This window comes from Pseudomonas sp. NFACC37-1, assembly GCF_900101575.1.
Classification (GTDB): domain Bacteria; phylum Pseudomonadota; class Gammaproteobacteria; order Pseudomonadales; family Pseudomonadaceae; genus Aquipseudomonas; species Aquipseudomonas fluorescens_AA.
On sequence record NZ_FMUZ01000024.1, the window covers coordinates 1 to 53921 of the forward strand.

A 53921-nucleotide genomic window follows, 5' to 3' on the forward strand; every position below is an offset into this window, starting at 1 on the left:
GAAGTTGAGATCGTCGGTCTGCGCGACACTCAGAAAACTACCTGCACCGGCGTTGAAATGTTCCGCAAGCTGCTCGACGAAGGTCGTGCTGGCGAGAACTGCGGCGTACTGCTGCGCGGCACCAAGCGTGACGACGTTGAGCGTGGCCAGGTTCTGGTCAAGCCAGGCACCGTCAAGCCGCACACCAAGTTCACCGCAGAAGTTTACGTTCTGAGCAAGGAAGAAGGCGGTCGTCACACTCCGTTCTTCAAAGGCTACCGTCCACAGTTCTACTTCCGTACAACTGACGTGACTGGTAACTGCGAGCTGCCAGAAGGCGTTGAAATGGTAATGCCAGGTGACAACATTCAGATGACTGTTACCCTGATCAAGACCATCGCGATGGAAGACGGTCTGCGTTTCGCTATCCGTGAAGGCGGTCGTACCGTCGGCGCTGGCGTCGTAGCCAAAGTCATCGAGTAAGTCTCTTTTAGAGTCAGCTTGATGAGTTGAAAAGCCCCCGCTTAGCGGGGGCTTTTTTATTGGGTTGACACCTACCAGGGGCGTCTATAGAATTGCGCCTCCTTTTAACGGGCGTATTGCGCCCGGTGGGAATAGCAGCCGGAGTCTGAAATCCAATGCAAAATCAGCAAATCCGTATCAGGTTGAAGGCTTTTGACCATCGCCTGATCGACCAATCCACCCAGGAAATCGTGGAAACCGCGAAACGTACTGGTGCTCAAGTGCGTGGTCCAATTCCACTGCCTACCCGTAAAGAGCGGTTCACCGTTCTGGTCTCCCCGCACGTCAACAAAGACGCGCGTGACCAGTACGAGATCCGTACTCATAAGCGCGTTCTGGACATCGTCCAGCCAACGGATAAAACCGTTGATGCTCTTATGAAGCTCGATCTTGCGGCCGGTGTGGAAGTGCAGATCAGCCTCGGCTAAGACTCGGTCTTAGTCGTGTAACGCTCTGAAATGGGCGGCCATAGCGGGTGAAAGCCCCGTACACTCATGAGGTTTACAACATGACTATTGGTGTAGTCGGTCGTAAATGCGGTATGACCCGTATTTTCACCGAAGAAGGTGTCTCCATTCCGGTCACGGTCATTGAGATCGAGCCGAATCGCGTCACCCAGTTCAAAACTGAAGAGACCGATGGCTATCGTGCAGTGCAAGTCACTGTCGGCGAGCGTCGTGCTTCGCGTGTAACAGCAGCTCAGGCTGGCCACTTCGCCAAGGCGAACGTTGCCGCTGGTCGTACCGTAATGGAATTCCGCCTTGAAGAAGGCGAGTACCAGGCCGGCGATCTGATCAACGCTGAAATCTTCGCCGCTGGTCAACTGGTTGATGTAACCGGTCAGTCCAAGGGTAAAGGCTTCCAGGGTACGATCAAGCGTTGGAACTTCCGCGGGCAAGATAACACCCACGGTAACTCCGTATCCCACCGCGTTCCAGGCTCTATCGGCCAGTGCCAGACTCCTGGTCGTGTATTCAAGGGCAAAAAAATGTCCGGTCATATGGGCGCTGAGCGCGTGACCGTGCAGTCCCTCGAAGTAGTGCGCGTGGACGCTGAACGCAATCTGTTGTTGGTCAAGGGCGCTGTTCCTGGCGCTACTGGCGGCAACTTGGTTGTACGTCCAGCAGCCAAGGCTCGCGGTTAAGGGGAAGCTGACATGCAATTAAATGTAAATGACGCTCAAGCGATCGAAGTTTCCGAACTGACATTTGGCGGCGAATTCAACGAGACGCTGGTTCACCAAGCAGTCGTGGCCTACATGGCCGGCGGCCGTCAAGGTAGCAAGCAGCAAAAGACCCGTTCCGACGTTTCCGGTGGCGGCAAGCGCCCATGGCGTCAGAAAGGTACTGGCCGTGCTCGTGCCGGTACTATCCGTAGCCCAATCTGGCGTGGCGGCGGTACCACTTTCGCAGCTCGTCCTCAGGATCACTCCCAGAAGCTGAACAAGAAGATGTATCGCGCAGCAATGCGTTCCATCCTTGCTGAGCTGGTGCGTACTGATCGTCTGGTCGTGGTTCAGGACTTCGCTGTTGAAGCACCGAAAACCAAAGATCTGCTGAACAAGCTGAACGGCATGGGCCTGACTGACGTCCTGATCGTGTCTGACGCTGTTGATCAGAACCTGTACCTGGCTGCTCGCAACCTGCCACACGTCGACGTTCGTGACGTGCAGGGTTCCGATCCGGTCAGTCTGATCGCATACGACAAGGTGTTGATCACCGTGTCGGCCGTGAAGAAATTCGAGGAGCTGCTGGGATGAACCAGGAACGCGTATTTAAAGTTCTGCTTGGCCCGCACGTTTCCGAGAAGGCTACGGTTCTGGCAGACAAGAAAGGCCAGTTCGTTTTCAAGGTTGCTACCGACGCAACCAAGCTGGAAATCAAGAAGGCCGTCGAAAGCCTGTTCAGCGTGAAAGTAGAGCGCGTGACTACCCTGAATGTTCTGGGTAAAAGCAAGCGCACTGCTCGCGGTCTGGGCAAGCGTAATGACTGGAAGAAGGCAGTTATCTCCCTTCAGCCAGGCCAAGATCTCGATTTCAGCAGCAGTGCTGAGTAAGGAAGGGGTGCATCATGGCAATCGTTAAATGCAAACCGACTTCCCCTGGCCGCCGTTTTGTGGTCAAGGTGGTCAACCAGGAGCTGCATAAAGGCGCTCCTCACGCACCGCTGCTCGAGAAAAAATCGAAGTCTGGTGGTCGTAACAACAATGGCCGTATTACCACTCGTCACATCGGTGGTGGTCATAAGCAGCATTATCGTCTGGTCGACTTCCGTCGCAACGACAAGGATGGCATCGCTGCCACCGTCGAGCGTATCGAATACGATCCAAACCGTACTGCTCACATCGCTCTGCTGCTGTACGCAGATGGCGAGCGTCGCTACATCATCGCCCCTAAAGGCGTGAGTGCTGGCGACCAGCTGATCGCAGGTGCCCTGGCACCGATCAAGCCGGGCAACGCTCTGCAACTGCGTAACATTCCAGTTGGTAGCACCGTACACGGCATCGAATTGAAGCCAGGTAAAGGCGCACAGATCGCTCGTTCCGCTGGTGCTTCGGCTCAGCTGATCGCTCGTGAAGGTGTCTACGTGACCCTGCGTCTGCGTTCTGGTGAGATGCGTAAAGTACTGGCTGAATGCCGTGCGACCCTGGGCGAAGTCTCGAACTCCGAGCACAGCCTGCGTTCGTTGGGTAAAGCTGGTGCCAAGCGCTGGCGTGGCGTTCGCCCAACCGTTCGTGGTGTTGCCATGAACCCGGTTGACCACCCACATGGTGGTGGTGAAGGTCGTACCTCTGGTGGTCGTCATCCGGTATCGCCATGGGGCTTCCCGACTAAGGGCGCGAAGACTCGTGGTAATAAGCGTACCGACAAAATGATCGTCCGTCGTCGCAAGTAAATAGAGGGATACGACAGTGCCACGTTCTCTGAAAAAAGGTCCTTTTATTGATCTTCACCTACTGAAGAAGATCGAAGTGGCGGCGGAAAAGAACGATCGCAAACCAGTTAAGACCTGGTCGCGTCGTTCGATGATCCTGCCACAAATGGTCGGTCTGACCATCGCAGTACACAACGGTCGCCAACACGTCCCAGTTCTCGTGAACGAAGACATGGTCGGCCACAAACTGGGCGAGTTCGCCGGTACCCGCACATACCGTGGGCACGTGGCTGACAAGAAAGCCAAGCGTTAAGGGGTAAGGAAATGGAAGTAGCCGCTAAGTTGTCGGGCGCTCGAATCTCCGCCCAGAAAGCCCGCTTGGTCGCCGACCAGATCCGCGGGAAGAAGGTGGGCGAAGCGCTCAACCTGTTGGCTTTCAGCAGTAAGAAAGCCGCCGAGATCATGAAGAAAGTGCTGGAGTCGGCCGTAGCCAACGCCGAGCATAACGAAGGCGCAGACGTTGATGACCTGAAGGTCAGCACCGTTTTCGTCAACGAAGGGCGTTCGCTGAAGCGCATCATGCCACGTGCCAAAGGCCGTGCTGATCGCATCGTCAAGCGGTCTTGCCATATCACTGTCAAGGTTGCTGACAAGTAACGGAGTCGAAGAGATGGGTCAGAAAGTACATCCCATTGGCATTCGCCTGGGAATCGTCAAGGAGCACACCTCCGTCTGGTACGCAGACGGTCGGACTTATGCGGACTACTTGTTCGCTGATCTGAAGGTGCGTGAGTATCTCCAAGACAAACTAAAAAGCGCGTCCGTAAGCCGTATCGATATCCATCGTCCGGCGCAGACTGCACGTATCACCATCCACACCGCTCGTCCAGGTATCGTTATCGGGAAGAAAGGTGAAGATGTTGAGAAACTGCGTCAGGACCTGACCAAGCAAATGGGTGTGCCTGTGCACATCAATATCGAAGAGATCCGCAAGCCGGAGCTCGACGGTATGCTGGTTGCGCAGAGCGTAGCTCAGCAGCTGGAGCGTCGCGTAATGTTCCGTCGCGCTATGAAGCGCGCTGTACAGAACGCCATGCGCATTGGTGCCAAAGGCATCAAAATCCAAGTGAGCGGTCGTCTCGGCGGTGCTGAAATCGCACGTACTGAATGGTATCGCGAAGGTCGTGTGCCACTGCACACCCTGCGTGCCGACATCGACTATGCCAACTACGAAGCTCACACCACCTACGGTGTGATCGGTGTAAAGGTTTGGATCTTCAAAGGCGAAGTAATTGGTGGTCGCCAAGAAGAGCTGAAGCCACAAGCACCAGCGCCTCGTAAAAAAGCTGCTAAGTAAGGGGTACGCCAAATGTTGCAACCAAAGCGTACGAAGTTCCGCAAGCAAATGACCGGTCACAACCGTGGCCTGGCATTGCGCGGTAGCAAAGTCAGCTTCGGCGAGTTCGCGCTGAAGTCTGTTGCTCGTGGTCGTCTCACCGCTCGTCAGATCGAGTCAGCGCGTCGTGCTCTGACCCGTCACGTAAAACGTGGTGGCAAGATCTGGATCCGTGTATTCCCGGACAAGCCTATTTCCAAGAAGCCACTCGAAGTTCGGATGGGTAAAGGTAAGGGTAACGTCGAATACTGGGTTGCCCAGATTCAGCCAGGCAAAGTCCTGTATGAAATCGAGGGTGTAACTGAAGAGCTGGCGCGTGAGGCTTTTGCCCTGGCTGCTGCAAAGCTGCCGCTCGCCACCGCCTTTGTTAAACGGACGGTGATGTGATGAAAGCGAATGAACTTCGTGAAAAATCAGCACAGCAGCTGAACGAGCAACTGCTCGGCCTGCTGCGCGACCAGTTCAATCTGCGTATGCAGAAAGCAACTGGCCAGTTGGGGCAGTCTCATCTGCTCTCGCAAGTTAAGCGTGATATCGCTCGCGTGAAAACTGTGCTCAACCAGCAGGCAGGTAAGTAATCATGGCTGAAGCCGAAAAAACTGTCCGTACGCTGACTGGCCGTGTTGTCAGCGACAAGATGGACAAAACCATCACCGTTCTGATCGAGCGTCGCGTTAAGCACCCGATCTACGGTAAATACGTTAAGCGTTCGACTAAGCTGCACGCGCACGACGAAACCAATCAGTGCCACATCGGCGACAAAGTCACTATTCGTGAAACTCGTCCGATGGCCAAGACCAAGTCTTGGGCGCTGGTTGATGTTCTCGAACGCGCTGTGGAAGTCTAAGGGCTAGGGGTCGGAGAAATTATATGATTCAGACTCAATCCATGCTCGATGTGGCCGATAACAGCGGCGCTCGCCGTGTTATGTGCATCAAGGTGCTGGGTGGCTCCCATCGTCGTTACGCTGGTATCGGTGACATCATCAAAGTTACCGTCAAGGAAGCAATTCCTCGCGGTAAGGTGAAAAAAGGCCAAGTGATGACTGCTGTCGTAGTCCGCACTCGCCATGGCGTTCGTCGTGCTGACGGCTCCATCATCCGCTTTGATGGCAACGCTGCTGTTCTGTTGAACAACAAGCAAGAGCCGATCGGCACCCGTATCTTTGGGCCAGTGACCCGTGAACTTCGTACTGAGAAGTTCATGAAGATCGTCTCGCTCGCCCCAGAAGTGCTGTAAGGAGATCCGACATGCAAAAGATTCGTCGTGACGACGAGATCATCGTGATCGCCGGCAAAGACAAAGGTAAGCGCGGTAAGGTGCTGAAGGTTCTTGCTGACAACCGTCTGGTTGTTGGTGGTCTGAACCTGGTCAAGCGTCATACCAAGCCTAACCCGATGTCGGGCGTACAGGGCGGTATCGTCGAGAAAGAAGCGCCACTGCACGCTTCCAACGTCGCCATCTTCAACGGCGAAACCAACAAGGCTGACCGCGTTGGTTTCAAAGTAGAAGACGGTAAGAAAATTCGTGTCTTCAAGTCGACCCAAAAAGCGGTTGATGCTTGAACACTGCTAGGTAGAAGACCATGGCACGACTAAAAGAGATTTACCGGAAGGAAATCGCACCGAAACTTAAGGAAGAACTTAAGCTTTCGAACGTGATGGAAGTTCCGCGCGTTACCAAAATCACCCTGAACATGGGTCTGGGCGAAGCGATCGGCGACAAAAAAGTCATCGAGCACGCTGTTGCTGACCTGGAAAAGATCACCGGTCAGAAAGTCGTCGTGACTTACGCTCGGAAATCCATCGCTGGCTTTAAAGTCCGTGAAGGTTGGCCGATCGGCGTCAAAGTGACCCTGCGCCGTGAGCGTATGTACGAGTTCCTGGATCGTCTGCTGTCGATCTCCCTGCCTCGGGTTCGCGACTTCCGCGGCCTGAATGCCAAGTCCTTCGATGGTCGTGGCAACTACAGCATGGGCGTTAAAGAGCAGATCATTTTCCCGGAAATCGATTACGACAAGATCGACGCTCTCCGCGGTCTGGACATTACCCTGACCACCACTGCTCGGACGGATGACGAAGGTCGCGCACTGCTGCGCGCTTTCAAATTCCCGTTCCGCAACTGATTGGAGTAGGAAAATGGCCAAGAAGAGCATGAAAAACCGTGAGCTGAAGCGTCAGCTCACCGTTGCCAAGTACGCCACCAAGCGTGCAGCGCTGAAAGCTATCATCGTTGATCTGAACGCAAGTCCAGAAGCACGTTGGGAAGCTACCGTAGCCCTGCAGAAGCAGCCACGTGACGCAAGCGCCTCGCGCATGCGTAACCGCTGCCGCCTGACTGGTCGTCCGCACGGCGTGTACCGCAAGTTCGGCCTCGGCCGTAACATGTTGCGTCAAGCTGCAATGCGTGGTGACGTTCCAGGTCTGGTTAAAGCCAGCTGGTAAGCACTGTCAAAGTCGCGGCGTTCGGGTTCGTAAGATCCTGACCGTCGGTGACCTTGAACTTGAATCAAGCCCCTATTGGGGCTTGATTCATTTGTGGGGTATGTCTAGAATACCCGGCTCGCCTGAGCCCGTGTTTTTATTGCGCGGATGTGCTCGGCGACACGTACTAGCCGAAAGGCTAATTTTTTGTGTATTAGGAGCGTCTAGCCCATGAGTATGCAGGACCCGTTAGCGGACATGCTAACTCGTATCCGTAATGCCCAGATGGCTGAAAAGTCCGTCGTAAGCATGCCATCTTCTACGTTGAAGGTAGCTGTTGCCAAAGTCCTGAAGGACGAAGGTTACATTGCGGGTTATCAGATCAGCAGCGAAATCAAGCCTCTGCTGTCCATCGAGCTGAAGTACTTCGAAGGCCGTCCGGTCATCGAGGAAGTGAAGCGCGTTAGCCGTCCTGGCCTGCGTCAGTACAAGTCCGTCGAGGATCTGCCAAAAGTTCGTGGCGGCCTGGGCGTGTCTATCGTCTCCACCAACAAGGGTGTGATGACGGATCGTGCTGCGCGCGCTGCCGGTGTCGGCGGCGAAGTTCTTTGCACTGTGTTCTAAGGGGGGATAAGCATGTCACGCGTCGCTAAGAACCCCGTTAAGCTGCCAGCCGGTGTCGAAGTCAAATTCGCAGGCCAACAGCTTTCGGTGAAGGGTGCCAAGGGCACTCTGCAACTGAACATCCATTCGTCCGTTGAGATCGTTGAAGAAGCTGGTGAGCTGCGTTTCGCTGCTCGCAATGGCGATCAACAGACTCGCGCAATGGCTGGTACCACTCGTGCGTTGGTAAACAACATGGTCCAAGGCGTAAGCCAAGGCTTCGAGCGCAAGCTCCAGCTGGTCGGTGTTGGTTACAAAGCGCAAGCAAAAGGCACAGTGCTGAACCTGGCTCTTGGCTTCTCGCACCCAGTGGATTATGAACTGCCGGAAGGCATCACCGCTGAGACTCCTAGCCAGACCGATATCCTGATCAAGGGCATCGACAAGCAGCTGGTAGGTCAAGTGGCCGCCGAGATCCGCGACTTCCGTCCACCAGAGCCGTACAAAGGCAAAGGTGTGCGCTACGCGGACGAAGTCGTCCGTCGTAAAGAAGCCAAGAAGAAGTAGGGCATAGCAAATGACCGACAAAAAAGTTACTCGACTGCGTCGCGCTCGCAAAGCACGCCTGAAAATGCACGAACTCGAAGTCGTGCGTCTCTGCGTGTTCCGCTCGTCGCAGCACATCTACGCCCAGGTCATTTCGGCCGACGGCAACAAAGTCCTGGCAAGTGCCTCGACTTTGGATAAAGAACTGCGTGATGGCGCCACTGGCAACATCGACGCGGCCACTAAGGTTGGCCAGCTGGTCGCTACGCGTGCTAAAGCCGCTGGCGTCTCGCAGGTGGCTTTCGACCGCTCTGGCTTCAAGTACCACGGCCGCGTCAAGGCGCTGGCTGATGCTGCTCGTGAAGCTGGGCTGGAGTTCTAAGTTATGTCAAATAACGACCAAAAGCGCGACGAAGGCTACATCGAGAAGCTGGTTCAAGTTAACCGCGTAGCCAAAACCGTTAAAGGCGGCCGTATCTTCACTTTCACTGCGTTGACCGTAGTGGGTGATGGTAAAGGCCGTGTTGGCTTCGGCCGTGGCAAGTCGCGTGAAGTGCCTGCTGCGATCCAGAAGGCAATGGAAGCTGCTCGCCGCAACATGATCCAGGTTGATCTGAACGGCACCACCCTGCAGTACGCAATGAAGTCCGCCCACGGCGCTTCGAAGGTGTACATGCAGCCTGCTTCTGAAGGTACCGGTATCATCGCTGGCGGCGCTATGCGTGCTGTCCTCGAAGTTGCTGGCGTTCAGAACGTTCTGGCCAAGTGCTACGGCTCGACTAACCCGGTAAACGTGGTTCACGCCACTTTCAAGGGTTTGAAAGCAATGCAGTCTCCTGAATCCATTGCCGCCAAGCGTGGCAAAAGCGTCAAGGAGATCTTCTGATCATGGCTACCGTAAAAGTAACGCTGATCAAAAGCATGACCGGCCGCATCCCTAACCACAAACTGTGCGTTAAGGGTCTGGGTCTGCGTCGCATCGGTCACACTGTAGAAGTCCAGGATACTCCCGAGAATCGCGGGATGATCAACAAGGCTTACTACATGCTGCGTGTCGAGGGTTAATCGATGAAACTCAATGATCTGAGTCCAGCGCCGGGTTCCCGTCGCGAAAAGCATCGTCCGGGCCGTGGTATCGGTAGTGGTTTGGGCAAGACCGGTGGCCGTGGCCACAAAGGTCAGACCTCCCGCTCCGGTGGCACTATTGCTCCAGGCTTTGAAGGCGGTCAACAGCCGCTGCATCGTCGCCTGCCGAAGTTCGGTTTCGTTTCCCTGAAAGCCATGGACCGCGCAGAAGTGCGTCTGTCCGAGCTGGCCAAAGTGGACGGCGACATCGTCACCGTGCAGTCCCTGAAGGATGCCAACGTGATCAACCAGAACGTACAGCGTGTGAAAATCATGCTGTCGGGCGAAGTTGCTCGTGCTGTCACCATCGGAAAGGGAATCGGCGCCACCAAAGGTGCGCGTGCGGCTATCGAAGCAGCTGGCGGCAAGTTCGAGGAATAAATGGCTAAGCAAGGTGCTCTCTCTGCGCTCGGCAAAGGCGGTATGTCTGAACTCTGGGCTCGTCTGCGTTTTCTGTTCCTGGCGATTATCGTCTACCGAATAGGCGCACACATCCCGGTTCCAGGTATCAACCCGGACCGACTCGCGGACCTGTTTCGACAGAATGAGGGGACCATTCTTAGCTTGTTCAACATGTTTTCCGGCGGCGCGCTGGAGCGGATGAGCATCTTTGCACTGGGGATCATGCCGTACATTTCGGCATCGATCATCATGCAACTGATGAGCGCCGTCAGCCCGCAGTTGGAGCAGTTGAAGAAGGAAGGTGAAGCTGGCCGTCGCAAGATCAGCCAGTACACCCGCTACGGCACTGTCGTCCTCGCTCTCGTTCAGGCCATTGGCATGTCCATTGGCCTGGCGGGGCAGGGCGTTTCGTTCACTGCTGACTTCAGCTTTCATTTCGTTGCGGTAACCACGTTTGTGGCGGGCGCGATGTTCATGATGTGGCTGGGTGAGCAGATTACTGAGCGTGGTGTTGGCAACGGTATCTCGATGTTGATCTTCGCAGGTATCGTCGCCGGTCTTCCGAGAGCGATCGGGCAGTCTTTCGAGTCTGCGCGTCAGGGTGATATCAACATTTTCGCCCTGGTTGCCATCGGTCTGCTGGCAGTAGCGATTATCGGTTTCGTGGTGTTCATCGAGCGTGGTCAGCGGCGTATTGCCGTTCACTACGCCAAGCGTCAGCAGGGCCGCAAGGTGTTTGCTGCGCAGACCAGCCACTTGCCGTTGAAGGTGAACATGGCCGGCGTCATTCCGGCTATTTTCGCGAGCAGCATCCTGCTGTTCCCGGCTTCGTTGGGTGCCTGGTTCGGCCAGTCTGAAGGTATGGGCTGGTTGCAGGACATCTCGCAGTCGATCGCTCCTGGTCAGCCGTTGAATATTCTGCTGTTTAGTGCAGGGATTATTTTCTTCTGCTTCTTCTATACGGCGTTGATGTTCAATCCGAAAGACGTAGCGGAAAACCTGAAGAAGTCCGGTGCCTTTATTCCGGGCATCCGTCCAGGTGAGCAGTCTGCGCGCTACATTGATGGCGTTCTGACTCGCTTGACCATGTTCGGTGCTCTTTACATGACGGCCGTCTGTCTGTTGCCCCAGTTCCTGGTGGTTGCGGCAAACGTACCGTTCTACCTTGGCGGGACCTCGTTGCTGATCGTGGTCGTGGTTGTGATGGACTTCATGTCCCAAGTACAATCGCACCTCGTTTCGCACCAGTACGAATCCCTGATGAAGAAAGCCAACCTGAAGGGCTACGGCAGCGGCATGTTGCGCTGAGTAGCGTCCATAAGGTTCGAGGAGTTGGTGATGAAAGTTCGTGCATCGGTGAAAAAGCTGTGCCGCAACTGCAAGATTATTCGCCGCGAAGGTGTTGTTCGGGTAATTTGCAGCGCGGAACCGCGTCACAAACAGCGCCAAGGCTGAGTGTGATTGTGCTTTAAGCCCGGCAGCTAGTGCGCTGCCGGGTTGATTATTTGTTATTACAGCGATATTATCTCGCGCCCTATTTCTTGGCTTCCGGGGCGTAGGTAGCTGTCAATTGGAGTCCCACTGAATGGCCCGTATTGCAGGCGTCAACATTCCAGATAACAAGCATACTGTTATCTCGCTGACCTACATCTATGGTGTTGGTCGCACTACTGCACAGAAAATTTGTGCAGTGACTGGGGTCAACCCAGCGGCAAAGATCAAAGATCTGAGCGACGAGCAGATTGAACAGCTGCGTGGCGAAGTGGCGAAGTTCACCACTGAAGGTGACCTGCGTCGCGAAATCAACATGAAAATCAAGCGCTTGATGGACCTCGGTTGCTATCGCGGTCTGCGTCATCGTCGTGGTCTGCCAGTACGCGGTCAGCGTACCAAGACCAACGCGCGTACCCGTAAAGGTCCGCGTAAGCCGATCCGCAAGTAATCGCCCCAGCGAATCGACAGGAATTTAATCATGGCAAAACCTGCTGCTCGTCCTCGTAAAAAAGTTAAAAAGACAGTGGTTGATGGCATCGCCCACATCCATGCTTCTTTTAACAACACCATCGTGACCATTACCGACCGTCAAGGTAACGCTCTTTCCTGGGCTACCTCCGGTGGTTCGGGTTTCCGCGGTTCCCGCAAGTCCACCCCGTTCGCTGCTCAAGTAGCTGCTGAGCGTGCTGGTCAAGCTGCGCTGGAATACGGCCTGAAAAACCTCGACGTCAACGTCAAGGGTCCAGGTCCAGGTCGTGAATCCGCAGTCCGCGCTTTGAACGGCTGTGGCTACAAGATCGCCAGCATCACCGACGTGACGCCAATCCCGCACAACGGGTGCCGTCCGCCGAAGAAGCGCCGCGTGTAATCCAGGAGATTGTAAAGAATGGCTCGTTACATTGGTCCAAAATGCAAACTCGCTCGTCGCGAAGGCACCGATCTTTTTCTGAAGAGCGGCGTGCGCGCGATCGAATCGAAGTGCAACATTGAAGCAGCACCTGGTATCCACGGCCAACGCCGCGGTCGCCAGTCCGATTACGGCACCCAACTGCGTGAAAAGCAGAAGGTCCGTCGTATCTACGGCGTTCTCGAGCGTCAATTCAGCGGCTACTACAAAGAAGCAGCTGGCAAGAAAGGCGCAACCGGCGAAAACCTGTTGCAACTGCTCGAATGCCGTCTGGACAACGTTGTATACCGTATGGGCTTCGGTTCTACTCGTGCCGAATCCCGTCAGCTGGTATCGCACAAGTCGATCAGCGTTAACGGTCAGACCGTAAACGTTCCGTCCTACCAGGTTCGTGCTGGTGACGTGGTTGCTGTTCGCGAGAAAGCAAAGAACCAACTTCGCATTGTCCAAGCTCTCGATCTGTGTGCCCAACGTGGCCGCGTAGAATGGGTAGAAGTAGACACTGAGAAGAAGTCGGGCGTTTTCAAGAACGTTCCTGCTCGCAGTGATCTGTCCGCCGACATCAACGAAAGCCTGATTGTCGAGCTCTACTCCAAGTAAGGGCTAGAAAATAGGTGCATCCATGCAGATTTCGGTAAATGAGTTCCTGACACCCCGCCATATTGATGTGCAGGTTGTCAGTCCAACCCGCGCCAAGATCACACTCGAGCCTCTCGAGCGTGGTTTCGGCCACACCCTGGGCAACGCGCTGCGCCGCATCCTGTTGTCCTCAATGCCCGGCTGTGCAGTAGTCGAGGCCGAGATTGACGGTGTGCTCCACGAGTACAGCGCCATCGAAGGTGTACAGGAAGACGTAATTGAAATCCTGTTGAACCTGAAAGGTCTGGCTATCAAGCTGCACGGTCGTGACGAAGTTACGCTGACCTTGTCGAAGAAGGGTTCGGGGGTGGTTACCGCTGCCGATATTCAGCTGGATCATGATGTCGAGATCGTTAACCCCGATCACGTAATCGCTAACCTGGCGTCTAACGGCGCCCTGAACATGAAGCTCACCGTAGCTCGTGGTCGTGGTTATGAACCGGCAGACTCGCGTCAGAGCGATGAAGACGAAAGCCGCAGCATCGGTCGCTTGCAGCTTGACTCTTCGTTCAGCCCCGTTCGCCGTATCGCATACGTGGTGGAAAACGCCCGTGTCGAACAGCGTACCAACCTGGACAAGCTGGTTATTGATCTGGAAACCAACGGTACCCTGGATCCTGAAGAGGCTATCCGCCGTGCTGCAACCATTCTGCAACAGCAGTTGGCTGCGTTCGTCGACCTCAAGGGTGACAGTGAGCCAGTGGTTGTCGAGCAGGAAGACGAGATCGATCCGATCCTGCTTCGCCCGGTTGACGATCTGGAACTGACTGTACGTTCGGCTAACTGCCTTAAGGCGGAAAACATCTACTACATCGGCGACCTGATTCAGCGTACCGAAGTAGAGCTGTTGAAGACTCCGAACCTTGGCAAGAAATCCTTGACTGAAATCAAGGACGTTCTGGCCTCCCGCGGTCTGTCCCTCGGCATGCGCCTCGACAACTGGCCGCCTGCAAGTCTTAAGAAGGACGACAAGGCGACTGCCTGATCGTCGTAATCACCGAACGTTGTGTTTGGTAAGGAATGAACCATGCGTCATCGTAAAAGTGGTCGTCACCTGAGCCGCACCAGCTCGCACCGCAAGGCCATGTTCCAAAACATGGCGGTGTCGCTGTTCGAGCACGAGCTGATCAAAACTACACTGCCGAAAGCCAAAGAACTGCGTCGCGTTGCTGAGCCGCTGATCACTCTGGCCAAGACAGATAGCCTGGCTAACCGCCGTCTGGCTTTCGACCGTACTCGTTCGAAAGCTATCGTTGGTAAGCTCTTCAACGACCTGGGCAAGCGTTACGCTACCCGTGAGGGTGGCTACCTGCGCATCCTCAAGTGCGGTTTCCGCGCTGGCGACAATGCGCCTATGGCGTACGTCGAGTTGGTTGATCGTGCTACCAGCGGTGAAGCTGTATCCGCTGAGTAAGTCGGCAACAAACGAAAAACCGGGCCTTGTGCCCGGTTTTTTGTTGCCTGCTGAAAAGTGCCAGGACCGTTTCGCCTGGTTGGGCTATCGGCAAGTCTTCAGCATTAGATAATGACTATCGATGTCCATGATTTAATGAATTTGGATACTGTCACTAACATGATCAATACTCCTTTCCAGCCGATTAGCCGGCAGTTTGAAGACCGACCTAGGAAGATTGAGCATGAGCCAGATCAAAACGCTTACGACCGCCAGCGGCGCTCCTGTCGCCGATAACCAGAACTCTCGTTCCGCCGGCCCGCGCGGCCCGCTGCTGCTCGACGATTTTCACCTGATCGAAAAGCTCGCTCACTTCAACCGCGAGAACATTCCCGAGCGTCGCGTGCACGCCAAAGGGTCGGGGGCCTACGGCACCTTTACCGTCACCCAGGACATCACCCAGTACACAAGCGCCAAGTTGTTCGAGTCGATCGGCAAGCAAACACCTACCTTCCTGCGGTTCTCCACCGTGGGTGGCGAGCGTGGTTCGGCCGACACTGAACGCGATCCGCGGGGTTTCGCCCTGAAGTTCTACACCGAGGAAGGCAACTGGGACATCGTTGGCAACAACACGCCGGTCTTCTTTATCCGTGATCCGTTGAAATTTCCGGATTTTATCCACACCCAAAAGCGTCTGCCGCAAAGCAACCTGAAAAGTGCCCAGGCGATGTGGGATTTCTGGTCGCATTCGCCTGAGGCGCTGCACCAGGTCACCATCCTGTTTTCCGACCGCGGCATTTCGGATGGCTACCGCCACATGCACGGCTTCGGCAGCCACACCTACAGCCTGATCAACGCACAGGGTGAGCGGCACTGGGTGAAGTGGCACTACAAGACCCTGCAAGGCATCAAGAACCTCGCGCCGGCAGAAGCCGCACGCCTGGCGGGTACCGACCCGGATTATGCCCAACGCGACTTGTTCGAGGCCATTGAGCGCGGTGACTTCCCGAAATGGCGCGTCTGCATCCAGATCATGAGCGAGGCCCAGGCTGCGGCCCATTACGAGAATCCGTTCGACGTGACCAAGACCTGGTCGCAGAAAGAGTTTCCATTGATCGAAGTGGGTGTGCTCGAACTCAACCGCAACCCGCTGAATTACTTCGCTGAAGTCGAGCAGGCGGCGTTTGGCCCGAGCAACATGGTGCCAGGGGTTGGTCTCTCGCCGGATCGCATGCTGCAGGGCCGGGTCTTCGCCTACGCCGATGCGCACCGCTACCGTGTGGGCACCAATCACCAGCAATTGCCGGTGAATGCGCCACGTAGCCCGGTCAACACCTACCAGCGCGACGGTGCCATGGCGTTTGGCAGCAACGGCGGGGCGGCACCGAACTACGAGCCGAACAGCTATGTGGAGGCACCGAAGCAGGCGCCGCGTTATGCGGAGCCGGCACTGGCCCTCAGTGGCGCGGCGGGTCGTTACGATCATCGCGAAGATACGGACTACTACAGCCACGCCGGTGCGTTGTTCCGTTTGATGAGCGACGAGCAGAAAGCGTTGCTGATCAACAATATCGCCGGCGCGATGACCGGTGTATCGGCGGATGTCGTTGATCGTCAGCTCCAGCATTTCTTCAGGGCGGACGCCGCTTATGGAGAAGGTATCGCAAAGGCGTTGGGCGTACAGCTTAACTAAGTCTAAACGAGAAGCAGAACCGCCCTCATTTGGGCGGTTTTTGCGTTATTTAGCCCGGTTTTCTCGGATTTTCTTCGCTTTTATTGCGATGAGCGAGTGACCTCTCCGTCAGGTTGGTTCAAACTAGAGCCTTCAATGCTTGTGGAGATACAGGGCGATGCAAGGTCACCCAGATGTAATCGATTACCTCAACACGTTGCTGACCGGCGAGCTGGCGGCCCGTGATCAATATTTCATCCATTCGCGGATGTACGAGGACTGGGGTTTCACCGAGCTCTACGAACGTATCAACCATGAGATGGAAGAAGAGACCCAGCACGCCGATGCGCTGATGCGCCGGATCCTGATGCTCGAAGGCACGCCGCGGATGCGTCCGGATGACTTGGATGTCGGGACCACCGTGCCCGATATGTTGGCCGCTGACCTGCGCCTGGAATACAAAGTCCGCGCCGCGCTGTGCAAAGGCATCGAGCTTTGCGAGCAACACAACGACTACGTGACCCGAGAGATCCTGCGGATCCAGCTTAACGACACCGAAGAAGACCATACCTACTGGCTCGAGAAGCAGTTGGGTCTGATCAAGTTGATTGGCCTGGAAAACTACCTGCAATCACAGTTCTGATTGCTGGGAAAGGGAACGCAGAGCGTCCCAAGCGGCATTCCCACGCAGAGCGTGGGAACGATCAAGCCCCTGCCATCGATGAGATGACAGGGGCTTTTTCGTGCCCGGGTGAAATCAGTCCCGATCACGCTCCAGCAACGGCTTGAGGTAGTAACCGGTGTAGGACTGCTTCATTTCGGCCACTTGTTCGGGCGTGCCCACGGCAATGATCTGGCCGCCCTTGGAGCCGCCTTCCGGCCCCAGGTCCACCAGCCAGTCAGCCGTCTTGATCACGTCCAGGTTGTGTTCGATCACCACCACGGTGTTGCCGTGATCGCGAAGGCGATGCAGCACGTCGAGCAATTGCTGGATATCGGCGAAGTGCAGACCGGTGGTCGGCTCGTCGAGGATATACAGGGTCTTGCCGGTGTCGCGCTTGGACAGTTCGCGGGACAACTTGACCCGCTGGGCTTCACCGCCGGACAGCGTCGTTGCCGACTGCCCCAGCTTGATGTACGACAGGCCGACATCCATCAGCGTCTGGAGCTTGCGCGCCAGGGCCGGCACCGCATCGAAGAACACCCGGGCCTCTTCGATGGTCATCTCCAGGGTTTCGTGGATGTTCTTGCCCTTGTATTTGATCTCCAGGGTTTCGCGGTTGTAGCGCTTGCTCTTGCACACATCGCACGGCACGTAGATGTCGGGCAGGAAGTGCATTTCCACCTTGATCAGGCCATCGCCCTGGCAGGCCTCGCAGCGCCCGCCCTTGACGTTGAACGAGAAGCGCCCCGGGCCGTAGCCTCGGGAGCGGGACTCCGGCACGCCGGCGAACAGCTCGCGGATCGGCGTGAACAACCCGGTGTAGGTCGCCGGGTTGGAGCGCGGTGTGCGGCCGATCGGGCTCTGGTCGATGTCGACCACCTTGTCCAGGTGCTCCAGGCCCTTGATGCTGTCGTGGGCGGCCGCTTCCAGGGTGGTGGCGCCGTTCAGGGCCGTGGCGCTGAGGGGGAACAGGGTGTTGTTGATCAGCGTCGATTTGCCGGAGCCGGACACGCCGGTCACGCAGGTTAGCAAGCCGATCGGGATTTCCAGGTCGACGTTGCGCAAGTTGTTGCCACGGGCGCCCTTGAGGGTCAGGGACAACTTCTTGTTGCGCGGCGTACGTTTGGCCGGAACCTTGATCTTCACCCGGCCCGACAGGTACTTGCCCGTCAGCGAGTCAGGGTGCGCCATGACTTCTGCAGCCGTGCCTTGGGCAACGATATGCCCGCCATGGACCCCTGCGCCCGGGCCGATGTCCACCACGTAGTCCGCCAGGCGGATGGCGTCCTCGTCGTGCTCGACCACGATCACCGTGTTGCCGATGTCCCGCAGGTGTTTCAGGGTCCCGAGCAACCGGTCGTTATCCCGCTGGTGCAGGCCGATGGACGGCTCGTCGAGGATGTACATCACCCCCACCAGGCCGGCGCCGATCTGGCTGGCGAGGCGGATACGCTGGGCTTCGCCGCCGGACAAGGTGTCTGCGCTGCGATCGAGGGTCAGGTAGTCCAGGCCGACGTTCACCAGAAACTGCAGGCGTTCGCGGATTTCCTTGAGGATCTTGTCGGCGATTTCGCCACGACGACCGGTGAGCTTCAAGCCGCCGAAGTAATCGGTGGCGTCGCCAATCGGCAGGTTGGTCACCGCCGGCAGCGTCTTCTCGCCGACCCACACATGCCGCGCTTCGCGACGCAGACGGGTGCCACGGCAATCGGGGCAGGGCTGGGTGCTGAGGAACTTGGCCAGTTCTTCGCGCACGCTGGCCGACTCGGTCTCGCGGTAGCGTCGTTCCAGGTTCGGCACGATGCCTTCGAACGGGTGGGAACGCTTGACGATGTCGCCACGGTCGTTGAGGTATTTGAAGTCGACATTCTGCGAGCCGCTGCCGTGCAGGATGAATTTCTGCTGGTCGGCGGGCAACTCGTTGAACGGCTTGTCCAGGCTGAATTTGTAGTGGGCCGCCAGCGAGCCGAGCATCTGGAAGTAATAGACGTTGCGCCTGTCCCAGCCGCGAATCGCCCCTTCGGCCAGGGTCAGCTCGCCATTGACCAGGCGCTTGGTGTCGAAGAACTGCTTGACCCCCAGGCCGTCGCACGTCGGGCAGGCGCCCGCCGGGTTGTTGAAGGAGAACAGCTTGGGTTCCAACTCGCTGATGGCATGGCCGCAGATCGGGCAGGCGAAGCGTGCGGAGAAAATGATCTCCTCGCCGGGCTCGTCGTCCATCGGTGCGACCAGGGCGATGCCGTCGGCCAGTTTCAGCGCGGTCTCGAAGGACTCGGCCAACCGCTGCTGCAAGTCGGCACGGACCTTGAAACGATCGACCACCACATCGATCGAGTGCTTCTTCTGTTTATCCAGCTTCGGCAGTTCGTCCAGTTCGCACAGCTTGCCGTTGACCCGGGCCCGCACGAAGCCTTGGGCGCGCAGTTCTTCGAACACCATCAGGTGTTCGCCCTTGCGCTCGCGAATCACCGGGGCCAGCAGCATCAGCTTGCTGCCTTCGGGCTGGGCCAGCACCAGGTCGACCATCTGGCTGACGGTCTGGGCTTCCAGGGGAATGTCGTGGTCGGGGCAGCGGGGAATGCCGACCCGCGCATACAGCAAGCGCAGGTAGTCGTAGATCTCGGTGATGGTGCCGACCGTCGACCGGGGGTTATGGGAGGTCGACTTCTGTTCGATGGAAATGGCTGGCGACAGGCCTTCGATGGTGTCGACGTCGGGTTTTTCCATCATCGACAGGAACTGCCGGGCATAGGCCGACAGAGATTCGACATAGCGTCGCTGGCCTTCGGCGTACAACGTGTCGAAGGCCAGGGATGATTTGCCGGATCCGGACAGGCCGGTGATGACGATCAGCTTGTCCCGTGGCAGGGTCAGGTCGATATTCTTCAGGTTGTGGGTACGGGCCCCACGAATCAGGATCTTGTCCAAAGTGGCCTCGCTCGGCGGGCGTCGAAAACGTAGGAGTATACGGGCAAATACTGGATGGATGCACACTATTGAAGGCGCGATTGCAGCCATACATGAAGACTGCGCGGCAAACGGTCGCCATATACCCTCTCAATCGATGGGACTGGTAGAATCGCCGCCGGTTCACATGAGGTTTTTCCATGCAAGATCCCCACAGCGAACGCATGAGTCGTGGCGAGACACGCGCAGCAAGCGGTCTGGCCCTGGTGTTCGCCTTCCGTATGCTGGGCATGTTCATGGTGTTGCCGGTGCTGGCGACCTATGGCATGGACCTGGCAGGCGCCACCCCGGCCCTTATCGGCCTGGCGATTGGCGCTTATGGCCTGACCCAGGCGATCTTCCAGATCCCGTTCGGGATCATTTCCGACCGCATCGGCCGGCGTCCGGTTATCTACCTGGGGCTGATCGTCTTCGCCCTCGGCAGCGTGCTGGCGGCCAATGCCGACTCGATCTGGGGCGTGATCGCCGGACGCATCCTGCAGGGGGCCGGGGCCATTTCCGCGGCCGTCATGGCGCTGCTGTCGGACCTGACCCGCGAACAGCATCGGACCAAGGCCATGGCCATGATCGGCATGACCATCGGTCTGTCGTTCGCCGTGGCCATGGTGGTCGGTCCCTTGCTGACCCGGGCCTTTGGCTTGTCGGGCCTGTTCCTGGCGACCGGTGCCATGGCCCTGGTGGGGATCCTGATCGTGGCGTTCATGGTGCCGCGCGCCACCGGGCCGTTGCAGCACCGGGAATCCGGGGTGGCGCGCCAGGCATTGATCCCGACGCTCAAGCACCCGGACCTGCTGCGCCTGGACCTGGGCATTTTCGTGCTCCACGCCATGCTGATGTCCAGCTTCGTGGCTTTGCCGCTGGCCCTGGTCGAGAAGGCCGGCCTGCCCAAGGAACAGCACTGGTGGGTCTACCTGACCGCGTTGCTGATCTCGTTCTTCGCCATGATCCCGTTCATCATCTATGGCGAAAAACGACGCAAAATGAAACGAGTTTTGCTCGGTGCCGTCGTGACGCTGATGCTCACTGAGCTATTCTTCTGGCAGTTCGGCGATAGCTTGCGGGCCCTGGTGATCGGCACCGTGGTGTTCTTCACCGCGTTCAATCTGCTGGAAGCCTCGCTGCCGTCGCTGATCAGCAAGGTTTCGCCGGCGGGCGGCAAGGGCACGGCGATGGGGGTCTACTCCACCAGCCAGTTCCTGGGCTCGGCGTTGGGCGGGATCCTCGGCGGCTGGCTGTTCCAGCATGGCGGTTTGTCGGTTGTGTTCCTGGGATGCGCCGCGCTGGCTGCACTTTGGTTAGCCTTTGCTGTTACCATGCGCGAACCTCCCTATGTGACGAGCCTGCGCTTGCCCTTATCGCCCGAGGCGATTCGTGAGGCTGGCCTGACCGAGCGTCTGAAGGCCGTCGTTGGAGTAACCGATGCAGTGGTGGTCGCCGACGAGGCGGCCGTGTATATCAAACTCGACACCGAATTATTGGATCGCGCGACGCTCGAGCGCCTGGTGAACAACCCGGCCCCGACCACGTGCGAAGCCTAGGAGAACGTTATGGCCCGTGGGGTTAACAAAGTCATATTGGTCGGTACTTGCGGCCAGGATCCCGAAGTTCGCTACCTGCCGAACGGCAACGCCGTGACCAACCTGAGTCTGGCGACCAGCGAACAGTGGACCGACAAGCAAACCGGCCAGAAGGTCGAGAAGACCGAATGGCACCGCGTGTCGATGTTCGGCAAGGTGGCCGAGATCGCCGGCGAATACCTGCGCAAGGGGTCGCAGGTGTACATCGAAGGCAAGCTTCAGACCCGCGAGTGGGAAAAAGACGGCATCAAGCGCTACACCACCGAAATCGTGGTGGACATGCAAGGCACCATGCAATTGCTGGGTGGCCGTCCACAGGGCGACCAGCAACAAGGTGGCAACAACTACCAGCAGTCGGCCCCACGTCAGCAGGCACCTCGTCCACAGTCGGCGCCACAGCCGCAACGTGAGCGTCCGGCCCCACAACAGGCCGCGCCGCAACCGGCTCCGGATTTCGACAGCTTCGATGACGATATCCCGTTCTGATCCTTGCCTTAGAGCCTTACGCAGGTAGGTCACGAAAGCCCCAAGCGCTCAGCACTTGGGGCTTTTTATTTGTCTGGCGCAAACCGATTCGTGACTTTGGGGACACGGGTAAGCCTAGCCTCGCTCACAGATCCAGATCCAATACCTCCTGCATCCTCTCGCCAATCGACTGACTCAACCACGCGGCATGAAACGCCATGTCCTGATCCGTCAGATCCACCCCTACCCGAAGTGCGATGGCTTTGCCATTGCCCCCGGCGAAGCCCACCACAAAGTGACAGATGTTGGCGGAAGCGGTCGTTTTGTAAGGCTTGATGTAATGGATGTCGCTGTACGGCACGTATTCTTCGGTGGTTTGCCGGGCAGGGCGGCGTTGGGTGAAGGTGAGGCGTTGCTGGCGTTCGTCGAAGCAGAAACCGAGCACCCTAGGTCCGGATGCCAGCCAGTTGAGCAGGCAGACGGCCGCGAATGCGCTGATTAACATGAGCGCTATGAACAGAGGATCCTCGATCACTCTTGTGTGGATGGGCGACAGGTTTTGTCCGACATGAAACAGCTCCGTCGATAGCACTGCCAGGCCGTAGACCGGCAAGGCCAGCAGTATCACCACGGCATACACCATCGTGCCCAGGTATCCCGGCCTGGATACGTCGCTTGAGCAATCCCACGTGGGCGGGTGCAGTAGCGCTGTTGCAGTGGTCGGGAACGGGGATTCGACCAGGCGCGGCGGGCGTTTGCGTTTCATACGGCTGGCTCTTGGGAAAATGCCCGGCCATTCTTATCGTTATTCTTCAAGTACGCCTAGTAAAAAACGGTTCGCCCAAGGTTGGGTTCTTCCTGGCCCCCGCCAATCCAGGTTTTTTCTGGCTGACTTGCCGTGCTATCACCCCTCACGGCCGATAGTCCGTCGGTAACTCATGCCGCGTCGGCGCTTTTTCTTCGTGATAGTGCGGTTTGCCCTGGGGAGAGCTCATCAAGGTCGAGTTGGCCAGGATTGTCTCCGTCAGCAAACAGTCTTCACCTTCTCCGAACCAGCAGGCCAGCGCCGAGTTTCGATTGCCATGCAGGTCCACGACGGCCGGCCAGTTTTCGACGCCGTGGGCGTCACTGGGGGCGATGTCGGGGTAGTGCTTGGGCGGCAGGACCAGCGCATCGCCGGGCCGCAGCCACAGGTCGGCCAAATGGATTTCCCTCGACGCAGGCCGCCAGCGGGCGACGCTGATCACCAGCGGCAAGCGGCCATAACGGGAGAAGAACGCGTGGGGGAAGTTGTGGTATTCGAGGTCGGTCGGGTTGTAGGTCAGCAGCTCGCGCTGGCGCGCCGGGCCCAGGTAGGGCGACTGGTGGCCGGCCCATTTGCCGTAGGTGTATTGGCCCAGGATCAGTTGGTCGTACTCGAAACGCAGGCATTCGCCGTTGCCGAGCAGGGTCATGCCAAAGGCCTGCGCCGTTTCCTTGGTTGCCCAGATCGGTGCGTAGTGCACTTCGCTGGCGTGGAAGTCGAACGTCTTGATCCAATAGGAACCGCTGTTCGTTGCAACCTCACGGTCCCGCCAACTGATGCCCGAGTAGCCAGTACCCAGGGACAGGGCCGGTTTCTCGGGGCTGAGCTGGATCAGGTGGCCGCGCTCCTGGACACTCGGTCGTGCCAGGCCATGGTCGTTGAACAGGTAGGGGAACCGGCGGGGATCGAGGGCCGTTTCCACGCCATCGCCGATAAAGGGAACACTGTTGAAGACTTGCATCGTATGGGGACCACGCACGCAAGAAGGCTAGAGAAAGGGCGCTCAATCGCCCGACGAACCTGTGGGAGCGAGCTTGCTCGCGATGGCGGCGGCACATTCAACATTGAAGCAAGCTGAACCAGCGCTATCGCGAGCAAGCTCGCTCCCACAGGGGATGTCACTATTGGGTGTCAACTGTACGGACGATGCTGTTCACGCAACCAGTCCATGCCGTGAGGTAGGCGCCAAGGCCGGACGGCGGCGCGTTTTTCAATCTGGGTCAGGCACAGGGCGTCCATCCAGTAGTAGACCATCAACAGGTGAAATACCTCATCGCCGCGCCGGTCCCAGATGACGTCGTCCTGCTGGCGACCCGGTTCTATGGGCTTGAGCCGGCAGTCGCCCTGGTCGTGCATGCCCTGCAGGCAGGTTCCCGTCTCGTAGTTGATCAGCAGCACCGGGTGGTTGATTTCCGGATAAGGTTTTTCCAGCTCGGGCATGTACCAGTATTGCCCTGGATTGTGCCTGTCCGGCGTCTGCATGGCGATACGGGTCCGGTTTTGCGGGTCGACCGCCAGGGCCGGTTTGGCGTCGGTATTGTTGCGCACGATGTACAGCGCGGTGCGAGGGTCTTCCTCGGTCGTTGCGGTTTTTACCAACTTGACCTTGCCGAACGAGTCGTGGGAAAACCGAGCCTTGATCTTCACCGTTGGGTTGAGGTCCTTGCCTGCCTGGCCAAAACCGGCAATGAGTCCATCGACACCGGGCACCTCGAAGTCATTTCCCGCCAGTACATAGGTCAGGCCGGACAACGGGTTGGGCTGCATGTGCTTGGTCAGCGTGTCCCAGCGCATCAGCGACACTTCGCTGGCGCCGTTGGACAGCAGGGCCTCACGCATGGCATACGTCGGGTAGTAGCGCGCGTCGCGTGGCCAGCGCTCAGTGGCCATCAGCAATTTTTGCCCGTTTTTTTGTCTCAGCAGCAGGGCCAGCGCATCCCAGAACTGTTCAAATTCCGTGGTCGATGCATTCGCGGCGGGTGGGTAGTGGAAGCTTTCGCTGGTTTCCTTGCTTTTGTTGTCGACGAACACCATTCGCAAGGCAGGGCGGGTTGTTTCGGCCTTGGAGCTGGCTTGCCGCCCGGAGCGGCCGAGGACAACCACCGAGTCTTGCCAAGTGGCTTCGATTTCCGCCTTGTAGCTGGTGTACCACTGGTAGGCCTGCTCCAGTGCCGTACGGGTCTCGCCTTCCTTGACGAAGCGATAGACCGGCGCGATTGCCAATTCCACGACGGTCGGGTCGTCGGGCAGCGACTCGCGCCATTTGCCGAACTCCGCATTGCAATTGTTCGGGTCCACTGAGTTGAAAGCGATGGCGTGCGTGCCACCCCGGGTGGTCAGGTTGGCGTTGCGATGGGCGATGTTTTTCTTGACCGTTTCCGAGACCGAGGTGGTCGCGCTGCCGCTGACAAAGGTGCCGTATTCGGCCTTGACCATGGCATCGAGGGTGTTGGTCTTGCTGAGGAAACTCTTGAGTGCGGTCATCGCATAGTTCAGCGAGCCACCGACAGTCACTTCGCTGACGATATCGGCACCAAAGTCGACCAGGAAATTAAAGAATGGCGCCGGATTGCTCGGGTCGAAGGCCTTGGGCAACTCATCGATGCGCTTCTTGAACGCTTCCGTCGCATTGGCGGGGCTGACCTCGAGGGTCAGTTTCCATAACCGCACCGTGTGACTGTAGAGCGCGGCTTCGCGCTCTTCGAGCGTCTTGATGTCGCTGCCGAAGGTGGCTTTGAAACCGGCGGAAAAGGCGCCGTATTTGCCGGAGGCTTCGACACTCGTCTGGGTATGTCTTTCGAACTCATCGCGGGAGGCAAACGTCTCGGTGGAGAAGTTGTCGTTGGCCACGACCGTGGACATGGTGACGTTTTTCCCCACGTTGTAAGACGTTTTCCGGTACGGCACCGCACGTTTGCCCGACTCGGTATCGCCGACCTTCAGGCACTCCTTGCTGTCGCCGGCCCAATCGAGCCGGTTCAGTCCGCGCCCCAGTAATTGCGAGCCGCCGATATCCCGCACGTCATCGCCTGCGTTGCCCTTCAGTCCATCGCTCATCGCCTTTCTCCCATCGCTCAGGTTGTATCAACTGGGTGTCAATTGATGGGAGTGAGTATCGGGAGGGCGGTGATAGGCGGACAGTCCAGAGCGGTGTCAGTCCGGTATCAGTTTGGTATCAGGCCAAATGCCATCTTTTCATTAACCCGGGCGAGGCGCAGGAGTACACTCGATCGGCTGCCGTTGTCCCAGGGTAGAAAGGGCTATCGACATGGACTCCCGACCAAACACCTTTGCTGCCCTGCCCAAGCGTGATGCCTCGATATCCGACGGCCGTGTCCTGCTGGACGCCGTGTCGTTGAAAGGCCTGCGCAAACAGCATGGCCTGAGCCAGGAAACCCTGGCCGAGGCCTGCCTGAACCGGCATTTGTGCGTCTCGATCGCCTCCATCAAGCGGGCCGAAACCGGCAAGCCGGTGCTTTACCGCACGGCTCGGCACTTGGCGACGGCCTTCGGGGTCGATGTGAGTGAGCTGCTGAGCACTCCCGCCTCAGTGGCTTTGGCGCACATCCAACAGACGATGAGTGCGGTGCACCAGACGGCCTTTGCGCAACAGGCGCTGAAACAGGTCGATGACAGCGTCATCCGCTACGTGCTGGAGCTGTCCTTTCGAATCGATGGGCTGCCCGCGATGACGTTCATGGAAGAAGTCGAGCGCCTGGTACGTCAGTTCGGTGGCGTTCCACTGGGGATGACGCAGGATGTGGTGATCGCCCAGTTCGGTTCGCCACAGGCCTATCGCAGCGATAGCGAGCGGGGCCTGCTCTGCGCGCTGGCCCTGAGTCGGGAGCAATTCGTTACGTCCGGGCATGCCCTGTTACTGCGGCTTGTGCGCCTGAGTGCCGACACCATGGAGCCTGCGGTCGAGCCTGTCTTGCTCGCGCAAAAGCCGCTGTTGGAGCGTCATGGGCACGCGCCGGTGTATGTTGCGCAAAACCTGCTGGAACAGCTCGCTGCACGGTTTGAGTTTTCGTCCAGCGACGATGAGTTTCAGGCCTATCGCAAATGCCTGCGCCCGCGCAGCCTCGACGAAAACGCGCCGCGCCCGTTGGTGGGGCGGGCCATCGAGCTCTTGCAGTTCAAGGCGGTGATCGAGGCCACCCAGGAATGCCAGGACGGGCACATCGTCTATGTGCGCGGCATGGCGGGCATCGGCAAGACCCGCCTGGTCAGCGAGTTTTTCGAAATGGCCCGGCAGCGGGGCTTTGCCTGCCATCGCGGCGATGTGCTGGATTTCGGCATGGACAACAGCCTTTGGCCCCTGGGGCAACTGCTGGCCAGCCTGCTCAACCTGGGGGGCGCGGCGTCTGTCAGCGCCTCGCTGTTGGACGCCGCTTTGTCCCGCCTGAAAGTGGCCGCCGAACATCGCATGTTCTTGCAAGTGCTGACGGGGGTGTCGTCTGCCGAGCCTCCGGCCCTGTATGCCGCGATGAGCAACCAGGCCCGTACCCAGGGGCTGTTCCAGGCCTTGCTCGACGTGTTGCTGCGCAGCGCGGTGCAACGGCCCTTGCTGATTTGCGTCGAAGACCTGCACTGGGGCGATGCCAGGCTGTTTATGCTGCTGGGCAGGCTGCTCGATGCCACTGACGAAGCGCCGGTGGTCTGGCTGCTGACGTCCCGTCCCGAAGGCGATCCGCTGGAAAGCGAAATCCGTACGCATTCCTCCAGCCCCATGAGTCTGCTCGACATCGCGCCGATCCGGGCGCGGGAGGCCACGGTCCTGGCGGAGCAGTTCACTGAGGTCGATCCGCGCTACCGGGCCGAATGTGTCGCCCGTGCCCAGGGCAACCCGCTGTATCTGACACAACTGCTGTCGAGCCAGCAAGGGGTTTTCCCTGACAGCCTGCGGCATCTGGTCCAGACCCGCTTTGACAAATTGGCCCCCGAGCAACGTCGCGCCCTGCACTACGCCGCGGTGCTGGGCAATCGCTTCGAGCTGACGCTGTGGCGCGAAGCACTGGGGCAGCCCGGATATCTGCCGACTGCGGATATGCGCCAAGGGCTGTTGCGGGAGGTCGAGCCAGGCAGCTATCTGTTTGTCCACGACCTGGTCATGCACTGCCTCTACGATTCAATGCCCACGTTGCTGCGCGAGCAGTTGCACGGTGAGGTGGCGAATCTCTATCGCGCGCGCGACCGGGTGCTTTATGCCCAGCATTTGCTGCGGGCCAACGATTCGGCGGCGTTCGACGCACTGTTGGTGGCCATGGGCGAAAAACGGTTGGCCTGCCAGTACGACAGTGTCCTTGCGCTGGCGCGGCAATGCTCGGCGTTTGCCGAACGTGCGCAGGGCAATTTCCCCTTCGCGTTGCTGTGCGGCCAGGCGTGTTCGGGCCTGGGCAAGACCGTGGAGGCCCGGGTGCATTTCCAGCGCGCCTTGGCATTGGCCGAGCGGCCGCAGGATCGGATCGAGGCCGCGTTGGGGCTGGCGGCAGTCCTCAATACCCTCGATTGCCTGGACGAGGAGGAGCGCCTGATCGAAGACATGCTGCCCATCGCCCGATCCATGCAGGCCTATGCGGCGCTTGCCCGGTTGAATCACTTGCGCGGGAATATCTATTTCCCACGGGGTGACTACGCCGAGTGTCGCCGCCTTCACGAAGAAGCTTTGTCTTCTGCTCGCATTGGCCGGGACCTGGAAACCGAGGCCAAGGCCTTGAGTGGCATTGGCGACTCCTACTACGCACAAGGGCGCATGCAGACTGCCTACGAGGTCTTTGATCAATGCGTACGCCTGTGCGAGCGCAATGGGTGGACACACGTGGAGGCGGCCAATCGCAGTGCCCGTGGATCGGCGCAGTTGTACCTGGGTCAGCCCGAGCCCGCCTTGCGTGACGCCATGGAGGCCATCGAATGCAGCGCCCGGCAGGGCAATCATCGAGCGCAGGTTTTCTCGCGGCTCACTGCGGCCTGGGTGCTGGTGGCGGGCGGCCAGGATGCCTTGGCGGAACAAGAGCTGAGCAGTGCCCTGGCGCTGGCACGCAGCCTTGGCGCCAGCCGTTTCGAAGCGATCCTGCTGGAAGGGTTGGCGCGGGTGGCGTTGCGCCAGGGCGAGCGCGGGCTGGCGCAGACCTTGATCATGGAGGCGGCGAGCCTGGTGGAGCGTTTCGAGCTGCAGCGCTATATCGGGCCTTGGGTCTACGGCAGCCTGGCAATGATCAGCGACGACGGACCGTTCAGCCAGCAGGCCTTGGCGAAGGGCGAAGCCCAGCTCACCCAAGCCTGCCTGGCCCACAACGCCTTGCGCTTTCGCGTGGCTGCCGCTGAAACCTGCCTGTTGGCGGGCAATATCGAAAAGGCTATCTGGCATGGGCAACAGATGGCGGCATTGCCCGAGTCGGCGTCGTGCGCCTGGATCAACCATCATGTGCGGTTGATCGATGTGGCGGGGCAGTGGCTGCGCAACGCCGATCAAGCCAGCGGCGAGAAGCTGAAGGGGATGGCGCGCGAAGCGCAGCAGATGGGGTTCGTGGCGACGATGCCGCGGTTGTTGCTCGTGCTGGAGACTTGATCGCCTCCAGACACGCCGTTGATGCCTGAGACAAAACCGCACTTGGGTGATTAAGCGCGGTTTTTTAGCTGTGCCGTGGGTTTATTGATGGTCAGCCAGGAATTGCTCGGTACTCACCACGCTCGCGTAGGCAAACCCCAGCGCTGCCATGAACGCCGCATGCACCTGGGCAGCCGGCACGACGACGCCGTTGAATTCCAGGTCGAGGGTCGCGCAGGCGTCGTGAATCACCGTGACGCCGTAGCCCAGGTCCGCCGCCGCCCGCACCACGCCATCGACGCACATGTGGCTCATGCTGCCGACCACCACCAATTGTTCGATGCCCTGCTGGTCGAGGAGTGCTTGAAGTTCGGTTTCGCGAAACGAATTGACGAAGTGCTTGAGGACCACCGGTTCATCGGCGCGGTTGAGCACCTTGGGGTGCAACTGTGCGCCTTCGGAGCCTGGGGTGAAGAAGGGCGCGTCGGCGGAGGTGAATTCGTGGCGGATGTGCACCACGCTGTCGCCGGCCTGGCGAAAGGCTTCGATCAACCGTGCGGCGTTATCGGCGGCGGCATGGGCACCGACCAACGGCCATTTTCCCTGGGGGAAGTAGTCGTTCTGGATATCGACTACGATGAGCGCTTGCTTGGACATGAGGGCTTCCTTGATCAGGTGGGGTAGGGCGCCAGTATTGGCCTTTACCGCCGGTTCGAGGATTGGCCGCAACGACAATAAGCGAGGGAAAACTGACAATGGCGCAGCAAAGGGCAGTCGCCGAGCTTGGCGTGCTCATCTACCCCGGCGCGCAAATGGCGGCGGTGCATGGCTTGACCGATCTGTTCGCCGTGGCCCAGCGGATCGCGGCCGAGCACGCCAGTGCACCATTGCCACGGTTGCGGGTCAGTCACTGGCAGACCGACGACGGCGAGACGCCGCGGCGGGTGTTCGACAGCGAAACCGGCCCGGCAGGCCATTTGGTGGCGCTGCTGATCCCGCCGTCCCTCGCCGGCTTCGATGACGACCTGGCCTCGCCGACGCTGATGGATTGGCTGCGTGCGCAGCATGCGGGCGGCACCGTGTTGGGCGGTGTGTGTGTTGGCTCGATCCTGTTGGCCGAAAGCGGCCTGCTCGATGGGCGCAGCGCCACCACCCATTGGACCTCGGCCAAGGATTTCGCCGCCCGTTACCCGAAGATCAAGCTCAACGCCGACAAACCGATTGTCGACGACGGCGACCTGATCACCACCGCCGGGCTGATGGCTTGGTCGGAACTGGGCCTGCGCCTGGTGGACCGCCTGCTCGGGCCCAGCATCGCCACACGCACCGCGCAATTTCTGGTGATCGAACACAGCGACAGCGCGAGCCAGTGCGGCAGTAACTTCGCCCCCATCCTCGGCCATGGCGATGCGGCGATTCTCAAGGTCCAGCATTGGTTGCAAAGCAACGGCGCGGTGGAAGTTTCCCTCGGTGCGATGGCCGAACGGGCCGGGCTGGAAGAACGCACCTTCCTGCGCCGGTTCCGTGCCGCCACCGGGCTCAAGCCCACCGAATACTGCCAGCACCTGCGGGTCGGCAAGGCCCGGGAAATGTTGGAGTTCACCAATGGCACCATCGACCACATTGCCTGGACCGTCGGCTACCAGGACCCCAGTGCCTTTCGCGCGACGTTCAAGAAAATCACCGGGTTGGCGCCGAGCGATTATCGGGCGCGGTTTGGGGTGAGCCCGGTGGGTGTTTCAAGGCCGCAGTAATGCTTTTTGTGGCTAGGGGATTTATCCCCGTTGGGCTGCGAAGCAGCCCTGGCATTTTGCGGTGTGTCAGGCGTGTGGGTATTGATTGCGTTTGGGGCTGCTGCGCAGCCCAGCGGGGATAAATCCCCTCGCCATAGGGTGGCGTTTAGCTTGAGGCATCGTGCAATTTGCGGGATGCCAAGCGAGTGTCGTGCAGAATGAAACAGGCCCGTTGCTATCAACTGCACACAAGGCGCCCGCTTGGCTGACCCATCCTTGCCGATGACATCATTGGCCTGATCTCTGCACCTATCCTTACCTAAAGCCATCGAGCGCAGGAGGAAGGGCATCGCATGACATCAGTCAATCGCAACAAACGGGTCGTGGCCTATTCGGTCAATCCACAAGCGCCGCGCCATGAAGTCGAGACCAACCGTGCCCTGGCCCAGTGGCTGGCGCAGATACTGGGTTGGGAGTACGGCGACAGCCATGACTCCCAGGCCGGTCAGGATCTTTATCTGTTGCCCACGCAAACCCTGATCGGCCCCGAAACCTTGATGCGCCTGGGGGTGAAGGGGCCGGAGGATGTGTGGGGTGGGTATGTCGAGCATGATTTTATCTGCACCAAGGCGATTACCCACGGTCTGTTGAATAAGGACGCGGTGGCGCCCAAAGGCTGGTCGCCGCTGTTTGCCAAGCTCACCCGGGGCGCGGTGCTGGACGGCGTGACGGTCTTTTCGCTCAAGGACGCCCGCCCGGCCGCCGAACATTTGCTCTACACCGGGCCGATCCGCATCAAGCCGATCCATGCCTGTGCCGGACGTGGTCAACGGTTGATCAAGAGCCTGGCGCAGTTCGATGAAATCGCCGCCGGGCCCGACGCCCAGGCGCTGTTTGGTGAAGGCGTGGTGCTGGAACAGCACCTCAACGAGGTCAAGACCCAGAGCGTCGGCCAGAGCTTCATCGACGGCCAGATGCTGAGCTATTGCGGCGTGCAACACCTGACCCACGACAGCGAAGGGCTGGAGGTGTACGGCGGGTCGGACCTGCTGGTGGTGCAGGGCGGCTACATCGAGTTGCTCAGGCTCGAACTGCCCGACGATGTGCGCGAGGCGGTGCGGCTGGCGCAAGTGTTCGATGACGCCGCCAACCAGGCCTACCCGAGCTTTTTCGCGTCGCGGCGCAATTACGACATTGCCCAGGGCCTGGATGCCGCCGGCCAGCCCCGTGGCGGCGTGTTGGAACAGTCGTGGCGCATGGGCGGGGCCAGCAGCGCCGAACTGGCGGCGTTGCAGGTGTTCGTCGAAACGCCTGAGACCAACGCGGTGCGGGTGTCTTCGGTGGAAACCTACCTCGACCAACCGCTGCCAGCCGGGGCCAGGGAGGTTTATCGCGGCGAGGCCCACAACAGCGACTTTCTTCTCAAATACGTAACGGTTCAATCCTATGACGGCTAGAAGTGAAACCATTCAAATCGAAATCGACAATGAACGCATGGACGGAACATTCCTGAGCCCCAAATCGAAGGTCCCCGGTGTGTTGTTCGTACACGGCTGGGGTGGCAGCCAGGAGCGTGACCTGGAACGGGCCAAAGGTATCGCCGGCCTCGGTTGCGTATGCCTGACCTTCGACTTGCGCGGGCACACCGGCGGGGCGGGCATTCCGTTGTCCCGAGTGACCCGCGAGGACAACCTGCGTGACCTGTTGGCGGCATACGACCGCTTGCTCGCCCACCCCGCCTTGGATACCTCGGCGATTGCCGTGGTGGGCACCAGCTATGGCGGTTACCTGGCGTCGATCCTGACGTCGCTGCGCCCGGTGCGCTGGCTGGCCCTGCGGGTGCCGGCGTTGTACCGCGACGAGCAATGGCACACGCCCAAGCGCGACCTGGACAAGACTGACCTGCTGGATTACCGCAGCACCCTGGTGCACGCCAGCACCAATCGCGCGCTGCATGCGTGCTCGCAGTTCACCGGCGATGTGTTGCTGGTGGAGTCCGAGACCGATGCCTATGTGCCCCATGCCACCATCATGAGCTACCGGGCGGCGTGCCAGCAGACCCATTCGCTGACCCACCGCATCATCGATGGCGCCGACCATGCCTTGAGCGACCCTGTGTCACAACAGGCCTACACCTCGATCCTGGTGGACTGGATCACGGAAATGGTGGTGGGAGAGCGGTTGAGCATCATCCAGGAACGCTGATCTGGATTTTGTTTCGTCTGCGCGGGCCTCTTCGCGAGCAAGCCCGCTCCCACATTGATCGATTGTGAATACAGACTCATGGTACGACACAACCTCTGTGGGAGCGGGCTTGCCCACGAAGAGGCCAGTCCAGGCAACTTATCAATCTGAGACTCAGCGCTTGACCCCAGGCTTGACCCGCAACGCCTTGGCCTTCGCCTCGATCACCAAGTACATCACCACGGTAATCAGCAACGGCAGGATGAAATAGATCGCCCGGTAAGCGATCAGCCCCGCCAGCAGGCTGCCCCGCGACACCTCATGTTGCAGCAGGGCAACGAACACCGCCTCCAACACCCCAAGCCCCGCCGGAATGTGAGTGATGACCCCGGCAATGCTGCTGATCAGCAACACCCCGAGCACCATCGGGTAATCCAGCTTGCTGGGCAACAAGGTGAAAATCACCGCCGCCATCAACGACCAGTTCAGCGCGCCCAACGCCAGTTGCAGCACCGCCATGCGCAGCGACGGCAGGTTGATTTCCATGCCGCGCACGGTCCAGGCCCGCCGCTTGGAAAACCGGCAGGCCGCCAGGTATCCGGCACTCGCCAGCAACAACAGCACGCCCACGCCTTGCAACGCATCGCTGCTGAGTTTCCAGCCCGGCGGCATGGTCACCAGGCCGCTGCTGAACACCACCCCGGCCAGGGTCATGTAGCCGAACCAGTTGGTGGCCAGGCTCAGGCCGAGGATCTTGGCGATGTTCCCGCTGCTGACGCCCAGCCGCGAATACAGGCGATAGCGCATGGCGATACCGCCTACCCAGGCGCTGAGGTTGAGATTGAAGGCATAACTGATCACCCCCACCGGCAAAATCTGCCGCCAACCGAGTTTCTGGCGGATGTAGGTGCGTCCGATCAGATCGAAGCAGGCATAGGTGATGAAGCTGGTGATGGTCAGCGCAGCGGCGATGATCAAGGTGCGCACCTTGAAATCGGCCAGGGTGGCGAACACCTCGGACCAATCGATGCGCCGGGCCAGGGCGGTGAAGAGCACGATCAACAGCAGGAAAAGCGCCAGGGTCAGCGGTCTTTTCCACCGGCTCCAGCGGGTTTTGGGTTTGGCCTGTTCCGGCGCATGGGCGTCTCTCGGCGCGGTGTGCGCTTCAGAGTGGTTCATGGGGTTCGCTCCGGACCGCCGTCGGCGGTGAAAAAGGTTTCAGACGCGGTTTATGGGCCGGCAGCCAGCCGGCCCAGGCCGGGAAATGGCGCAAAAAGTGGAACACCATGAAGCCGATGGTCATGCGCCACAGCAGGCCCCGCGGCGCATGGTTTTCGGGCATGACCGTGCAGTGTTCGCGGCTCAGGTAGTCGAGGCGCTCGAACAGCTCGCGGTTGAACGTCCGGTCGCGGATCAGCACGTTGGCTTCCAGGTTCAGCGACAGGCTCAGCGGGTCGAGATTGCTTGAACCCACCGTGCTCCAGTCTTCATCCACCAAGGCGACTTTGCCGTGCAACGGCCGCTCGCAGTATTCGTAGATCACCACGCCGGCCTTGAGCAGGTAGCTGTAGAGCATCCGCGCCGCGAGCTTGGCGATCATCATGTCCGGTTGCCCTTGCAGGATCAGCCGCACCTCCACGCCGCGCCGGGCAGCGTTGCGGATCTCGCGCAGCAACCGGTAGCCGGGGAAGAAATAGGCGTTGGCGATCACCACCCGCCGCTGGGCACTGCGCAGCACTTGCAGGTAGACCTCTTCGATGTCGGTCTGATGCTCGTGGTTATCCCGGTAGACCAGGCGCACCTGGCCGTCATGGTCGCTGAAGGCCAGTTCGTTGCGACGGCTGCGGCGGCGTTGCCACCAGTATTTGGCCCGGGCCGGCCGACCGCTCTGCAATAGCGCGAAGTGATGGATATCCACCACCGCCGGGCCTTTGACCTCCACGGAGTAATCCTGCTTGGCCTCGGGGCCGAAATCCCCCAGGTGGTCGGCGGAAAAGTTGATCCCGCCGATGAACGCAATCACCCCGTCCACCACCACGATCTTGCGGTGCAGGCGGCGGAACCAGTTGGTGCGGATCCCCAAGTGCCGGGGGGCCGGGTCGAACATCTGCAAGCGCACCCCGGCGTCGCTCAACGAGGCCAGGAAAGCGGTAGTCAACTCACCGCAGCCGAAGCCATCGAGGCTGACGGTGATGCGCACGCCACGCTGGGCGGCTTCCACCAGCAGGTCCCGCAGTTCGTAGCCGACCTTGTCCTCGAACAGAATGAAGGTCTCAAGCAGGATTTCTGTTTCGGCCCGGCGAATGGCCTCGAAGACCCTGGGGAAGTACGCCTCGCCGTTTTCCAGCAGCGTGACGCGATTGTTGCCGTGCCAGCCGTATTCGATATCGGCCAGCGCCGGGTTGCGTTCGGTGGGCGTCGTGTCGACCTGTTCCACCGTCGCCTTATCCATCGTCGCGCTCATAATTCGATCTCCACCGACAGCGGTGCATGGTCGGAAAGGTGCGACCAGGGTCGTACGTTCAACACCTTGGGATGATGGGCCTTGAGGTTGCGCACGTAGATGCGGTCCAGGCGCAGGATCGGCAGGCGCGCCGGAAAGCTGCGGGCCGGCTTGCCCCACTGCTCGGCGAACACTTCCCGCAGGCCGCAGGGTTCGAGCAGTTCACTGGCTTTGCCGCGCCAATCGTTGAAGTCGCCGGCAACGATCACCGGTGCATCGGCCGGCAGTTCGCTCAAGCGTTGGCGAAGCAGCTTGAGTTGCTCGACACGATGACCCTCGCGCAGTCCCAAGTGGACGCAGATGGCATGCACATCCGGCCCATCGCCCGGCAGGCGCAGCACGCTGTGGAGCATGCCGCGGTTTTCATGGCCGCTGATGGACACGTCCAGGTTGTCGTGGCGGATGATCTGGAATTTCGACAACAACGCATTGCCATGGTCGCCTGCCGGGTACACCGCGTTGCGGCCATAGGCGAACTGTGGCCAGAGGGTGTCGGCGAGGAATTCGTATTGCGGCATGCTCGGCCAGTTGCTGTAGCGCTGGGGATGGTGTTCGTGGGTGCCGTGGACTTCCTGCAGGAACACCACGTCGGCGGACACACTGCGCACCGCTTCGCGCAGTTCGGGCAGGATGAAGCGCCGGTTCAGGGCGGTGAAGCCCTTGTGGGTGTTGACGGTCAGCACGGTGAAACGGCTGACCCGGTCGAGATCCTGAGCCCCTTGCTGGGTCGGCTCGCAGGTCGCTTCGCTGGTTTGCGGACGGTTCATGGCAACACCCCTTCGGCCGGTCGCTGGCCGGGCGCGGTGGCGAGGCCCTTGTCCAGGTGGAAACGTTCCAGCAAATGGCGTGCGTCGTAGGGCGCGCGGACTTTGATGTCGTTGTCGAAATAGCAGAACACTTCCCGGCTCTTGCGTGCCCGGGGTTTCTTGTCCGGGTCGATCAGGTGCGCGTCGCTCGGCTGCTTGCCGTGGCTCCAGGCCTCGATCCGGTCGCCCCAGCGCTTCAACGCCTCGTCGGTGTAGCCGCTGGCGTACAGCTCCTCGGCGCCGTGCAGGCGCAGGTAGACGAAATCGCTGGTGACGTCTTCACGATAGGGCCATTTGCCGGCCGTGTCGGCGATCACCAGGGCCACGTCGTAGCGCTTGAGCAACGTGATGAAGTGCGGATCGATAAAACTCTCATGACGGATTTCCACGGCGTGGCGCAGCGGCCGCTTTTTATCGGTCTCGGTGCTGGCGTGGCCGTCCAGGCGCGGCTCATGCTCCCGGGCCAGGGCTGCGGCGCCTTCGGTGTCGTGGGGCAATTGCTTGAGGAAGTCTTCGAACAGCTCGGGGTCGAACTTGAAGCTGGGTGGAAACTGCCAGAGGATTGCCCCCAATTTCTCCTTGAGCTCCAGCACGCCGGAGGCGAAGAAGTTGGCCAAAGGCTTGTGGATGTCCCGCAGGCGCTTGATGTGGGTGATGAAGCGCGGGGCCTTGACGCTGAACACGAAGCCGGGCGGTGTCTCGGCATACCACTGGGCATACCGTTCGGGGCGTTGCAGGGCGTAGAACGATCCATTGATTTCGATACTGTTGACCGCTCGCGAGGCAAATTGCAGTTCCCGTTTCTGGGTCAGCCCCTTGGGGTAGAAATCTCCCCGCCAAGGCGTGTAGCGCCAGCCGGAAATGCCAATGTGGATCGCCGTCATGTATCCCTCCCGTGCCAATGACCTCGTACCGCCTGTGTCTTTTGATGACTGTTGCGCGGCCCGGAAAGTTTCGATGGGCTTACCGGCGGCGGAGCAGACGTTGAAATACTGTGGCGAGGGGATTTATCCCCGCTGGACTGCGAAGCAGTCCCAGAAACCGTCAGCTCGGTGGGTCAGATTCACCTGATGTGCTTGTTGGGGGTTGCTGCGCAGCCCAGCGGGGATAAATCCCCTCGCCACAGGGAGAGTATTGGCCTTGCGAGCGAACTTGCCGGCCCAATATTGATCAGTTCCTTACCGATCCCGTGTGAAGGAGCCTCGCGTTTTGTCTCGATTGAGCACTGTATTGCTGCTGTTCTTGCTGGCGCTGACCGGCACCAGCGCCTACGGGACCGCCGCTGTCCCAGGCACCACCACGCCCGATGAACCGCCCGCCGAACCTGCGCCGCTGGTGCAGGGCGGTTTATTGGGGGCCATCAGTTCGAGCATCGACGACGTCCAGGACAAACTCGATCTCAATCAAAGCCTGGTGGATGCCTGGCGCCTGCGGGCGGACCGGGCGGCGGACGAGGTGGACCGGCTGGTGGACCAGACATCCCGTTCGTCCTGGCGCGTGGCGGGGGATTTCCTGTTGTTGTCCAGTGTCTGGCTCGGCGCGTTTGCGCTGATCTGGTCCGCGGCGCGGCTGCTGTTGCGGCATCTGGGCCACCGGCGCTGGCTGCGCACCCGCCGGCGCCTGCGTGACCTGCTCGGTTACCTGTTGCCGTACACCGCTGCGGCATTGATCTGTCTGCCGCTGACCCTCTATGTCAGCCACTTTCTGCAAGTCTCGGTCGGACGCGCCCTGGCGCTGTGCTTCGCCTACGCCACCAGCAGCGGTATTTTCTCCACCTCGGTGCTGCTGTGCGTGATCGTGATGTTCAACGCCGGCCACAAACGCCGGGCGGTGGCGATGATCCGGCGTTTCAGCCCCCGACCGTTGTTTCTGATCGGCTTTCTCGCCGCCCTCAGCGATGCCTTGACCAGCCCGCAGATCGCCCGGCAACTGGGCGGCAACATCACCAGCAGCGTCGCGGTGTTCACCGGATTGTCGGCGTCGATGATCTTTGGCTGGCTGGTGATCCGCATGCGCCGCCCGGTGGCGCACCTGATCCGCAACCGCCCGTTGGCCCAGCGCTTGAAACAACCGGCCTTGCAGGAGTCGCTGCGGATTTTTTCCGGGCTCTGGTATTGGCCGATCCTGTTGATGGTGCTGGTGTCGGCGGTGAGCCTGATCGGTGTCGGCGAGGACAACCAGAAAGCCCTGCGTTGCGCGCTGTTCACCACCATCCTGCTGATTGCCACGGTGTTTCTCAGCACGGTGCTCCAGCATGTCTTCAAGTCGCCCAAGGCCGAGGCCATCCAGCACAACAGCGCCTACAAGGGGCGGCTGTTGAGCCTGTTGCACGCTTTGTTGCGGATCGTCATGGCGGTGGCATTCATTGAAGTCCTTGGGCGGATCTGGGGCATTTCCCTGTTCGAGTTCGCCTCGCGCAACGCCATAGGCCGGGCGATCAGCGATTCCTTGAGCCGCATCGGCCTGATCTTCCTGATGACCTGGCTCACGTGGGTGGTGCTCGACACGGCGATCCAGGAAGCCTTGAAGCCGCCGCTGAACAAGCGCGGGGCCCGCCAGCCCAGCACCCGGGTCAAGACCATCCTGCCGCTGTTGCGCAACGCGGCGAAAATCATCCTGGTGGTGATTTGCGCAATCACCACCATGGCCAACCTGGGCATCAACGTCGCACCGTTGCTGGCCGGTGCCGGAGTGGTGGGGCTGGCGATCGGTTTCGGTTCGCAGCAACTGGTGCAGGACGTGATCACCGGGCTGTTCATCATCATTGAAGACACGCTGTCCATCGGCGACTGGGTGGTGCTCAGCTCGGGCCACGCCGGCACGGTCGAAGGCCTGACCATCCGCACCCTGCGCCTGCGCGACGGCAAGGGTTTCGTGCACTCGGTGCCGTTCGGCCAGATCAAGGCGGTGACCAACCAATCCCGGCAATTCGCCTTTGCGTTTTTCTCCGTGCAATTCACTTACGACACCGATGTCGACCAGGCCATCGAGCTGATTCGCGAAGCCGGGCGTTCGATCGCCGAAGACCCGTTCCTCAAGTTCAACCTGCAAGGGCCGCTGGATGTGTTCGGCGTGGACAAGATGGACCTCAACGGCGTGGTGCTCACGGCGCAGTTCCGCACCGTGTCGGGTGGGCAATATGCGGTGAGCCGAGCGTTCAACCAGCAGTTGAAGAAGCTTGTGGATAACCACCCGGCGGTGCACTTTGCGCAGACTTATCCACAGCAGGTGATGTTGCCGCGGCGGTTGGTGGAGGAGCCGAGGGAAGAGAGCGAGTTGCCCAATCAGCCCCAACAGTGATCGTTCCCACGCTCTGCGTGGTAACGCCGCTACGGACGCTCCGCGTTCGGCTTCTTGGGGACGCGGAGCGTCCCTGGCTGCATTCCCACGCAGAGCGTGGGAACGATCATGTGTCTGGCTAAAGGTGTTGAATCAGCTTAGTGCGAATTTCAGCCATCCCTTGAGCATCCAACTCCATCCAAAGATGCTGCTTGCCGGCAATCTGCGCCGCCACCGGCAACCCGTCCCGATACACCAGCCGATTACTCGCCAGCGCCGGCACTTTCGCCCCCGGCAGCAAGGTGCCGGCCAGGTTCAGCGGGTCGACCCCGCACACCGCCACCAAGCTGCCATCGGTGGGGCGGCGGCGGGTTTCGCGCAGCAACGCAATCGCTTCGGGCAGGGCGAACTGTTCGCCCGCCAGGCCGCTGACAAACCGCCCGCCGCGAATCTCGCCCCGCGCTTCCAGGCGATGGAAAGTGCGCAATAGCTCGCGCCAACTCGGCAGCCACTCGGCCTCCCGCTCCAGCAAGCGCCAGAACACCACGCCGTAACGACGCAGCAGGGTCATGGCGATGTGTTCCAGGGTCTCCGGCGCAGTGGGCGCCGGGCGGTTGCCTTCCACGGGGGCGGGTTGGCTGCGGCGCAACAAGGCCCAGCGCCCGGCGTCATCCATGCCGCCGACAAACGCGCCGCGCCCGCGCCGACTGCTGCGGGCCTGGCGTTTGCTGGCGGGGGTGATCAGCGCGCGCAGGCCGGCGAAGCTGTCGGCGTTCACCAACCCGGCGCCCACCAGTTCCTGCAAGGCGATTTCCAGTTCGCTGCGCAGCAGGTGGGCTTCGTGCAGCAGTTCGTCAAAAAACAGTGCGCCGTGCTCGCTGAGGGCTTGATGGACTTTCTGCGTCTTGGGCGACAGTTCGCTGACCGGGGTTTGCTCGGCCAGGCTGCTCCACAGCGCCACCTGGCTGCGCGGCAGCAACACCACCGGCGTGCTGCGCAGGGCGCTGGCCGAGAGCTTCTGACGAGCACTCAAGCGCGTCCACACCAGCTTGCCACTGCGACACAACTCATCGAGCCAACTCGGCGAATAGTCCTTGATCCGCGCCGGCAGTAAATCGCTGTCCCAGGCCGAGGCAGCAGCCGGGTAGCCTTCGAACTGGCTGATGATCGATGGCAGCACGGCGCTGCCCCGGCCTTGGGTGGCGGGTGACAGGTGCTGCCAGTCGAACAGGAAGCGCATGAAGTCCTGCAGCATCACCGGCTCGATTTCCCGGCGCAGGCGCTTGACCGTGTAGCGATGGATCCGCGCCAACAAATGCCGCTCGCACCATTCCTCCTGGCCGGTGCCCGGCGTGAAACGGCCACGCAGCACGTAACCCTGCTGCTCGAGCAGCGCCAGGGCCTGGGTGACCTGCGGTGTCGATAATCCCAGCGGATAGGCGATGGCTTTCAACGGCAGCGGGCCAAAGGCGCTGAGCCGGGCGCGGAGTAGCTCCACCACGGCTTCGTCGCCATCCCAGGCTTCATCGAAACCGGCCAGGGGCGTCAGCGATGGCTGCCATCGGGCCTGTGGATAAACCGCTTGCAGGCAGGTCAGCCGCTCCAACGCCACCCACAGGCCGCGTTCGGCGCTGATCTGCACATGGCTGGCGCGACCGCCAGCGGCCAACGCCTGCAACCAATTCGGCCACGACGCGTGGGCGTTGGCCTCGCTGTCGGCGATACAGGCCAGGCTCATCAATGCTTCGTGCATTTCATCGAGATTAGTGGGGTTCGGCCAGGCTTCGTCCCGGACCGACTGGATGGCCTCGGCGTCCAGCGCGCCCAGGTCGTCGGTGGATTGTGGATCGCTCCAGCGCCGGTTGATCACCGCCTGGGTCCGCCGTTCTTCCAGCGGCGCGTCGTCGAGAAAGGTGTAGGGACGGGCGCTGAGGATTTCTGCCGCCAGCGGCGAGGGCGCCGGCAGGTCGCGGCTGATCAGGCGAATCTGGCCCGCTTCCATGCGCCGCAACAGCGTCAGCCAACCTTCGCTGTCCATGGCCTCGTGCAGGCAATCGTCGAGGGTCTGTTCCACCAGCGGGTGATCGGGAATCTCCCGCTCACCGGCGAGGTTTTCCAGGCAGGCGATCTGGTCCGGAAACACGCTGGCGATCAGGTCTTCGCTTTTCATCCGCTGGATCTGCGGGGCGACTTTGCGCCCGCCGGTGTAGCGCGGCAGGGCCAGGGCCACGCCGGCGTTCCAGCGCCAGCGCACGCCGAACAGCGGTGCATCCAGCACCGCCTGGACCAGGATCTGTTCGGCGCTGTGACTGTTCAGGTAGCGCCAGACTTCGTCCAGTTCGAAGCTGTGGCTGGTGGACAGCGAGAGCACGATGGCGTCTTCACTGGCCGCGGCCTGCAATTCGAAGTTGAAGGTGCGGCAGAAGCGTTTGCGCAAGGCCAGGCCCCAGGCGCGGTTGATACGGCTGCCGAAGGGCGTGTGGATGATCAGTTGGGTGCCGCCGGACTCGTCGAAAAACCGCTCCATCAGCAGCGTGTCCTGGGACGGCAGGGCGCCGAAGGCCAGGCGCGCCGGGGCCAGGTAGTCGACCAATTGTTCGGCGCTGGCGAGGTTCAGGCGTAACGTGCCGGTCAGCCAGTCGAGGGCCGGTTGCAGGTTGCCCGGCGTGGCGCCGAGCAGGTCGTCGAGCCGGGCTTGCAGGCGCGCCACGGCCAAAGACAATTCGTCGCTGCGCCCCGGGGCCTCGCCGAGCCAGAACGGAATGGTCGGCGGTTGGCCCTGGGCGTCCTCGACCCGCACGCGACCGGTCTCGACGCGAATGATGCGGTAAGACGTATTGCCCAGTTGGAACACATCGCCGGCAATGCTCTCCACCGCGAAGTCTTCGTTGACGCTGCCGATGTTCAGGCCCTGGGGTTCGAGCAGCACGCTGTAGTCGGCGTTGTCCGGAATGGTGCCGCCGCTGGTCACCGCCGTCAGTTTGCTGCCCCGGCGCCCGCGCAGGGTCCGGGTCACGGCGTCGCGGTGCAGGTAGGCGCTGCGCACGCCCTGGCGGCCATTGAGGCCTTCGGCGAGCATCTGCAGCAGCGCCTGGTAATGCCCTTCGTCCAGCTCGGCGTAGGGCGAGGCGCGGCGGAAGGTCTCCAACAGCGCCTGTTCCGGCCATTCCTGGCAACTGACTTCGGCGACGATCTGCTGGGCCAGCACATCCAGCGGCGCCTTGGGGATGTGCAGGATGTCGAGTTCGCCACGGCGCACGCAATCGAGCAGGGCGGCGCATTCGATCAAGTCGTCGCGGGTGGTGGCGAACAGACGGCCCTTGGGCGTGCCGCCGACCTGGTGGCCAGAACGTCCAACTCTTTGCAGGAACGCCGAGATCGAACGGGGCGAGGCAATCTGGCAGACCAGGTCGACATCGCCGATATCGATGCCCAGCTCCAGGGAGGCGGTGGCGATCAGTACCTGCAGTTCACCGCGCTTGAGGCGTTGTTCGGCGTCGAGGCGAAACTCCTTCGCCAGACTGCCGTGGTGGGCGGCCACGGCGTCCTTGCCCAGGCGTTCGCTCAGATGACGACTGAGGCGTTCGGCCAGGCGCCGTGTGTTGACGAACACCAGGGTGGTGCGATGCGCCCGGGCCAGCTCGGCGAGGCGGTTGTAGACCAGCTCCCACACGTCATTGGCCATCACCGCCGACAGCGGCACCGGGGGCACCTCGATGTCCAGGTCCCGGGGACGGGCGTGGCCGATGTCGACGATTTCACAGGCGCGGCCTTCACCGACGAGAAACCGTGACACCGCTTCGATGGGCTTTTGCGTGGCCGACAGGCCGATGCGCATCAGGGGTTCGGCGCACAGGGCTTGCAGCCGCTCCAGGCTCAAGGCCAGGTGGCTGCCGCGCTTGCTGGCGGCGATGGCGTGGATTTCATCGACGATCACCGTGCGGGTGCTGGCGAGCATCTGCCGGCCGGAATCGGAGCCGAGCAGCACGTAGAGCGATTCGGGCGTGGTGACCAGGATGTGCGGCGCGGTCTTGCGCATCGCCGAGCGGTCTTTTTGCGGCGTATCGCCGGTGCGTACCGCGGTGGTGATCGGCAAGGGTGGCAAGCCCATTCGTTGCAACTGCTCGGTGATGCCGGCCAGGGGATTCTGCAGGTTGATCTGGATATCGTTGCTCAGGGCCTTGAGCGGCGAGACGTAGACCACCAGGGTCTGGTCCGGCAGGCCGCCTTGTTCCAGGCCGCGGTGCACCAGGTCATCGAGCACCGCGAGAAATGCGGTCAAGGTCTTGCCCGAGCCGGTGGGCGCCGCGACCAGCACCGAGCGACGCTGGCCGATCAACGGCCACGCCCGGGCCTGGGCGGCCGTGACCGCCGGGAAGGTCTGGCTGAACCAGGCGCGAACGGCGGGGTGAAAGCCTGCCATGGCGTGGTCGGCTGCAAGGGGCAGATTCATAGGGTCAGTTTATGCGGGCGAGGTGGGGAGGACGCAAGTACTGATACTGTGCCTGTGGCGAGGGGATTCATCCCCGCTGGGCTGCGAAGCAGCCCCAAACAAGCAAATGGGATAGATCTGACCCACCCAGGTGGCAATTAAAGGGGCTGCTGCGCAGCCCAGCGGGGATAAATCCCCTCGCCACAAGTCAGCGACCAGCCTTGTAAGACACTCAAACCTGGCGATCCACACTTTACGGATGACGGTTGCGCACTAAACCCGCAAAATGCAACGATTCCGGCAACGCCTGCGGGCGTTGTCGACCCAATTTTTGTGCCAATAGAGTGGGCCTGCTGACTTTATGCGAATGCGCCTTATGTTACTGGGCGGCGGAAATGCCCTTGGGCAGGCGCTGATTCGCCTCGGTGCAGAAGAAGACATCGGTTTTCTTGCCCCCCGCCCGCCCGAAGACGGCTGGGATGCCGCGAGCCTGACGCAACTGCTCGACGACACCCGCCCGGACGCCTTGATCAACCTGGCGTACTACTTCGACTGGTTCCAGGCCGAGGCCGTCAGCGAGCAGCGCCTGGCCAGCCAGGAGCGCGCTGTCGAGCGTCTGGCCGGGCTGTGCCAGCATCACAACATCATCTTGCTGCAACCGTCGAGCTATCGGGTGTTCGACGGTTCCCGTGCCACCGCCTACAGCGAGAAAGACGAGCCCGTGCCCCTGGGCGTGCGCGGCCAGGCGCTGTGGCGGATCGAGCAAAGCGTGCGCGCCACCTGCCCGCAGCATGTGTTGCTGCGTTTCGGCTGGCTGCTGGACGACAGCGCCGATGGCACCCTCGGCCGTTTCCTGGCCCGGGCCGAGCAGCCCGAAGAGCTGTTGCTGGCTGACGACCGCCGGGGTAATCCGACGCCCGTGGACGATGCCGCGCGGGTGATCATTTCGGTGCTCAAGCAACTCGACTGCGCGGCGCCGCTGTGGGGCACCTATCATTACGCCGGGCATGAGGCGACCACGCCGCTGGCACTGGGCCAGGCGATCCTCACCGAAGCCCGCGCCCTGCATCCGCTGGCCATCGAGTCGCCCACGCCCCAGGCCCATGCCGCACGGCCGGACGCCGCGGAAGAACCGCAGCACGCGGTGCTGGCCTGCAAGAAAATTCTGCACACTTTCGGGATCAAGCCCCGCGCCTGGCGCGCCGCACTCCCGGGCTTACTGGATAGGTTTTATCGCCATGGCTGAAGGCCCTGTTTTAATCACCGGCGGCGCGGGTTTCATTGGTTCGCACCTGACCGACGCCTTGCTCGCCAAGGGGCATGCGGTGCGCATCCTCGATGACCTGTCCACCGGCAAGCGCAGCAACCTGCCCCTGGATAACCCGGCGGTCGAACTGATCGAAGGCGACGTCGCCGATGCCGCGTTGGTGGCCCGGGCCATGGCCGGTTGCAGCGCCGTGGCGCACCTGGCGGCGGTGGCCTCGGTGCAAGCCTCGGTGGACGACCCCGTGCGCACCCACCAGAGCAATTTCATCGGCACCCTGAATGTCTGCGAAGCCATGCGCCAGGCCGGTGTGAAGCGGGTGTTGTTCGCGTCCAGCGCTGCGGTCTACGGCAACAACGGCGAAGGCGAGTCCATCGACGAAGAAACCCCCAAGGCCCCGCTCACGCCCTATGCCTCGGACAAGCTGGCCAGCGAGTTCTACTTCGATTTCTATCGCCGCCAGCACGCGCTGGAGCCGGTGGTGTTCCGCTTCTTCAACATCTACGGCCCGCGCCAGGATCCGTCCTCCCCGTATTCCGGGGTCATCAGCATCTTCAGCGAACGGGCACAGAAAGGCCTGCCGATCACCGTATTCGGCGACGGCGAGCAGACCCGGGACTTTGTCTATGTCGAAGACTTGGTGGACTTGCTGGTGCAGGCCATCGAGAAGCCCGAGGTGGAAGTGGGCGCGGTGAACGTCGGCTGGAACCAGGCCACGACCCTCAAGCAGATGCTCCAGGCCCTGGCCGCCGTGGTGGGTGATCTGCCACCGATCAGCTACGGCCCGGCGCGCTCCGGCGACATTCGCCATTCCCGGGCTGACAACCATCGGTTGTTGGAGCGCTTCAGCTTTCCCCCGCAAACACCGATGAGTGTGGGGTTGGCGCGGTTGCTGGGACGCTGAATGAAAAAAGGCGCCTTTCGAGGCGCCTTTTTTGTCATGGCATACACTGTTGTGGCGAGGGGATTTATCCCCGTTGGACTGCGCAGCAGTCCCAAATAAACACATGGGGTGAACCTGACGCACCGCGGTGGCGATTACAGGGGCTGCTGCGCAGCCCAACGGGGAAAACCCCCCTCGCCACAGGGTGTGTTGTCAGCTTTTCATTGCGTTGCCATTTAGAATTTGTAACCCAACCCCACCATGTAGATCCATGGATCCACATCGACATTCACCTTGGCCCGAGTCCCGCCGGCCACTGCGTTGTTGTCGACATACGCGGTGGTGTCGATGTCGATGTAGCGGATCTGGCCGTTGATCATCACGTTGTCGGTCAGCATGTAGTCAGCGCCCACTTGCCAAGCCATGCCCCAGCTGTTTTTCGCCCGGAAGTTGCTGAAACCATTGGCGCTGGCTTCGCTGCCGACGTGTTCGTCGTAGATCCAGGTGTAGTTGATACCGGCGCCGACATAAGGCTGGAACGCCGACTTGGCGTCGAGCGGGTAGTAGACCAGGCTCAGTGTAGGCGGCAGGTGCTTGAGGGTGCCGAGCTTGCCATTGGCCGCGCCGAGGGCGGTGCCTTTGATTTTCACGTCGTGCTCGAACGGCGAGGCCGCCAGCAGTTCGATACCCCAATTGTTGGTCAGCATGTAGGCGAAGTTCAGGCCCAGTTGCGTGTCGCTGCTCATGGTGGCCTTGCCGCCCAGGTCGGCACCGGCCAGCGGGCCACGGTCGACCTTGACGCTGGAGCTGTCGGCCTCTGGATTGACGGTGATAGCGCCGGCGCGAACGATGATGTCACCGGCCGTATGGGCCTGGGCGAGCGGGGCTGCGAGCGCGAGGGCAACGAGGGAAGCGCTGAGCAAGGACTTGTGCATGGGGGCTCCAGAGGACATTTCAAAATTGATGTCCCATGGTACGGAGCCGCCTGGTCCGGTCTTTTGACACAGCTCAATGAGTCTTGATCGATTAATTGACTCAGCTCAATGAAATGATGATGAGCAAGCCTTGACGGCCCCATCGCGAGCAAGCTCGCTCCCACACAGGTCGCATAGGCACTGAGATCTCCTGTGGGAGCGAGCTTGCTCGCGATAGCTATCTGACGGACTGCCCATCACCACCCGATTCACTCCGGCAGCTCATACACATAAATCTTCTGCGCCTCCATCTGATACCCGGCGTCGGCCAGTTCACTGGTGGACGGCTTGACCTGCATCGGCCCTTCGACCCAGTACGGTTGGTACAACTCGTCGAGCTTCACGCCGACCTCGCTTTTCACATGCACGATCTGGTTCGACGGCGGTGGCGGCACGTGGATGCAGGCGCCGAAATACGGCACCAGCAGGAAGTCCGTGGTGCGGCCTTCCTCGCTGACTTCCAGCGGCACGATGTAGCCCGGCAAGCGAATCTGCTGGCCATCGAGGGCCTTGACCACCGGCGCGTTGGGCAAATCCTGCTTGGCGGCCGGAGCGGACTCGGCGGCCAGGGCGTCGCTCATCTTCGACAGGTCGTGCAGCGGCGTCATGTTCGGCACTTCCGGCGGGGCGTCCGGCGGGATCATTTCCGACCAGGCCAGGTCCCTCGGCTCCGCCGCCCACAGCGGCAGGGCGACCATCATCAACAGCGCTAGCAGGGCGCGGGGCATCTTCAAAGTCCTCATAGACGAATCGACAGGCCGTCGGCCAACGATTGGCGATAGGCGCGCCAGGCCGGCACGCTGCCCATCAGCAGGGCGGCGACCAGGATGCCAGCCAGCAGCGTCCATTCATATTCGCTCGGCCAGCCCAGGGGCAAGTACAAACCGTAGGCCGACTGCACGTAGCCCTGGGCGGCGGCGATGCCGATGTACAGCAACGCCAGCCCGGCGGTGACCCCGGCCAGCGCCAGGGCAAAGGCTTCAAGTACCAGCAGCGTCGCGATATGCCACGGCCGCGCACCCACCGAGCGCAGGATCGCCATTTCCCGGCGGCGCTCGTTGAGGCTGGTGAGGATCGCCGTGAGCATGCCGATCAACCCGGTCAGGACCACGAACAGCGAAATCACGAACAAGGCCTTTTCCGCCGTGCCCATCAGGCTCCACAACTCCTGCAGTGCTACGCCGGGGAGGATGGCCAGCAGCGGTTCGCCACGGAACTCATTGATCTCGCGTTGCAAGGCAAAGGTCGAAATCTTGCTGTTGAGGCCGAGCATGAACGCGGTGATCGCCTGGGGAGTGAGGTCCATGTTGCGGGCCTGGTCGGCGCTGATGCGCCCATTGCCCTGGGCCGGCACGCCGTTCTTCCAGTCGATGTGGATCGCCTCCATGCCGCCGAGGCTGATGTGCAGCGTGCGGTCCACCGGGGTGCCGGTGCGCTTGAGAGTCCCGACCACGGTGAAGGGCTTGTCGTCGTGCTTGACCAGGCTGATCGCCGCCACGCCGTGGGCCAGCACCAGCTTGTCGCCGAGCTTGTAGTGCAGTGCCTCGGCCACTTCGGCACCGAGTACCACTTCGAACGGATCGGTGGCGAAGGCCCGGCCATCGGCCAGTTCCAGGTGTTGCTGGCGGCCGTACTGGTAATGCTCGAAGTAGGCCTCGGTGGTGCCCATCACCCGGTAGCCGCGATGAGAATCGCCCAGGGACATGGGGATCGCCCACTTCACTTTCGGGTTTTTGGCGAACTGTTCGAAGCTGTCCCAGCGGATGTTGTTGGTGGCGTTGCCGATGCGAAACACCGAATACAGCAGCAGGTTCACCGAGCCGGAGCGGGCGCCGACGATCAGGTCGGTGCCGCTGATAGTGCTGGCGAAACTGGCTCGCGCTTCGGTGCGCACTCGCTCCACCGCCAGTAGCAGACAGACCGAGAGGGCGATGGCAAACGCGGTGAGGATCGCGGTGAAGCGGCGGTTCGCCAGGCTGGCCATGGCTAGACGGAACAAATACATCTCAGACCTCGAGTGGCGTGGCGGCGCGATTGAGATCGGCCAGCGAGAGGTGGCGGTCGAACAGCGGCGCCAGGCTCTGGTCGTGGCTGACGAACAACAGGCTCGACCCGGCCTCGCGGCATTCGGCGAACAACAGCCGCAGGAAGTTTTCCCGGGCGTCGTAGTCCAGGGCTGAAGTCGGTTCGTCGGCGATCACCAGTTCCGGTTGGCCGATCAAGGCCCGGGCGGCGGCGACCCGTTGTTGCTGGCCGATGGACAGCGAGTCGGCGCGACGCTCCAACAGGTTCGGGTCGGTCAAGCCCAGGTGGGCCAGCAGCGTGGTAGCCGCTTGATCGACACTGCCATGGCGCTGGGTGGCCCGCTGCGCGCGCAGTTTCGAGAAGTGGCAGGGCAGTTCGACGTTCTCCCGTACCGAGAGAAACGGCAGCAGGTTGAACTGCTGGAAGATGTAGCCGGTATGGTCCACGCGAAAGCGGTCGCGGCGGCCGGCGGCCAGTTCGCTGAGTTCCTGGCCGAGCAGGCGGATGCTGCCGCGATCCGGTGTCTGCACCCCGCCCAGCAGCCCCAGCAGCGTGGTCTTGCCGCTGCCGCTCGGGCCCTTGAGGAACAAGGTTTCACCCGTTTCCAGGCGAAACGCCGGGATATCCAGCAACGGCGGATGCCCGGGCCAACTGAAGCCCAGGTCGGAGAGTTCGATGAGTGCTTGGGTCATGTTTGCCGATTTCACAGATTGAATACCTGTGGGAGCGGGCTTGCTCGCGAAAGCGGTACATCCTTCGACATCCAATGTCGAATGTTCCATCGCCTTCGCGAGCAAGCCCGCTCCCACATGGATGTGTGGCGAACCCTGATTTTGCATCCACAGCAGATCAGCTATAGGAGCAGGCTCCCACATCGGGTTTTGCGGTGAATCAGAATTTCAGGGTTGGCGCCTTGGCCGTCACTTCCACGCCTTGTTGGCCACTCGGGCTGATCAGTTGTACCTGAATTTTCTGGGTGGCCGGGAAGGTTTTGAACAGTGTCGCCAGGTCCAGGTTCTGCAATGCACCAGCGGCGGCGCAGGTGAACTGGTAGTGGGCATGGATCTCACTGTGCTCGTGATGTTCGTCGCCATCGGCGTCTTCGTCATGGTCTTCGTGGTCCGGTTCATCGCCGAACAACGGGCTTTCCAGTTCCTGTTGGGCCACGGTGCACTTGGCGGCGGCCGGCAGGTTGAACAGCGCCAGTGGCTTGTCCAACTGCGCCCGTACCGCGGCGACCTTGGCCTTGTCGGCATCGCTGGTGGCGGCGTGTTCGAAGCCCACCAGGTTCATCGCCGGGCTTTCCAGTTCCAGCTCCAGGGTTTGGCCATCCAGTGCCGCGTTCAGTCGGGCAACACCGTGTTCATGGGCACCGAGGCTGCCATGTTCGTGATCATGGTCGTGGTCATGCTCCACCGCCGCATGAGCGACAGCCAATGGCAGCAGGGCGAACGGCAAAGCGAGAAGCAGACGACGCATGACGAGTCTCCGAAAAGGTTATGTAATCTTATAACGAAAGTGCGGAGAGTTTGACCGTCTGCTTGGCGTCGCGCAAGGGCCATGGGAGCATGCGTACATGAAATATTCAGGAGCACGGTGATGTTGCGGATACGCGGAACTGTCGGCGAATGGCCGGTGGACTTGACGATCGAAATGGATGAGGGCGACTGGGCGCAGCTCGGCGCGCAGTTGCAAGTGGCCAAGTCCGAGGGCACGGCGGCCCCGGCGGCCAAACCGACGAACCAGGACGATGCCCAATGGCAGATCGCCAAGGAACTGCTGCGCAAGGCCGGCCAACTGAGCGGTCCGGACCTGCTGGAACAGCTCGAAGGCCTGACCGGCAGCGCCTCGGCGGGCAAGCGCCTGTTGGTGCGCCTGCGCCACTGCGCTGAGGTCAAGGTGCTGAGCGGCGGCGATACGCCGCTCTATAGCTGGAGTGGGGCTTAATACAACGCCGCGAACAGCTTGCGGCGATAGGTCGTCACCAGCGGATGATCGTTGCCCAGCAGTTCGAACACTTGCAGCAAGGTCTTGTGGGGCAGGCCTTCGCTGTAGCCGCGGTTACGCACGAACAGCTTGAGCAGCGCATCCAGGGCCGCTTCGTACTGTTGGCGCGCCAGTTGCTGGATCGCCAGTTGGTACACCGCTTCATCGTCTTGCGGGTCTTTCGCCAGGCGCGCCTTGAGATCGGCGGCGTCCGGCAGGTGCTTGGCCAGGCCGAGGAACTGGATCTGCGCCTTGGCACCGGCGAGGGCGGCCTTGTGCTCATCGCTTTTCACCGCGTCGAGCACCGTCTGCGCTTCGTCCAGCTCGCCGCGCTCGGTCAGGCAGCGGGCATACAGGATCAGCGCCTTGGCGTTGGTGTTGTCTTCACCCAGCAACACGGTGAGCACGGCTTCGGCGTCGGCGAAACGACCGTCGTCGAACAGCGCCTGGGCCTGTTCGAACGGGTCGGCGGCGGCCGGCGGCGGCATCTGCACATGGGGTTCGAGCATCGTGCGTACCGCCGATTCCGGCTGGGCACCGGCGAAGCCGTCAACGGGCTGACCGTCCTTGAACAACACCACCGTCGGCAGGCTGCGAATGCCGAAGCGGGCCACAATGTCCTGCTCGATGTCGCAGTTGACCTTGGCCAGCAGCAATTCGCCTTGATAGCTCTCGGCAATGGTTTGCAGCATTGGCATCAGAGCCTTGCACGGCGCACACCACTCGGCCCAGAAATCCACCAGCACCGGTTTGTGGAAAGAGTTCGCGATCACCGATTGGTCGAAATCGGCCGTGGTGGCGTCGAAGATGTAGGGCGTTTCCTGGGTCATTGGGAATCTCGTAGAACGCTTGAATGGGGCAACTATACGGCTTGGTGGGGGGTGGCTGAAAGCGGGGTGGCCTTTCGCCCTGTGGTGCCTGAAAGGACGCCTTCGCGGGCAAGCCCGCTCCCACAGTTGATTTCCAGTGGATACAACATTCGCGTTCACTCTAGACCCCTGTGGGAGCGAGCTTGCTCGCGATGCTTTTAGGGCCAGCGCCGCGCGTGGTACAGGCTCACATGGCGAAACTCTTCCGGCTCGGCCAGGTCCGGCAGGGTCATGGCCTGGAGCATTTCGATGCGCCGGTACAGCGGATGCTGGAAATCCCGCACCCGGGAATCGGCCACCAACGCCTCGCGACCACGGCTGAGGAACTGGTCGAGCAGCGGCAGGTTGGCCCGGTCGTAGAGCACGTCGGCGACCAGGATCAGGTCGAAACGATCAGCCTCGGCGAAAAAGTCCGTCGAATAACCCAACTCCACGTCATTGAGCGCGGCATTGGCCTGGCAGGCGGCAATCGCCAGTGGATCGAGGTCGCAAGCCACCACTTCCAGCGCCCCGGCCTTGACCGCTGCGATGCCCGCCACGCCGGAACCGGCACCAAAATCCAGCACCCGCTTGCCTTCGACCCACTGCGGCTGCTCGGCGAGGTAGTGGGCCATCGCCAAGCCGCTGGCCCAGCAGAAACTCCAATAGGGCGGCTCGTGGAGAATGCGCCGGGTTTCTTCCGGGCTGAAGGCGCGGTCCATGTTGTCGCCGTCGATCAACCACAATCTCAAGTCAGCGCCGGGTAGCGGGCAAGCCACCAGGCGCGCGTCGCCAAGCAATTCACTCAACGCCCGCTGCAGGTCTTGCGGTGCACTCATGGCGCTTTGACGAATTGCAGGGTGCCCAATGCCTGGGTGGTCGGTTGGCTGATGCGTTGCTCCGGCAAGTGCAGGATCAGTTGCCCGGACTGGCTGGCACGGCCACGCAGTTCCACGCGGGCGCCCACCGGGAAGGCTTCCGGGTTGAAACGCAAGCGGAAGGGCAGGGCCTGGTTGGTGCCGATCAGGCTGGAACTGGCAAGCAGTTGTTGTGGACGGTCCTTGTCGTCGATCACCAGCAGCGCCAGTTCCACTTCGGCTCCGGCCGGCACGCCTTGCAGGGTGCCGCTCAACTCGCGCTGGTACGTCGGCAGCGGTCCCAGCTCGGTGGCCTGCCGGGCCTTTTCCTGGGCCTGTTTCGGCGCGGGGGCCGGAGCGGGAGCGGCGGGCTTGGGGGCATCGCTGCTGCACGCCATCAGCAGGCTGAAAAAACTGAGCAGAACGAGCGATCGTAGCGGCATGTGTGGCTCCAGCAAGGTGAATTCCATGGATCTGACGGTAAGCCCGTCTGTATACCGTAAACCCTATGGCTTGTCTTGCCAGTGGGATGCGCTACCATGGCCCTCCCTTTTTTTGTTGCCTGCCACCATGCACTGTCCCTTCTGCGGTGCCAACGACACCAAGGTCATCGACTCGCGACTGGTCGCCGAGGGCGAACAAGTCCGCCGCCGCCGCGAATGCCTGGCTTGCGGCGAGCGTTTCACGACGTTCGAGACCGCTGAACTGGTGTTGCCGCGCCTGATCAAAACCGACGGCAGCCGCCAGCCGTTCGACGAAGAAAAACTGCGCGCCGGCATGCAGCGCGCCCTGGAAAAACGCCCGGTGAGCGTCGAGCGCCTGGAAGCGGCGCTGGTGCACATCAAGCACAAGCTGCGGGCCACCGGCGAGCGCGAGGTCAAATCCCTCGTGGTCGGCGAACTGGTGATGGCCGAGCTGCAGAAGCTCGACGAAGTCGCCTACATCCGTTTCGCCTCGGTATACCGGCGCTTCCAGGACCTGAACGAGTTCCGTGAAGAAATCGACCGCCTGGCCCGCGAACCGGTGAAGGAATGACCGTCCCGGCGCAGCAGGCCGTCCTCGACGCCCACTACATGGCCCGTGCCCTGGAGTTGGCGCGGCGCGGTCACTACACCACCCACCCCAACCCACGGGTCGGTTGCGTGATC

61 protein-coding genes (1 of these 61 running past the window's edge) are annotated in these 53921 nt (G+C 60.9%); 43 read left to right on the forward strand and 18 right to left on the reverse strand.

Annotation, left to right across the window (positions count from 1 at the left end):
* From BLP82_RS21455 to bfr, 31 genes are all read left to right on the forward strand, one after another.
* The coding region (locus tag BLP82_RS21455) for an EF-Tu C-terminal domain-related protein (RefSeq protein ID WP_092172864.1) at window positions 1-462 on the forward strand (462 nt) is incomplete at its 5' end.
* Window positions 463-617: 155 nt separating this feature from the next.
* Entirely contained in the window at window positions 618-929 is a 312-nt protein-coding gene (gene rpsJ, locus BLP82_RS21460; RefSeq protein WP_003186070.1) for a 30S ribosomal protein S10, read from the forward strand.
* Between the two features lie 80 nt (window positions 930-1009).
* Window positions 1010-1645, forward strand: a complete 636-nt coding sequence (rplC, locus tag BLP82_RS21465) for a 50S ribosomal protein L3 (protein WP_003186059.1) — start codon at window positions 1010-1012, stop codon at window positions 1643-1645.
* 12 nt (window positions 1646-1657) lie between these two features.
* Entirely contained in the window at window positions 1658-2260 is a 603-nt protein-coding gene (gene rplD, locus BLP82_RS21470; protein ID WP_003186057.1) for a 50S ribosomal protein L4, read from the forward strand.
* The gene (rplW, locus tag BLP82_RS21475) at window positions 2257-2556 is read left to right on the forward strand and encodes a 50S ribosomal protein L23 (RefSeq protein WP_002555488.1); all 300 of its coding nucleotides are present in this window, start codon (window positions 2257-2259) and stop codon (window positions 2554-2556) included. Before rplD ends, rplW begins: the two co-directional genes overlap by 4 nt.
* A 14-nt stretch (window positions 2557-2570) precedes the next feature.
* Window positions 2571-3395, forward strand: coding sequence for a 50S ribosomal protein L2 (rplB, locus tag BLP82_RS21480; RefSeq protein ID WP_003186055.1), 825 nt, complete (start codon window positions 2571-2573; stop codon window positions 3393-3395).
* A gap of 16 nt (window positions 3396-3411) precedes the next feature.
* Window positions 3412-3687, forward strand: coding sequence for a 30S ribosomal protein S19 (gene rpsS, locus BLP82_RS21485; RefSeq protein WP_002555486.1), 276 nt, complete (start codon window positions 3412-3414; stop codon window positions 3685-3687).
* 11 nt (window positions 3688-3698) lie between these two features.
* Window positions 3699-4031 (forward strand): 50S ribosomal protein L22, encoded by a 333-nt coding sequence (gene rplV / locus BLP82_RS21490; protein ID WP_003103908.1) that lies wholly within the window; start codon window positions 3699-3701, stop codon window positions 4029-4031.
* A 13-nt stretch (window positions 4032-4044) separates the two neighbouring features.
* Window positions 4045-4731 (forward strand): 30S ribosomal protein S3, encoded by a 687-nt coding sequence (gene rpsC / locus BLP82_RS21495; RefSeq protein ID WP_003176422.1) that lies wholly within the window; start codon window positions 4045-4047, stop codon window positions 4729-4731.
* A 12-nt stretch (window positions 4732-4743) separates the two neighbouring features.
* Window positions 4744-5157, forward strand: a complete 414-nt coding sequence (gene rplP, locus BLP82_RS21500; protein ID WP_025215754.1) for a 50S ribosomal protein L16 — start codon at window positions 4744-4746, stop codon at window positions 5155-5157.
* Window positions 5157-5348, forward strand: a complete 192-nt coding sequence (rpmC, locus tag BLP82_RS21505) for a 50S ribosomal protein L29 (protein WP_002555481.1) — start codon at window positions 5157-5159, stop codon at window positions 5346-5348. Before rplP ends, rpmC begins: the two co-directional genes overlap by 1 nt.
* Window positions 5349-5350: 2 nt before the next feature.
* Complete coding sequence (rpsQ, locus tag BLP82_RS21510) at window positions 5351-5617, forward strand: 30S ribosomal protein S17 (protein ID WP_003194644.1); 267 nt, start codon at window positions 5351-5353, stop codon at window positions 5615-5617.
* 23 nt (window positions 5618-5640) lie between these two features.
* Entirely contained in the window at window positions 5641-6009 is a 369-nt protein-coding gene (gene rplN / locus BLP82_RS21515) for a 50S ribosomal protein L14 (protein ID WP_002555479.1), read from the forward strand.
* 11 nt (window positions 6010-6020) lie between these two features.
* Window positions 6021-6335, forward strand: a complete 315-nt coding sequence (gene rplX, locus BLP82_RS21520) for a 50S ribosomal protein L24 (protein ID WP_003186046.1) — start codon at window positions 6021-6023, stop codon at window positions 6333-6335.
* Window positions 6336-6355: 20 nt separating this feature from the next.
* Complete coding sequence (rplE, locus tag BLP82_RS21525; protein ID WP_003186044.1) at window positions 6356-6895, forward strand: 50S ribosomal protein L5; 540 nt, start codon at window positions 6356-6358, stop codon at window positions 6893-6895.
* A 13-nt stretch (window positions 6896-6908) separates the two neighbouring features.
* Window positions 6909-7214, forward strand: a complete 306-nt coding sequence (gene rpsN, locus BLP82_RS21530; protein ID WP_003186042.1) for a 30S ribosomal protein S14 — start codon at window positions 6909-6911, stop codon at window positions 7212-7214.
* A gap of 210 nt (window positions 7215-7424) precedes the next feature.
* Window positions 7425-7817: a 30S ribosomal protein S8 gene (rpsH, locus tag BLP82_RS21535; protein WP_017848802.1), complete on the forward strand. Its 393-nt coding sequence runs from the start codon at window positions 7425-7427 to the stop codon at window positions 7815-7817.
* A gap of 12 nt (window positions 7818-7829) precedes the next feature.
* The gene (gene rplF, locus BLP82_RS21540; protein ID WP_003186039.1) at window positions 7830-8363 is read left to right on the forward strand and encodes a 50S ribosomal protein L6; all 534 of its coding nucleotides are present in this window, start codon (window positions 7830-7832) and stop codon (window positions 8361-8363) included.
* 10 nt (window positions 8364-8373) lie between these two features.
* Window positions 8374-8724 carry a 50S ribosomal protein L18 gene (gene rplR, locus BLP82_RS21545; protein WP_003186037.1) on the forward strand — a complete coding sequence of 117 codons (351 nt, stop codon included), beginning with the start codon at window positions 8374-8376 and terminating at the stop codon, window positions 8722-8724.
* A gap of 3 nt (window positions 8725-8727) precedes the next feature.
* The gene (rpsE, locus tag BLP82_RS21550; protein ID WP_003186035.1) at window positions 8728-9228 is read left to right on the forward strand and encodes a 30S ribosomal protein S5; all 501 of its coding nucleotides are present in this window, start codon (window positions 8728-8730) and stop codon (window positions 9226-9228) included.
* Window positions 9229-9230: 2 nt separating this feature from the next.
* Window positions 9231-9407 (forward strand): 50S ribosomal protein L30, encoded by a 177-nt coding sequence (rpmD, locus tag BLP82_RS21555; RefSeq protein ID WP_003176408.1) that lies wholly within the window; start codon window positions 9231-9233, stop codon window positions 9405-9407.
* A 3-nt stretch (window positions 9408-9410) separates the two neighbouring features.
* Window positions 9411-9848, forward strand: coding sequence for a 50S ribosomal protein L15 (gene rplO, locus BLP82_RS21560; protein WP_003186032.1), 438 nt, complete (start codon window positions 9411-9413; stop codon window positions 9846-9848).
* Window positions 9849-11177 carry a preprotein translocase subunit SecY gene (gene secY, locus BLP82_RS21565; protein ID WP_003186029.1) on the forward strand — a complete coding sequence of 443 codons (1329 nt, stop codon included), beginning with the start codon at window positions 9849-9851 and terminating at the stop codon, window positions 11175-11177.
* A gap of 30 nt (window positions 11178-11207) precedes the next feature.
* Window positions 11208-11324 carry a 50S ribosomal protein L36 gene (rpmJ, locus tag BLP82_RS21570; protein ID WP_002555468.1) on the forward strand — a complete coding sequence of 39 codons (117 nt, stop codon included), beginning with the start codon at window positions 11208-11210 and terminating at the stop codon, window positions 11322-11324.
* 130 nt (window positions 11325-11454) lie between these two features.
* Window positions 11455-11811, forward strand: coding sequence for a 30S ribosomal protein S13 (rpsM, locus tag BLP82_RS21575; RefSeq protein ID WP_003186020.1), 357 nt, complete (start codon window positions 11455-11457; stop codon window positions 11809-11811).
* Window positions 11812-11841: 30 nt separating this feature from the next.
* A complete protein-coding gene (gene rpsK, locus BLP82_RS21580) occupies window positions 11842-12231 on the forward strand; it encodes a 30S ribosomal protein S11 (protein ID WP_002555466.1) in 390 nt (129 codons plus the stop codon).
* A gap of 18 nt (window positions 12232-12249) precedes the next feature.
* The gene (rpsD, locus tag BLP82_RS21585; protein ID WP_003176404.1) at window positions 12250-12870 is read left to right on the forward strand and encodes a 30S ribosomal protein S4; all 621 of its coding nucleotides are present in this window, start codon (window positions 12250-12252) and stop codon (window positions 12868-12870) included.
* 22 nt (window positions 12871-12892) lie between these two features.
* Window positions 12893-13894, forward strand: a complete 1002-nt coding sequence (gene rpoA / locus BLP82_RS21590; RefSeq protein WP_003186012.1) for a DNA-directed RNA polymerase subunit alpha — start codon at window positions 12893-12895, stop codon at window positions 13892-13894.
* A 42-nt stretch (window positions 13895-13936) separates the two neighbouring features.
* On the forward strand, window positions 13937-14323 hold the full coding sequence (gene rplQ / locus BLP82_RS21595) for a 50S ribosomal protein L17 (protein WP_003186009.1): 387 nt from the start codon (window positions 13937-13939) through the stop codon (window positions 14321-14323).
* Window positions 14324-14546: 223 nt separating this feature from the next.
* Window positions 14547-15995: a catalase gene (locus tag BLP82_RS21600; RefSeq protein ID WP_092172723.1), complete on the forward strand. Its 1449-nt coding sequence runs from the start codon at window positions 14547-14549 to the stop codon at window positions 15993-15995.
* A 157-nt stretch (window positions 15996-16152) separates the two neighbouring features.
* Complete coding sequence (gene bfr / locus BLP82_RS21605; protein ID WP_092172726.1) at window positions 16153-16617, forward strand: bacterioferritin; 465 nt, start codon at window positions 16153-16155, stop codon at window positions 16615-16617.
* Window positions 16618-16731: 114 nt separating this feature from the next.
* On the opposite strand, the gene uvrA is transcribed toward bfr, so the two are convergent.
* Window positions 16732-19566, reverse strand: coding sequence for an excinuclease ABC subunit UvrA (uvrA, locus tag BLP82_RS21610; protein WP_025215750.1), 2835 nt, complete (start codon window positions 19564-19566; stop codon window positions 16732-16734).
* A gap of 179 nt (window positions 19567-19745) precedes the next feature.
* On the opposite strand from uvrA, the gene BLP82_RS21615 reads away from it, so the two are divergent.
* Window positions 19746-21143 carry an MFS transporter gene (locus BLP82_RS21615; RefSeq protein ID WP_053125859.1) on the forward strand — a complete coding sequence of 466 codons (1398 nt, stop codon included), beginning with the start codon at window positions 19746-19748 and terminating at the stop codon, window positions 21141-21143.
* A 9-nt stretch (window positions 21144-21152) separates the two neighbouring features.
* Window positions 21153-21668: a single-stranded DNA-binding protein gene (locus BLP82_RS21620; RefSeq protein ID WP_024778338.1), complete on the forward strand. Its 516-nt coding sequence runs from the start codon at window positions 21153-21155 to the stop codon at window positions 21666-21668.
* A 124-nt stretch (window positions 21669-21792) separates the two neighbouring features.
* On the opposite strand, the gene BLP82_RS21625 is transcribed toward BLP82_RS21620, so the two are convergent.
* From BLP82_RS21625 to BLP82_RS21635, 3 genes are all read right to left on the reverse strand, one after another.
* Window positions 21793-22413, reverse strand: a complete 621-nt coding sequence (locus BLP82_RS21625; protein ID WP_170842359.1) for a hypothetical protein — start codon at window positions 22411-22413, stop codon at window positions 21793-21795.
* Window positions 22414-22558: 145 nt separating this feature from the next.
* Entirely contained in the window at window positions 22559-23413 is an 855-nt protein-coding gene (locus tag BLP82_RS21630; protein WP_092172729.1) for a hypothetical protein, read from the reverse strand.
* 170 nt (window positions 23414-23583) lie between these two features.
* Window positions 23584-25509, reverse strand: a complete 1926-nt coding sequence (locus BLP82_RS21635) for an MAC/perforin domain-containing protein (RefSeq protein WP_092172732.1) — start codon at window positions 25507-25509, stop codon at window positions 23584-23586.
* 211 nt (window positions 25510-25720) lie between these two features.
* On the opposite strand from BLP82_RS21635, the gene BLP82_RS21640 reads away from it, so the two are divergent.
* Window positions 25721-29020, forward strand: a complete 3300-nt coding sequence (locus tag BLP82_RS21640; RefSeq protein ID WP_092172735.1) for an ATP-binding protein — start codon at window positions 25721-25723, stop codon at window positions 29018-29020.
* Between the two features lie 81 nt (window positions 29021-29101).
* Here BLP82_RS21640 and BLP82_RS21645 read toward each other — a convergent pair whose 3' ends face one another.
* Window positions 29102-29656, reverse strand: coding sequence for a cysteine hydrolase family protein (locus BLP82_RS21645; RefSeq protein WP_092172738.1), 555 nt, complete (start codon window positions 29654-29656; stop codon window positions 29102-29104).
* A gap of 98 nt (window positions 29657-29754) precedes the next feature.
* Between BLP82_RS21645 and BLP82_RS21650 the strand changes: the two genes are divergently transcribed.
* The 3 genes from BLP82_RS21650 (at window position 29755) to BLP82_RS21660 (ending at window position 32937) form a co-directional block, all read left to right on the forward strand.
* Complete coding sequence (locus tag BLP82_RS21650) at window positions 29755-30753, forward strand: GlxA family transcriptional regulator (RefSeq protein ID WP_092172741.1); 999 nt, start codon at window positions 29755-29757, stop codon at window positions 30751-30753.
* A gap of 332 nt (window positions 30754-31085) precedes the next feature.
* On the forward strand, window positions 31086-32189 hold the full coding sequence (locus BLP82_RS21655) for a DUF3182 family protein (protein ID WP_092172744.1): 1104 nt from the start codon (window positions 31086-31088) through the stop codon (window positions 32187-32189).
* Entirely contained in the window at window positions 32179-32937 is a 759-nt protein-coding gene (locus BLP82_RS21660) for an alpha/beta hydrolase family protein (protein ID WP_092172747.1), read from the forward strand. The genes BLP82_RS21655 and BLP82_RS21660 overlap by 11 nt, the downstream gene beginning before the upstream one ends.
* A 153-nt stretch (window positions 32938-33090) precedes the next feature.
* On the opposite strand, the gene BLP82_RS21665 is transcribed toward BLP82_RS21660, so the two are convergent.
* The 4 genes from BLP82_RS21665 to BLP82_RS21680 are packed head-to-tail and all read right to left on the reverse strand — an operon-like array spanning window position 33091 to window position 37109.
* Window positions 33091-34095 (reverse strand): lysylphosphatidylglycerol synthase domain-containing protein, encoded by a 1005-nt coding sequence (locus BLP82_RS21665; RefSeq protein WP_092172750.1) that lies wholly within the window; start codon window positions 34093-34095, stop codon window positions 33091-33093.
* Window positions 34082-35380 carry a cardiolipin synthase ClsB gene (gene clsB, locus BLP82_RS21670; RefSeq protein ID WP_092172753.1) on the reverse strand — a complete coding sequence of 433 codons (1299 nt, stop codon included), beginning with the start codon at window positions 35378-35380 and terminating at the stop codon, window positions 34082-34084. Before clsB ends, BLP82_RS21665 begins: the two co-directional genes overlap by 14 nt.
* Window positions 35377-36186, reverse strand: coding sequence for an endonuclease/exonuclease/phosphatase family protein (locus BLP82_RS21675; RefSeq protein WP_092172756.1), 810 nt, complete (start codon window positions 36184-36186; stop codon window positions 35377-35379). The genes clsB and BLP82_RS21675 overlap by 4 nt, the downstream gene beginning before the upstream one ends.
* Complete coding sequence (locus BLP82_RS21680; protein WP_092172759.1) at window positions 36183-37109, reverse strand: DUF72 domain-containing protein; 927 nt, start codon at window positions 37107-37109, stop codon at window positions 36183-36185. Before BLP82_RS21680 ends, BLP82_RS21675 begins: the two co-directional genes overlap by 4 nt.
* Before the next feature lie 325 nt (window positions 37110-37434).
* On the opposite strand from BLP82_RS21680, the gene BLP82_RS21685 reads away from it, so the two are divergent.
* The gene (locus BLP82_RS21685) at window positions 37435-39525 is read left to right on the forward strand and encodes a mechanosensitive ion channel family protein (RefSeq protein WP_092172762.1); all 2091 of its coding nucleotides are present in this window, start codon (window positions 37435-37437) and stop codon (window positions 39523-39525) included.
* A gap of 118 nt (window positions 39526-39643) precedes the next feature.
* Here the strand turns inward: BLP82_RS21685 and BLP82_RS21690 are convergent, their stop codons facing one another.
* A complete protein-coding gene (locus tag BLP82_RS21690) occupies window positions 39644-43957 on the reverse strand; it encodes a DEAD/DEAH box helicase (RefSeq protein WP_092172765.1) in 4314 nt (1437 codons plus the stop codon).
* Window positions 43958-44297: 340 nt separating this feature from the next.
* Here BLP82_RS21690 and BLP82_RS21695 point away from each other — a divergent pair, with 340 nt between their 5' ends.
* The gene (locus BLP82_RS21695) at window positions 44298-45182 is read left to right on the forward strand and encodes a sugar nucleotide-binding protein (protein ID WP_060740408.1); all 885 of its coding nucleotides are present in this window, start codon (window positions 44298-44300) and stop codon (window positions 45180-45182) included.
* Entirely contained in the window at window positions 45175-46104 is a 930-nt protein-coding gene (locus tag BLP82_RS21700; protein WP_060740409.1) for an NAD-dependent epimerase/dehydratase family protein, read from the forward strand. The genes BLP82_RS21695 and BLP82_RS21700 overlap by 8 nt, the downstream gene beginning before the upstream one ends.
* Window positions 46105-46319: 215 nt before the next feature.
* Here BLP82_RS21700 and BLP82_RS21705 read toward each other — a convergent pair whose 3' ends face one another.
* From BLP82_RS21705 to BLP82_RS21725, 5 genes are all read right to left on the reverse strand, one after another.
* Entirely contained in the window at window positions 46320-47018 is a 699-nt protein-coding gene (locus BLP82_RS21705; RefSeq protein WP_092172768.1) for an OmpW/AlkL family protein, read from the reverse strand.
* Between the two features lie 248 nt (window positions 47019-47266).
* On the reverse strand, window positions 47267-47785 hold the full coding sequence (locus tag BLP82_RS21710) for a DUF3299 domain-containing protein (protein ID WP_025215734.1): 519 nt from the start codon (window positions 47783-47785) through the stop codon (window positions 47267-47269).
* Window positions 47786-47796: 11 nt separating this feature from the next.
* The gene (locus tag BLP82_RS21715) at window positions 47797-49062 is read right to left on the reverse strand and encodes an ABC transporter permease (protein WP_092172771.1); all 1266 of its coding nucleotides are present in this window, start codon (window positions 49060-49062) and stop codon (window positions 47797-47799) included.
* A gap of 1 nt (window position 49063) precedes the next feature.
* Entirely contained in the window at window positions 49064-49774 is a 711-nt protein-coding gene (locus BLP82_RS21720) for an ABC transporter ATP-binding protein (RefSeq protein ID WP_092172774.1), read from the reverse strand.
* A gap of 199 nt (window positions 49775-49973) precedes the next feature.
* Window positions 49974-50561 carry a DUF2796 domain-containing protein gene (locus BLP82_RS21725; protein WP_092172777.1) on the reverse strand — a complete coding sequence of 196 codons (588 nt, stop codon included), beginning with the start codon at window positions 50559-50561 and terminating at the stop codon, window positions 49974-49976.
* A gap of 120 nt (window positions 50562-50681) precedes the next feature.
* Here BLP82_RS21725 and BLP82_RS21730 point away from each other — a divergent pair, with 120 nt between their 5' ends.
* Window positions 50682-51029: a hypothetical protein gene (locus tag BLP82_RS21730; RefSeq protein ID WP_092172780.1), complete on the forward strand. Its 348-nt coding sequence runs from the start codon at window positions 50682-50684 to the stop codon at window positions 51027-51029.
* Here BLP82_RS21730 and trxA read toward each other — a convergent pair.
* The 3 genes from trxA to BLP82_RS21745 form a co-directional block, all read right to left on the reverse strand.
* Complete coding sequence (trxA, locus tag BLP82_RS21735; protein ID WP_092172783.1) at window positions 51026-51898, reverse strand: thioredoxin; 873 nt, start codon at window positions 51896-51898, stop codon at window positions 51026-51028. The genes BLP82_RS21730 and trxA overlap by 4 nt on opposite strands.
* 197 nt (window positions 51899-52095) lie before the next feature.
* The gene (locus BLP82_RS21740; protein WP_092172786.1) at window positions 52096-52755 is read right to left on the reverse strand and encodes a class I SAM-dependent methyltransferase; all 660 of its coding nucleotides are present in this window, start codon (window positions 52753-52755) and stop codon (window positions 52096-52098) included.
* Window positions 52752-53216: a YbaY family lipoprotein gene (locus BLP82_RS21745; RefSeq protein WP_092172789.1), complete on the reverse strand. Its 465-nt coding sequence runs from the start codon at window positions 53214-53216 to the stop codon at window positions 52752-52754. Before BLP82_RS21745 ends, BLP82_RS21740 begins: the two co-directional genes overlap by 4 nt.
* Before the next feature lie 127 nt (window positions 53217-53343).
* Here BLP82_RS21745 and nrdR point away from each other — a divergent pair, with 127 nt between their 5' ends.
* On the forward strand, window positions 53344-53808 hold the full coding sequence (nrdR, locus tag BLP82_RS21750) for a transcriptional regulator NrdR (RefSeq protein WP_013694316.1): 465 nt from the start codon (window positions 53344-53346) through the stop codon (window positions 53806-53808).
* A protein-coding gene (gene ribD / locus BLP82_RS21755; RefSeq protein ID WP_092172792.1) for a bifunctional diaminohydroxyphosphoribosylaminopyrimidine deaminase/5-amino-6-(5-phosphoribosylamino)uracil reductase RibD crosses the window boundary here: on the forward strand, window positions 53805-53921 show its 5' end (the start). Its footprint extends 1017 nt past the window's final position; 117 of the gene's 1134 nt are visible here — the first part of the coding sequence; it begins with the start codon at window positions 53805-53807; the stop codon falls past the right edge of the window. Before nrdR ends, ribD begins: the two co-directional genes overlap by 4 nt.

What these genes read in the sequence shown, in the direction of transcription:
- BLP82_RS21650 (WP_092172741.1), top strand. Translation starts at nt 29,755, where the DNA reads ATGGCGCAGCAAAGGGCAGTCGCCGAGCTTGGCGTGCTCATCTACCCC.
- rplD (WP_003186057.1), top strand. Translation starts at nt 1,658, where the DNA reads ATGCAATTAAATGTAAATGACGCTCAAGCGATCGAAGTTTCCGAACTG.
- BLP82_RS21730 (WP_092172780.1), top strand. Translation starts at nt 50,682, where the DNA reads ATGTTGCGGATACGCGGAACTGTCGGCGAATGGCCGGTGGACTTGACG.
- rplN (WP_002555479.1), top strand. Translation starts at nt 5,641, where the DNA reads ATGATTCAGACTCAATCCATGCTCGATGTGGCCGATAACAGCGGCGCT.
- rplE (WP_003186044.1), top strand. Translation starts at nt 6,356, where the DNA reads ATGGCACGACTAAAAGAGATTTACCGGAAGGAAATCGCACCGAAACTT.
- BLP82_RS21720 (WP_092172774.1), bottom strand. Translation starts at nt 49,774, where the DNA reads ATGACCCAAGCACTCATCGAACTCTCCGACCTGGGCTTCAGTTGGCCC.
- rpoA (WP_003186012.1), top strand. Translation starts at nt 12,893, where the DNA reads ATGCAGATTTCGGTAAATGAGTTCCTGACACCCCGCCATATTGATGTG.
- BLP82_RS21615 (WP_053125859.1), top strand. Translation starts at nt 19,746, where the DNA reads ATGCAAGATCCCCACAGCGAACGCATGAGTCGTGGCGAGACACGCGCA.
- rpsM (WP_003186020.1), top strand. Translation starts at nt 11,455, where the DNA reads ATGGCCCGTATTGCAGGCGTCAACATTCCAGATAACAAGCATACTGTT.
- rplV (WP_003103908.1), top strand. Translation starts at nt 3,699, where the DNA reads ATGGAAGTAGCCGCTAAGTTGTCGGGCGCTCGAATCTCCGCCCAGAAA.
- BLP82_RS21700 (WP_060740409.1), top strand. Translation starts at nt 45,175, where the DNA reads ATGGCTGAAGGCCCTGTTTTAATCACCGGCGGCGCGGGTTTCATTGGT.
- rpsH (WP_017848802.1), top strand. Translation starts at nt 7,425, where the DNA reads ATGAGTATGCAGGACCCGTTAGCGGACATGCTAACTCGTATCCGTAAT.
- rplC (WP_003186059.1), top strand. Translation starts at nt 1,010, where the DNA reads ATGACTATTGGTGTAGTCGGTCGTAAATGCGGTATGACCCGTATTTTC.
- BLP82_RS21645 (WP_092172738.1), bottom strand. Translation starts at nt 29,656, where the DNA reads ATGTCCAAGCAAGCGCTCATCGTAGTCGATATCCAGAACGACTACTTC.
- rpsJ (WP_003186070.1), top strand. Translation starts at nt 618, where the DNA reads ATGCAAAATCAGCAAATCCGTATCAGGTTGAAGGCTTTTGACCATCGC.
- rpmC (WP_002555481.1), top strand. Translation starts at nt 5,157, where the DNA reads ATGAAAGCGAATGAACTTCGTGAAAAATCAGCACAGCAGCTGAACGAG.
- BLP82_RS21740 (WP_092172786.1), bottom strand. Translation starts at nt 52,755, where the DNA reads ATGAGTGCACCGCAAGACCTGCAGCGGGCGTTGAGTGAATTGCTTGGC.
- BLP82_RS21690 (WP_092172765.1), bottom strand. Translation starts at nt 43,957, where the DNA reads ATGAATCTGCCCCTTGCAGCCGACCACGCCATGGCAGGCTTTCACCCC.
- bfr (WP_092172726.1), top strand. Translation starts at nt 16,153, where the DNA reads ATGCAAGGTCACCCAGATGTAATCGATTACCTCAACACGTTGCTGACC.
- BLP82_RS21665 (WP_092172750.1), bottom strand. Translation starts at nt 34,095, where the DNA reads ATGAACCACTCTGAAGCGCACACCGCGCCGAGAGACGCCCATGCGCCG.
- rpmJ (WP_002555468.1), top strand. Translation starts at nt 11,208, where the DNA reads ATGAAAGTTCGTGCATCGGTGAAAAAGCTGTGCCGCAACTGCAAGATT.
- rplF (WP_003186039.1), top strand. Translation starts at nt 7,830, where the DNA reads ATGTCACGCGTCGCTAAGAACCCCGTTAAGCTGCCAGCCGGTGTCGAA.
- BLP82_RS21705 (WP_092172768.1), bottom strand. Translation starts at nt 47,018, where the DNA reads ATGCACAAGTCCTTGCTCAGCGCTTCCCTCGTTGCCCTCGCGCTCGCA.
- secY (WP_003186029.1), top strand. Translation starts at nt 9,849, where the DNA reads ATGGCTAAGCAAGGTGCTCTCTCTGCGCTCGGCAAAGGCGGTATGTCT.
- rpsC (WP_003176422.1), top strand. Translation starts at nt 4,045, where the DNA reads ATGGGTCAGAAAGTACATCCCATTGGCATTCGCCTGGGAATCGTCAAG.
- BLP82_RS21680 (WP_092172759.1), bottom strand. Translation starts at nt 37,109, where the DNA reads ATGACGGCGATCCACATTGGCATTTCCGGCTGGCGCTACACGCCTTGG.
- BLP82_RS21630 (WP_092172729.1), bottom strand. Translation starts at nt 23,413, where the DNA reads ATGCAAGTCTTCAACAGTGTTCCCTTTATCGGCGATGGCGTGGAAACG.
- BLP82_RS21600 (WP_092172723.1), top strand. Translation starts at nt 14,547, where the DNA reads ATGAGCCAGATCAAAACGCTTACGACCGCCAGCGGCGCTCCTGTCGCC.
- BLP82_RS21625 (WP_170842359.1), bottom strand. Translation starts at nt 22,413, where the DNA reads ATGAAACGCAAACGCCCGCCGCGCCTGGTCGAATCCCCGTTCCCGACC.
- rpsE (WP_003186035.1), top strand. Translation starts at nt 8,728, where the DNA reads ATGTCAAATAACGACCAAAAGCGCGACGAAGGCTACATCGAGAAGCTG.
- BLP82_RS21715 (WP_092172771.1), bottom strand. Translation starts at nt 49,062, where the DNA reads ATGTATTTGTTCCGTCTAGCCATGGCCAGCCTGGCGAACCGCCGCTTC.
- BLP82_RS21710 (WP_025215734.1), bottom strand. Translation starts at nt 47,785, where the DNA reads ATGCCCCGCGCCCTGCTAGCGCTGTTGATGATGGTCGCCCTGCCGCTG.
- BLP82_RS21635 (WP_092172732.1), bottom strand. Translation starts at nt 25,509, where the DNA reads ATGAGCGATGGACTGAAGGGCAACGCAGGCGATGACGTGCGGGATATC.
- BLP82_RS21620 (WP_024778338.1), top strand. Translation starts at nt 21,153, where the DNA reads ATGGCCCGTGGGGTTAACAAAGTCATATTGGTCGGTACTTGCGGCCAG.
- rplW (WP_002555488.1), top strand. Translation starts at nt 2,257, where the DNA reads ATGAACCAGGAACGCGTATTTAAAGTTCTGCTTGGCCCGCACGTTTCC.
- rplP (WP_025215754.1), top strand. Translation starts at nt 4,744, where the DNA reads ATGTTGCAACCAAAGCGTACGAAGTTCCGCAAGCAAATGACCGGTCAC.
- rpsN (WP_003186042.1), top strand. Translation starts at nt 6,909, where the DNA reads ATGGCCAAGAAGAGCATGAAAAACCGTGAGCTGAAGCGTCAGCTCACC.
- clsB (WP_092172753.1), bottom strand. Translation starts at nt 35,380, where the DNA reads ATGAGCGCGACGATGGATAAGGCGACGGTGGAACAGGTCGACACGACG.
- nrdR (WP_013694316.1), top strand. Translation starts at nt 53,344, where the DNA reads ATGCACTGTCCCTTCTGCGGTGCCAACGACACCAAGGTCATCGACTCG.
- trxA (WP_092172783.1), bottom strand. Translation starts at nt 51,898, where the DNA reads ATGACCCAGGAAACGCCCTACATCTTCGACGCCACCACGGCCGATTTC.
- BLP82_RS21640 (WP_092172735.1), top strand. Translation starts at nt 25,721, where the DNA reads ATGGACTCCCGACCAAACACCTTTGCTGCCCTGCCCAAGCGTGATGCC.
- rplX (WP_003186046.1), top strand. Translation starts at nt 6,021, where the DNA reads ATGCAAAAGATTCGTCGTGACGACGAGATCATCGTGATCGCCGGCAAA.
- BLP82_RS21675 (WP_092172756.1), bottom strand. Translation starts at nt 36,186, where the DNA reads ATGAACCGTCCGCAAACCAGCGAAGCGACCTGCGAGCCGACCCAGCAA.
- rplO (WP_003186032.1), top strand. Translation starts at nt 9,411, where the DNA reads ATGAAACTCAATGATCTGAGTCCAGCGCCGGGTTCCCGTCGCGAAAAG.
- rplR (WP_003186037.1), top strand. Translation starts at nt 8,374, where the DNA reads ATGACCGACAAAAAAGTTACTCGACTGCGTCGCGCTCGCAAAGCACGC.
- BLP82_RS21655 (WP_092172744.1), top strand. Translation starts at nt 31,086, where the DNA reads ATGACATCAGTCAATCGCAACAAACGGGTCGTGGCCTATTCGGTCAAT.
- rplQ (WP_003186009.1), top strand. Translation starts at nt 13,937, where the DNA reads ATGCGTCATCGTAAAAGTGGTCGTCACCTGAGCCGCACCAGCTCGCAC.
- rpsD (WP_003176404.1), top strand. Translation starts at nt 12,250, where the DNA reads ATGGCTCGTTACATTGGTCCAAAATGCAAACTCGCTCGTCGCGAAGGC.
- rpmD (WP_003176408.1), top strand. Translation starts at nt 9,231, where the DNA reads ATGGCTACCGTAAAAGTAACGCTGATCAAAAGCATGACCGGCCGCATC.
- BLP82_RS21725 (WP_092172777.1), bottom strand. Translation starts at nt 50,561, where the DNA reads ATGCGTCGTCTGCTTCTCGCTTTGCCGTTCGCCCTGCTGCCATTGGCT.
- BLP82_RS21660 (WP_092172747.1), top strand. Translation starts at nt 32,179, where the DNA reads ATGACGGCTAGAAGTGAAACCATTCAAATCGAAATCGACAATGAACGC.
- rplB (WP_003186055.1), top strand. Translation starts at nt 2,571, where the DNA reads ATGGCAATCGTTAAATGCAAACCGACTTCCCCTGGCCGCCGTTTTGTG.
- rpsK (WP_002555466.1), top strand. Translation starts at nt 11,842, where the DNA reads ATGGCAAAACCTGCTGCTCGTCCTCGTAAAAAAGTTAAAAAGACAGTG.
- rpsQ (WP_003194644.1), top strand. Translation starts at nt 5,351, where the DNA reads ATGGCTGAAGCCGAAAAAACTGTCCGTACGCTGACTGGCCGTGTTGTC.
- BLP82_RS21695 (WP_060740408.1), top strand. Translation starts at nt 44,298, where the DNA reads ATGCGAATGCGCCTTATGTTACTGGGCGGCGGAAATGCCCTTGGGCAG.
- BLP82_RS21745 (WP_092172789.1), bottom strand. Translation starts at nt 53,216, where the DNA reads ATGCCGCTACGATCGCTCGTTCTGCTCAGTTTTTTCAGCCTGCTGATG.